The 55002-nt window shown below is 68.6% G+C and carries 52 protein-coding genes and 8 pseudogenes (2 of these 60 running past the window's edge); 32 read left to right on the plus strand and 28 right to left on the minus strand.

The features are described from left to right. Both AB0E78_RS36375 and AB0E78_RS36380 read left to right on the plus strand, forming a co-directional pair. Window positions 1–462, plus strand: the final stretch of a protein-coding gene (locus AB0E78_RS36375; RefSeq protein ID WP_361842408.1) for a molybdopterin-dependent oxidoreductase. The gene continues 1839 nt to the left of window position 1, outside the view; only the last 462 of its 2301 coding nucleotides appear in the window; its start codon lies beyond the left edge, outside the window; it ends in the stop codon at window positions 460–462. A gap of 135 nt (window positions 463–597) precedes the next feature. Then, window positions 598–1149 carry an EF-hand domain-containing protein gene (locus AB0E78_RS36380; RefSeq protein ID WP_361842220.1) on the plus strand — a complete coding sequence of 184 codons (552 nt, stop codon included), beginning with the start codon at window positions 598–600 and terminating at the stop codon, window positions 1147–1149. Here AB0E78_RS36380 and AB0E78_RS36385 read toward each other — a convergent pair. From AB0E78_RS36385 to AB0E78_RS36395, 3 genes are all read right to left on the minus strand, one after another. Beyond that, on the minus strand, window positions 1139–1366 hold the full coding sequence (locus AB0E78_RS36385; RefSeq protein WP_361842223.1) for a nitroreductase family protein: 228 nt from the start codon (window positions 1364–1366) through the stop codon (window positions 1139–1141). The genes AB0E78_RS36380 and AB0E78_RS36385 overlap by 11 nt on opposite strands. 75 nt (window positions 1367–1441) lie before the next feature. Further along, window positions 1442–2176, minus strand: coding sequence for an NAD(P)-binding domain-containing protein (locus AB0E78_RS36390; protein WP_361842226.1), 735 nt, complete (start codon window positions 2174–2176; stop codon window positions 1442–1444). Between the two features lie 104 nt (window positions 2177–2280). Further along, window positions 2281–2832, minus strand: a complete 552-nt coding sequence (locus tag AB0E78_RS36395) for a TetR/AcrR family transcriptional regulator (protein ID WP_361842229.1) — start codon at window positions 2830–2832, stop codon at window positions 2281–2283. Window positions 2833–3627: 795 nt separating this feature from the next. Here AB0E78_RS36395 and AB0E78_RS36400 point away from each other — a divergent pair. Beyond that, entirely contained in the window at window positions 3628–4245 is a 618-nt protein-coding gene (locus tag AB0E78_RS36400; protein ID WP_361842232.1) for a hypothetical protein, read from the plus strand. A gap of 14 nt (window positions 4246–4259) precedes the next feature. Here the strand turns inward: AB0E78_RS36400 and AB0E78_RS36405 are convergent, their stop codons facing one another. Beyond that, window positions 4260–5423: a hypothetical protein gene (locus AB0E78_RS36405; RefSeq protein ID WP_361842236.1), complete on the minus strand. Its 1164-nt coding sequence runs from the start codon at window positions 5421–5423 to the stop codon at window positions 4260–4262. 3 nt (window positions 5424–5426) lie between these two features. Then, a complete protein-coding gene (locus tag AB0E78_RS36410) occupies window positions 5427–6503 on the minus strand; it encodes an ImmA/IrrE family metallo-endopeptidase (protein ID WP_361842239.1) in 1077 nt (358 codons plus the stop codon). A gap of 579 nt (window positions 6504–7082) precedes the next feature. Here AB0E78_RS36410 and AB0E78_RS36415 point away from each other — a divergent pair. The 3 genes and pseudogenes from AB0E78_RS36415 to AB0E78_RS36425 form a co-directional block, all read left to right on the plus strand. Further along, window positions 7083–7214 (plus strand): hypothetical protein, encoded by a 132-nt coding sequence (locus AB0E78_RS36415; RefSeq protein WP_361842242.1) that lies wholly within the window; start codon window positions 7083–7085, stop codon window positions 7212–7214. After that, window positions 7199–7648 (plus strand): hypothetical protein, encoded by a 450-nt coding sequence (locus AB0E78_RS36420; RefSeq protein ID WP_361842245.1) that lies wholly within the window; start codon window positions 7199–7201, stop codon window positions 7646–7648. The genes AB0E78_RS36415 and AB0E78_RS36420 overlap by 16 nt, the downstream gene beginning before the upstream one ends. 192 nt (window positions 7649–7840) lie before the next feature. After that, window positions 7841–7996 (plus strand): annotated as a pseudogene (locus tag AB0E78_RS36425) (MFS transporter); the annotation flags it as partial. 390 nt (window positions 7997–8386) lie between these two features. Here the strand turns inward: AB0E78_RS36425 and AB0E78_RS36430 are convergent. Further along, complete coding sequence (locus AB0E78_RS36430; RefSeq protein ID WP_361842248.1) at window positions 8387–8932, minus strand: TetR family transcriptional regulator; 546 nt, start codon at window positions 8930–8932, stop codon at window positions 8387–8389. Window positions 8933–9032: 100 nt separating this feature from the next. Between AB0E78_RS36430 and AB0E78_RS36435 the strand changes: the two genes are divergently transcribed. From AB0E78_RS36435 to AB0E78_RS36445, 3 genes and pseudogenes are all read left to right on the plus strand, one after another. Beyond that, complete coding sequence (locus tag AB0E78_RS36435) at window positions 9033–10289, plus strand: MFS transporter (RefSeq protein ID WP_361842251.1); 1257 nt, start codon at window positions 9033–9035, stop codon at window positions 10287–10289. 82 nt (window positions 10290–10371) lie between these two features. Then, entirely contained in the window at window positions 10372–10761 is a 390-nt protein-coding gene (locus tag AB0E78_RS36440; protein ID WP_361842254.1) for a nuclear transport factor 2 family protein, read from the plus strand. A gap of 87 nt (window positions 10762–10848) precedes the next feature. Further along, a pseudogene (locus tag AB0E78_RS36445) lies at window positions 10849–10958 on the plus strand (replicative DNA helicase); the annotation flags it as partial. A 340-nt stretch (window positions 10959–11298) separates the two neighbouring features. On the opposite strand, the gene AB0E78_RS36450 reads toward AB0E78_RS36445, so the two are convergent. Next, window positions 11299–12150 (minus strand): oxidoreductase, encoded by an 852-nt coding sequence (locus tag AB0E78_RS36450; RefSeq protein WP_361842257.1) that lies wholly within the window; start codon window positions 12148–12150, stop codon window positions 11299–11301. Window positions 12151–12355: 205 nt separating this feature from the next. On the opposite strand from AB0E78_RS36450, the gene AB0E78_RS36455 reads away from it, so the two are divergent. After that, window positions 12356–13228: a helix-turn-helix transcriptional regulator gene (locus AB0E78_RS36455; protein ID WP_361842260.1), complete on the plus strand. Its 873-nt coding sequence runs from the start codon at window positions 12356–12358 to the stop codon at window positions 13226–13228. 217 nt (window positions 13229–13445) lie between these two features. Here AB0E78_RS36455 and AB0E78_RS36460 read toward each other — a convergent pair. The 4 genes and pseudogenes from AB0E78_RS36460 to AB0E78_RS36475 all read right to left on the minus strand — a co-directional run. Beyond that, window positions 13446–13722, minus strand: a pseudogene (locus AB0E78_RS36460) (transposase); the annotation flags it as partial. Between the two features lie 665 nt (window positions 13723–14387). Further along, on the minus strand, window positions 14388–15152 hold the full coding sequence (locus tag AB0E78_RS36465; RefSeq protein WP_361842263.1) for a hypothetical protein: 765 nt from the start codon (window positions 15150–15152) through the stop codon (window positions 14388–14390). Continuing rightward, window positions 15149–15424: a hypothetical protein gene (locus tag AB0E78_RS36470; RefSeq protein ID WP_361842266.1), complete on the minus strand. Its 276-nt coding sequence runs from the start codon at window positions 15422–15424 to the stop codon at window positions 15149–15151. Before AB0E78_RS36470 ends, AB0E78_RS36465 begins: the two co-directional genes overlap by 4 nt. Before the next feature lie 62 nt (window positions 15425–15486). After that, window positions 15487–15918: pseudogene (locus AB0E78_RS36475) on the minus strand (TraM recognition domain-containing protein); the annotation flags it as partial. Window positions 15919–15942: 24 nt separating this feature from the next. On the opposite strand from AB0E78_RS36475, the pseudogene AB0E78_RS36480 reads away from it, so the two are divergent. Then, window positions 15943–16044: pseudogene (locus AB0E78_RS36480) on the plus strand (3-oxoadipate enol-lactone hydrolase); the annotation flags it as partial. A 30-nt stretch (window positions 16045–16074) separates the two neighbouring features. On the opposite strand, the gene AB0E78_RS36485 reads toward AB0E78_RS36480, so the two are convergent. The 4 genes from AB0E78_RS36485 to AB0E78_RS36500 all read right to left on the minus strand — a co-directional run bounded on the left by AB0E78_RS36485 (window position 16075) and on the right by AB0E78_RS36500 (window position 19061). Continuing rightward, window positions 16075–16200: a hypothetical protein gene (locus AB0E78_RS36485; protein ID WP_361842268.1), complete on the minus strand. Its 126-nt coding sequence runs from the start codon at window positions 16198–16200 to the stop codon at window positions 16075–16077. A gap of 111 nt (window positions 16201–16311) precedes the next feature. Further along, on the minus strand, window positions 16312–16878 hold the full coding sequence (locus AB0E78_RS36490) for a PadR family transcriptional regulator (protein WP_361842271.1): 567 nt from the start codon (window positions 16876–16878) through the stop codon (window positions 16312–16314). 62 nt (window positions 16879–16940) lie between these two features. After that, window positions 16941–17966 (minus strand): SUMF1/EgtB/PvdO family nonheme iron enzyme, encoded by a 1026-nt coding sequence (locus AB0E78_RS36495; RefSeq protein ID WP_361842274.1) that lies wholly within the window; start codon window positions 17964–17966, stop codon window positions 16941–16943. Window positions 17967–18017: 51 nt separating this feature from the next. Then, on the minus strand, window positions 18018–19061 hold the full coding sequence (locus AB0E78_RS36500; RefSeq protein WP_361842277.1) for an Lrp/AsnC family transcriptional regulator: 1044 nt from the start codon (window positions 19059–19061) through the stop codon (window positions 18018–18020). A 122-nt stretch (window positions 19062–19183) separates the two neighbouring features. Between AB0E78_RS36500 and AB0E78_RS36505 the strand changes: the two genes are divergently transcribed. The 5 genes from AB0E78_RS36505 (at window position 19184) to AB0E78_RS36525 (ending at window position 25767) form a co-directional block, all read left to right on the plus strand. Next, window positions 19184–20434, plus strand: coding sequence for an MFS transporter (locus AB0E78_RS36505; RefSeq protein ID WP_361842280.1), 1251 nt, complete (start codon window positions 19184–19186; stop codon window positions 20432–20434). Continuing rightward, on the plus strand, window positions 20431–21738 hold the full coding sequence (locus tag AB0E78_RS36510; RefSeq protein WP_361842283.1) for an amidohydrolase: 1308 nt from the start codon (window positions 20431–20433) through the stop codon (window positions 21736–21738). The genes AB0E78_RS36505 and AB0E78_RS36510 overlap by 4 nt, the downstream gene beginning before the upstream one ends. Window position 21739: 1 nt before the next feature. Then, window positions 21740–22687, plus strand: a complete 948-nt coding sequence (locus AB0E78_RS36515) for an alpha/beta hydrolase (RefSeq protein ID WP_361842286.1) — start codon at window positions 21740–21742, stop codon at window positions 22685–22687. 73 nt (window positions 22688–22760) lie between these two features. Further along, complete coding sequence (locus AB0E78_RS36520) at window positions 22761–24239, plus strand: amidase (RefSeq protein ID WP_361842289.1); 1479 nt, start codon at window positions 22761–22763, stop codon at window positions 24237–24239. A gap of 838 nt (window positions 24240–25077) precedes the next feature. Continuing rightward, window positions 25078–25767: a hypothetical protein gene (locus AB0E78_RS36525; protein ID WP_361842292.1), complete on the plus strand. Its 690-nt coding sequence runs from the start codon at window positions 25078–25080 to the stop codon at window positions 25765–25767. A 337-nt stretch (window positions 25768–26104) separates the two neighbouring features. Here the strand turns inward: AB0E78_RS36525 and merB are convergent. Together merB and AB0E78_RS36535 are read right to left on the minus strand one after the other, a co-directional pair. Beyond that, window positions 26105–26239: pseudogene (gene merB, locus AB0E78_RS36530) on the minus strand (organomercurial lyase); the annotation flags it as partial. A 285-nt stretch (window positions 26240–26524) separates the two neighbouring features. Beyond that, window positions 26525–27010: an ester cyclase gene (locus AB0E78_RS36535; RefSeq protein WP_361842295.1), complete on the minus strand. Its 486-nt coding sequence runs from the start codon at window positions 27008–27010 to the stop codon at window positions 26525–26527. A gap of 33 nt (window positions 27011–27043) precedes the next feature. Between AB0E78_RS36535 and AB0E78_RS36540 the strand changes: the two genes are divergently transcribed. From AB0E78_RS36540 to AB0E78_RS36560, 5 genes and pseudogenes are all read left to right on the plus strand, one after another. After that, entirely contained in the window at window positions 27044–27622 is a 579-nt protein-coding gene (locus AB0E78_RS36540) for a PadR family transcriptional regulator (RefSeq protein ID WP_361842298.1), read from the plus strand. A 20-nt stretch (window positions 27623–27642) separates the two neighbouring features. Then, on the plus strand, window positions 27643–28617 hold the full coding sequence (locus AB0E78_RS36545; RefSeq protein ID WP_361842301.1) for an NADPH:quinone reductase: 975 nt from the start codon (window positions 27643–27645) through the stop codon (window positions 28615–28617). A 213-nt stretch (window positions 28618–28830) separates the two neighbouring features. Beyond that, a pseudogene (locus AB0E78_RS36550) lies at window positions 28831–28968 on the plus strand (IS630 family transposase); the annotation flags it as partial. Between the two features lie 271 nt (window positions 28969–29239). Beyond that, window positions 29240–30901 carry a glycoside hydrolase 43 family protein gene (locus AB0E78_RS36555; protein ID WP_361842304.1) on the plus strand — a complete coding sequence of 554 codons (1662 nt, stop codon included), beginning with the start codon at window positions 29240–29242 and terminating at the stop codon, window positions 30899–30901. Window positions 30902–30934: 33 nt separating this feature from the next. Then, the gene (locus AB0E78_RS36560) at window positions 30935–31138 is read left to right on the plus strand and encodes an RICIN domain-containing protein (protein ID WP_361842307.1); all 204 of its coding nucleotides are present in this window, start codon (window positions 30935–30937) and stop codon (window positions 31136–31138) included. 519 nt (window positions 31139–31657) lie between these two features. Here AB0E78_RS36560 and AB0E78_RS36565 read toward each other — a convergent pair. Further along, window positions 31658–33376, minus strand: coding sequence for a cellulose-binding protein (locus AB0E78_RS36565; RefSeq protein WP_361842310.1), 1719 nt, complete (start codon window positions 33374–33376; stop codon window positions 31658–31660). A 371-nt stretch (window positions 33377–33747) separates the two neighbouring features. On the opposite strand from AB0E78_RS36565, the gene AB0E78_RS36570 reads away from it, so the two are divergent. Then, a complete protein-coding gene (locus AB0E78_RS36570; RefSeq protein WP_361842313.1) occupies window positions 33748–34116 on the plus strand; it encodes a hypothetical protein in 369 nt (122 codons plus the stop codon). A gap of 434 nt (window positions 34117–34550) precedes the next feature. On the opposite strand, the gene AB0E78_RS36575 is transcribed toward AB0E78_RS36570, so the two are convergent. Further along, window positions 34551–35981 carry a non-reducing end alpha-L-arabinofuranosidase family hydrolase gene (locus tag AB0E78_RS36575; RefSeq protein ID WP_361842316.1) on the minus strand — a complete coding sequence of 477 codons (1431 nt, stop codon included), beginning with the start codon at window positions 35979–35981 and terminating at the stop codon, window positions 34551–34553. A 558-nt stretch (window positions 35982–36539) separates the two neighbouring features. On the opposite strand from AB0E78_RS36575, the gene AB0E78_RS36580 reads away from it, so the two are divergent. Further along, complete coding sequence (locus AB0E78_RS36580) at window positions 36540–36896, plus strand: TetR family transcriptional regulator C-terminal domain-containing protein (protein ID WP_361842410.1); 357 nt, start codon at window positions 36540–36542, stop codon at window positions 36894–36896. Between the two features lie 184 nt (window positions 36897–37080). On the opposite strand, the gene AB0E78_RS36585 is transcribed toward AB0E78_RS36580, so the two are convergent. Together AB0E78_RS36585 and AB0E78_RS36590 are read right to left on the minus strand one after the other, a co-directional pair. Then, the gene (locus tag AB0E78_RS36585) at window positions 37081–37269 is read right to left on the minus strand and encodes a group II intron maturase-specific domain-containing protein (protein ID WP_361842319.1); all 189 of its coding nucleotides are present in this window, start codon (window positions 37267–37269) and stop codon (window positions 37081–37083) included. Between the two features lie 446 nt (window positions 37270–37715). Beyond that, window positions 37716–38609, minus strand: a complete 894-nt coding sequence (locus AB0E78_RS36590) for an alpha/beta hydrolase (RefSeq protein WP_361842322.1) — start codon at window positions 38607–38609, stop codon at window positions 37716–37718. A gap of 154 nt (window positions 38610–38763) precedes the next feature. Between AB0E78_RS36590 and AB0E78_RS36595 the strand changes: the two genes are divergently transcribed. Continuing rightward, window positions 38764–39993: a glycosyltransferase gene (locus AB0E78_RS36595; protein WP_361842325.1), complete on the plus strand. Its 1230-nt coding sequence runs from the start codon at window positions 38764–38766 to the stop codon at window positions 39991–39993. A 250-nt stretch (window positions 39994–40243) separates the two neighbouring features. On the opposite strand, the gene AB0E78_RS36600 is transcribed toward AB0E78_RS36595, so the two are convergent. The 3 genes from AB0E78_RS36600 to AB0E78_RS36610 form a co-directional block, all read right to left on the minus strand. Beyond that, window positions 40244–40363, minus strand: a complete 120-nt coding sequence (locus AB0E78_RS36600; protein ID WP_361842327.1) for a helix-turn-helix domain-containing protein — start codon at window positions 40361–40363, stop codon at window positions 40244–40246. Then, window positions 40363–40533, minus strand: a complete 171-nt coding sequence (locus AB0E78_RS36605) for a hypothetical protein (protein WP_361842329.1) — start codon at window positions 40531–40533, stop codon at window positions 40363–40365. Before AB0E78_RS36605 ends, AB0E78_RS36600 begins: the two co-directional genes overlap by 1 nt. Before the next feature lie 316 nt (window positions 40534–40849). Continuing rightward, complete coding sequence (locus AB0E78_RS36610) at window positions 40850–41656, minus strand: alpha/beta fold hydrolase (RefSeq protein WP_361842332.1); 807 nt, start codon at window positions 41654–41656, stop codon at window positions 40850–40852. A gap of 100 nt (window positions 41657–41756) precedes the next feature. Here AB0E78_RS36610 and AB0E78_RS36615 point away from each other — a divergent pair, with 100 nt between their 5' ends. Further along, window positions 41757–42704, plus strand: a complete 948-nt coding sequence (locus tag AB0E78_RS36615; protein ID WP_361842335.1) for a LysR family transcriptional regulator — start codon at window positions 41757–41759, stop codon at window positions 42702–42704. 466 nt (window positions 42705–43170) lie between these two features. Here AB0E78_RS36615 and AB0E78_RS36620 read toward each other — a convergent pair whose 3' ends face one another. The 3 genes from AB0E78_RS36620 to yicI form a co-directional block, all read right to left on the minus strand. Further along, window positions 43171–43485, minus strand: a complete 315-nt coding sequence (locus AB0E78_RS36620; RefSeq protein WP_361842338.1) for a hypothetical protein — start codon at window positions 43483–43485, stop codon at window positions 43171–43173. A 42-nt stretch (window positions 43486–43527) separates the two neighbouring features. Then, window positions 43528–43698, minus strand: a complete 171-nt coding sequence (locus AB0E78_RS36625) for a hypothetical protein (protein ID WP_361842341.1) — start codon at window positions 43696–43698, stop codon at window positions 43528–43530. A gap of 605 nt (window positions 43699–44303) precedes the next feature. Continuing rightward, on the minus strand, window positions 44304–46541 hold the full coding sequence (gene yicI / locus AB0E78_RS36630; protein ID WP_361842344.1) for an alpha-xylosidase: 2238 nt from the start codon (window positions 46539–46541) through the stop codon (window positions 44304–44306). A 344-nt stretch (window positions 46542–46885) separates the two neighbouring features. Between yicI and xylA the strand changes: the two genes are divergently transcribed. The 5 genes from xylA (at window position 46886) to AB0E78_RS36655 (ending at window position 52684) form a co-directional block, all read left to right on the plus strand. Further along, window positions 46886–48055 (plus strand): xylose isomerase, encoded by a 1170-nt coding sequence (gene xylA / locus AB0E78_RS36635; protein ID WP_361842413.1) that lies wholly within the window; start codon window positions 46886–46888, stop codon window positions 48053–48055. A 139-nt stretch (window positions 48056–48194) separates the two neighbouring features. Next, on the plus strand, window positions 48195–49445 hold the full coding sequence (locus tag AB0E78_RS36640) for a sugar ABC transporter substrate-binding protein (protein ID WP_361842415.1): 1251 nt from the start codon (window positions 48195–48197) through the stop codon (window positions 49443–49445). 10 nt (window positions 49446–49455) lie between these two features. Further along, window positions 49456–50415, plus strand: a complete 960-nt coding sequence (locus tag AB0E78_RS36645) for a sugar ABC transporter permease (protein WP_361842346.1) — start codon at window positions 49456–49458, stop codon at window positions 50413–50415. A 5-nt stretch (window positions 50416–50420) separates the two neighbouring features. After that, window positions 50421–51278, plus strand: coding sequence for a carbohydrate ABC transporter permease (locus AB0E78_RS36650; RefSeq protein WP_361842349.1), 858 nt, complete (start codon window positions 50421–50423; stop codon window positions 51276–51278). A 26-nt stretch (window positions 51279–51304) separates the two neighbouring features. After that, window positions 51305–52684 (plus strand): GH1 family beta-glucosidase, encoded by a 1380-nt coding sequence (locus AB0E78_RS36655; RefSeq protein WP_361842352.1) that lies wholly within the window; start codon window positions 51305–51307, stop codon window positions 52682–52684. A 69-nt stretch (window positions 52685–52753) separates the two neighbouring features. Here AB0E78_RS36655 and AB0E78_RS36660 read toward each other — a convergent pair whose 3' ends face one another. Next, window positions 52754–53998: an ROK family transcriptional regulator gene (locus AB0E78_RS36660; protein ID WP_361842355.1), complete on the minus strand. Its 1245-nt coding sequence runs from the start codon at window positions 53996–53998 to the stop codon at window positions 52754–52756. A 284-nt stretch (window positions 53999–54282) separates the two neighbouring features. Between AB0E78_RS36660 and AB0E78_RS36665 the strand changes: the two are divergent. Both AB0E78_RS36665 and AB0E78_RS36670 read left to right on the plus strand, forming a co-directional pair. Then, window positions 54283–54602, plus strand: a pseudogene (locus AB0E78_RS36665) (DNA/RNA non-specific endonuclease); the annotation flags it as partial. A gap of 101 nt (window positions 54603–54703) precedes the next feature. Further along, window positions 54704–55002, plus strand: the 5' portion of a protein-coding gene (locus AB0E78_RS36670) for an SMI1/KNR4 family protein (protein WP_361842357.1). Its footprint extends 166 nt past the window's final position; only the first 299 of its 465 coding nucleotides appear in the window; it begins with the start codon at window positions 54704–54706; its stop codon lies off the right edge, out of view.

Here is a 55002-nt window from a genome sequence, read left to right on the forward strand (position 1 = left end):
GCCGACCTGGCGGACCGCTTCCCGCTGCACCTGATCTCCAATCAGCCTGCCTCACGCCTGCACAGCCAGTACGACAACGGCGGCCACAGCCTCAAGTCAAAGATCCACGGCCGCGAGCCCGTGACGATCAATACGCAAGATGCGGCATCACGCGGTATCGAGAACGGCATGATCGTGCGCGTCTTCAACGACCGAGGCAGCTGCCTGGCGGGCGCGATCCTGTCGGACGCCGTTATGCCCGGCGTCATCCAGCTGTCCACCGGAGCGTGGTGGGACCCGGCCCAGCCGGGCCGGAGCGGAACCTTGGACCGCCACGGCAACCCGAACACCCTCACCGGGGACCGCGGGTGCTCGCGTCTGTCCCAGGGACCCAGCGCGCACAGTGCTCTCGTCGACGTCGAGGTCTACGACGGGCCGGTCGAGGAGGTACTCGCCTTCGCACCACCACACCTCGAACACTGAAACGAAGCCAACTCAACGACGGGGGAGTATGCCGTGTTCACCGTCGTCGGGCGCCCGGTCGGCAGGTCCGACCGGGCGCCCAGCCTTCACTCGGACGCTTGCGTCTCCGTAACTGTGTGAATACGGTGCGCAGTCATGACTGCGCTTCAAGACCTCAAGTACGGCCAGTGGTTCAGGGGCGCGGATGTCGACGGCGACGGGTTCATTACCCAGCACGACGTCCGCAAGATGAGCGAGCGCTACATCAGCGCCCGCGAGACCACCCCTGATGCCGAGACCGTCCGCCGGCTCACCGAGGGGATGGACCAGTTCTGGTCGAACGTCATCGCTCCGATGGATAAGGACGGTGACGGGAAGGTCGATGTGCGGGAGATGATCGAAGGCTTCAAGAGTGTCCTGACCGACCGCGCGCTCTACCCGCATCAGATTGCGCCGGTCACCAACTCCTTCTTCGACCTCGTCGACCTCAACGGAGACGGCAAGATCGACCAGGCCGAGTTCCAGCAGATGTTCGACTCGGTCGCCGCCGTTCCCGGCGGCGACTGTGCCGCCGTTTTCGCCGCTCTGGACCTCGACGGTTCCGGCGGACTGGACCGTGACGAGTTCCACCAGGCACTCGAAGAGTTCTTCTACGGCAACGACCCCGACGCTCCCGCCAACCACATCTTCGGCAAGGTCACCGCCTGAAAAGTCCCCGGATACGCCTCCCGGGCCCGCGCTTGTGCCAGGGCCTGTCCTCTGGCTGGCGGGCGCGTGGCGGCTGGGTGTTGCTGTTGGAGGGAGCGGTCTGGGCGTCTTCCAGCACACCGCGGATGTCCGCAGGAGACAGCGGGGCGGGCAGGAACTGCCTGGGAGAGTGCCGGGTCCGTACGAGGTCGGTGAAGAGGGAGGCGGTGGTGGGCACGACAGGTTCCTTCGAGGGGTGTTGTCGTTGCCGCGGCGCGACCGCACCGGCCGTGCCGCGGGCAGGGGCCGTGTGTCAGCGGTGGAGAGAGCGGTTGAGCTCCACCGCCTCCTCCAGCGTGGGAGCGGAGGTGAGCGTGGCGAAGCGGCTCATCTGACGGTCCCGGTTGCGCGGTGCCTCGCTGCGGTCGGCGGCGGCCAGAGCCCGCTCCAGGTCGTACAGGCTCAGCTCGGTGCAGTAGGCGGGCGTCATCGGCTGCTGGCGCCAGGAGTCGGCCAGCACGCCGGCGTCATAGGGGTCGAAACCGCTCTCGTCCACCAGGCGCATGCCGACCCGGCGTGCCTCCTCGGAGTCGGCGGCGACCGGGAGAGCGATACGGCCCGGGGTTCCCGCCGGTACACCCCTGGTCTGCAGGGTGCCTGCCAAGGCCGCGTTCCACGCCTTCACCACGGGGCGCCCCAGCTGCTCGGCCACCCAGAGGCTCTCCACCTGACCGTCCTCCACCGCGTCGACGCGACCGCCCAGATGGGGGAAGTAGTTGGAGGTGTCGATGACCACGGTCTCGGTCGGCACGTGGGCGAAGAGTCCGGCCACGTCCGGGACGCGCGTGAAGGGGACGGACAGGATGATCACGTCCTTGCCCCGCACAGCCTCCTCCGCGGCCACCGCGCGCGCCCCGAACTCCAGCACGGTGGCATCCACGGTTTCCGGGCCTCGGGAGTTCGCCACCTGCACGTCGTGTTCCCCGGCGCTGAACGTGCGGACCAGCGAGGTGCCGATCAGACCGGTGCCGATGATGCCAAGTCTCATGATTTGTCCTTCCAAAAGTCGCGTCATTCCCCGGAGAGGGGCGGCGTAGTCGACGCCTACGTCCGACGGGGTCTCGTGCGCGTGCGGGGGTTTTCGGCCGGGGTCTATTCCGTGTCGCCGGGTCGGCGATATCCGCTCTCGATGAGGTCGCGCAGCCGGCCGAGCGCTTCCTCGTCGGCGCCGCCGGTGCCCATGAGCCATGCCACCGAGCAGGCGGCGAGGAACAGGTCGAACCCCGTCACCGAGGGCCGGGCGCGTCCCGTCCGCTGGGCGGCCTTGACGTACTCGTCCGTGGTGGCGATGAGGATGTCGCACGGCAGGGTCAGGGGATTGTCCGGCTCCTGCGCCTTGGCCGCGGCCATGAGCGGTTCCGGCAGCCCACTGAAAGCGCTGAAGTACGCCTCCATTGCCCGTAGCCACTGACGCAGCCGCTCGGCCGGGTCATTGATCGGGGCGATCTGCGCCCGGCGGGCCATCAGCTCGTCCGACCGCGTCTGCAGCACCGCGGCCAGCAGTGCCTCCCGGGTCGGGAAGTGCCGGTACAGCGTCGCGGGCCCGACCCCGGCCTCCTTGGCGACCGCTTCGAGCGAGGTGCTCACCCCATACCTCAGGAAGTGGCGCTGCGCGGCTTCCAGGAGAGCTGCACGGTTGCGCATGACGTCCGCACGTGGTTTGCGTCCACGCCGGTCCTCAGTGCCCATACGCACTCCCGTTTCCGCGGTTCCTGTAAAACGAAGGCTGCCTCCGTATTGAGATCAGCGTAAAACGGAGGCAGCATCCGGTCAATATGGCCCCATGGGCCAGCGACGGCCATGGGCCAGCGACGGCCATGGGCGGCGGACGCCGTCACATCCGCTGCCCCCCGCTCCGCGGCCTGCTGATCCGATCCCGAAAGCGGGATGATTGGAGGAGTCGGACCGCGAACAGGTAGTCGGAACCGTCTTCTGGCGTCCACATGGTCCAATTCGATGCTGTTCACGCGGGTTTGGCTTTCGTGGTCCAGGTGCGTCGACGCTGTTGGTGACACGGACGTGACAGATGTTGACCCCCGTCGGCCTGCGGGGCCGCTGGCGCGGCGCTGGTCGGCCGCGACTTGGGAGTAGATGCTTCCGGTAGGTCGGGGCGCCCAAGAATTCGAACAGCTGTAGGCATTGTGGCGCGGGATGGCTACGATCGCAGTCGCCCGTCCGTGACCTGTTGTGGGTGCGGATGGTGCAGCGATTGGGCGCCGGATGACCGATGCGGAGCTATCCGGGGTAGCGGTCGACGATCGCACGAGTGTCTGTACTAGCCTTGCCGTTCGTTTGGACGCGTTCCCGTGTCCAGGGCCGGTCGAGGTCTGTTGGCTTTGTTGTTGAGGCTGCTTCCGGTGGCGCGGGGCAAGCGGTAAGGATGAGCGCGTACAGCCCTGCTGGGGAGAGCGTCGGTGCAGTACGAGAGCGGGTTGGTCGATGGCAATCGCGGCACGAGAGCCCTTGGGCGTGGTTGCGGGAGCGCTGGCTCCCGGCGATCTCGTACCCCGCGGTGCGAACCTGGCGGTTGTTGAAGCCGAGGGAGCGAAGGTCGTTGCGGCCTACCGAGTCGAGGCGCGAGAGCGGGAGCGACGGGCGGCTGCGGGTATGCCACCGCTGACGCGACCGGATGCCCTGAACCTCTTGATGGCGCTGCCGCTTGGCGAGCCTGTTCCTGCCGGATCACTGAACGGCAGGGAACGCCGAGCGTTGAAGGGCCTGCCGAAGGGGGCGGTGGTCCGACGCGACGGATCGATTACCCGTCTGGCAACCCAGCCGGTCCACGTCGACATGGTGTTCGTGCCCGGACGCAGCTGGGAATCGGCGATGGAGCGGGCCGAGCGGTTCACGCCATTCACTGCTCGTTCCGTATTGATCGATGGCGCGTTGCGGCGCAAGAACGAGGCGGTGATGCGCGCTGACTTCTACGGCATTGGGTTGCTCCATGTCCAGGGTGATGCGGTCGAGGTTGTTGTGCCACCCAGTCCCTTCGTGCGCAAGCGCCATACGGTTGCCGGCTGGAAATTCCTGGAAGACGTCCACCGTCAGCTCCCCTGAGGGGGTGCATCCGGCTATTGAGTGACGGGCAACGTCGCCCATGCTTTGAGCGGCGCGGGTACCTGGAACCCGGACTTGGGACTCGCACCCATTCCGATGCGCTGGTTTTCCAGTGCGTAGTGGTCGACGGCTGCAGCGCATTTGTTGCGCCACCACGTCCTACGCTCGGGGCCGGCTCGGTAGCTGGCCATGTCGCTGACCCATGCGCCCCAGGTGTGGATGTTGTGGTTCTCGGCCTCACGCCGCGTTTCACCGTCGGAAAGGTAAAAGCTGTCGAGGCTGCGCCCGTCGCACTCCTCGCAGTCGCAGGTTGCCGGATCGGCATTGCCGTAGACCTTGGACAAGAACTCGGCGCCCTTGAAGCACATCAACTGCGGCATCAGGATGTGCGGGTACGTGGGCCCGCCACCGCGCTTGCCTATCTGGGCCTTCTCGTCGGGCGGTATCGCGTGGCGGAGCGAGCTCTGGACGCCGATTCCCGCGCAGAGGGCGCCGTGCGCCATCACGTCGAGAGCTGCGAGGTCTGTGCGCAGCAGTGACATGTGCTCGACCTCGGTGAACAGCCTGCGCAAGTTGGCCGGGATGTCCTTCGTCTGTCCCAGCGGGTCGAACTGGCGGAAGAGGATGACTGCCTTCGGGTGACGGATCTTGTCGCAGACCGCGATCAGTTGGCCGATGTTCTCCCGGCTCAGCCAGGTGACATCGATCGGAAGGGAGACAAGGGTATCTGCTCGCTCGATGCGGTTGGCTTCCCGCATAACCGCTTTCAGGGCACGGGAGTTCGCCGGCGGTATGTAGCCGGTGGGTGTCAGCGCTGCGGTTGCCCCTCGAGCCTTCTGGAAGTTCAGCGAGGTGTCCACGGCGGCGAACAGTTCGTCGGGAGGAGCCATGAACGGCTCCTCCGCCGTTGCCGTGTACGTGGTGTACACGGCGCTGTCGATCAGCAGAGTGCCCTGGTAGCCGACGTCGGCGCGGAGCTGGAAGGCGCGTGCGTCAGCGTTGGCACCCGTCATGACCACGCCGCTCAGGCCGTCATCGAGGGCCGGGCGAGGTCGGGGAGTGTACTGGGCATGTTCGTGCAGTAGTACCCGGCCCTGCAGGAGCGGCACCGCTGCCACGGTGTGGTCGAGCGTCTTCACGGCGGGCGGTCGCCGCCTGGGATCGGGAGCGTTGCTCATGAATCACCTCGCAGAAGGGTCCGGCACGTCCTTGTGTCCGGAGGGAGAAGAAGCGCACAAGTAGATCTCGTGGAACTCCTCACGACCCAGGCCCGCCAGATGAGCGGTCTCGGTCGCACTGAGGTGGTGCTGTGCCTCAAGCCGGGTGACGGCCTGGGCGATATGGTGCGGGGTCTCGCGCCGGATGACGACTGGTTCGTTGGTGCGGTAGCCGAGCGCGGACAACTCGACCATGAGTGTGCGGTACTGCCATTCGCTGATCACGCCCAGGTCCACGGCCCGCCGGATGAGAGCGGCCATGGAGACCCCCCAGCGGGCTTTGAGATCCATGAGGCGGGCGACGTCGACGCCGGGCTTCAGCTCGCCCAGGATGGCCTCGTGCGGCATGAGGAACTCAGCGGCGAACCGGTCGGCTTGGGCCTCCTGAGTACGCCCCTCGCCCGGCTCGTGGTGCATGATCAGATGGCCTAGCTCGTGAGCGAGGCTGAAGCGTGAACGATCCCCGGGGACAGAGGAGTTGAGGAGTACCAGCGGCGCCCTGCCGTGCGGCCACTGGCTGACGGCGTCGAGCTCGGTGGTACCCAGATCGCGGACGACGACCAGGGCGCCGGCGTCTTCGAGCAGCGCGACCAGGTCGTCGATGGGGCCGGCGGGAACGTTCCACTCTTCGCGTACCGTCTCCGCAGCGTCCGCGGGAGTGTCGAAGTCGTTGACTTCAATGGGCCTGAACCGGTGGGGACGACGGGGGTCTACCGCCTGCGTCACCGCTTCGACCTGGAGGCGGGTGAGCGCCAGCGTCGCATGAATCCGGCGCAGCGCAGGGGCTCCCAAAGAGACCCGCTTCCGGTGGTGTATCAGCCCGATGCCTACCCCGGCCGTATCAGTGGCCTGGCACAGCATTTCGGGGGTGAAGCGAAGCGCGGCGGCGAACAGGAGCACCCGCTCCGCCCGGACCGGGATGCGTCCGGCCTCAGCCCGGCTTACGTACCCCTGCGTGATGCGGTTGCCGTCCACCTGCGACATCTGCTCGGCAAGCTCGGACTGGGTCCACCCCCGAGAGTCGCGCGCCAGGGCGAGCATGGCGGGATCCGCCAGCAACTCCTTCTGATCACTCACGGCCCACCTCCAGCCCTGGCAAGTCTCAACTCCACTAAGGATACACGGTTTTATCCCTCAAAATATTCCTGACATGATCCGTAAGGTGTCATGCCTTCAGGGATACCACGCGCCACCGACAGTCCAAGTTCACGTCTCTTGAACGTCGTTGGGCGAGGGGAGGGCTTCACTTGCATGATCCGCCCGAGACGGTGGATCGCTGCGCAGATCAGGAGGTCGCTCCACGGAGGAACACAGGGTTGCCGCATCGCGTTCGTCACGGCTGTATCTCTCGCACGTTCGCCGCCATCAACGAACATCAGTTGCCGCATAGGTGCGGTCGGCGGTCGAGTTTGAGCACCTCGGGTTCGGATGTTGTGGGGGCACGAGGATGGGTGGGTGCTGTCCCGGATCTGGGGTCTGGCTCCTGACATCTCTGACCGACGTGTCCTGTTCTCACAGTGTCGGCCGTGGGTCGGGGATGGTGCGTTGTCGAAGTCCGATCAGCAGCGCAACCTCGAGTGTTGGGGCTCGGCCCTCCATAATGGGCGCCAGGTCGACTTCGTGGTCAAAGTGCGCTACGCCAAGAAGACCGACGACGGCCGCTACACCGCCCCCGGCGCGAAGGGGAAGATCGGTGTGATCACCGCCTACTGCAGAGGGGTGCAGAAGTGCCCGTCATGGGTCAACCGCTAGCGGCCGTCTCCCCAGACTCGCTGTTCCGTACGCAGTGCGCCGTCGCGGATGCGCTGTGGCACTACACCACCACCCCGGTCGCCAGGCCGTACTACGTGCGCGGGTGCATCCCCGACCTGGACGAGCCCCGGGTGACAGTTGCGCTGTGGACCGGTCCCGCTGCGCGCGAGAAGAAGAACCTCTTCCTGTCCATCCCGCTGGTGTCCGACGGTGTGCCCCTCTCGGCGACGCACGTCACCTTGGGGCTGCTGCGGCTGGGCCGGGGAACCCATATGTTCGGCTTCACCGGCCACCGGTTCGACGGCAAGCGCGTCCTAAACGGCAGCGCGCTGGTCAAGGGGGTCGCGGCAGGCCCACCCACTGGGGAGAGTGGTGAACGTCAGGGGCCCAGGGGCTTCTACTTCGAGCGGCCCGGACGGTTGACGAAATACTGAGTACTGAGCCGGCCCCGAGCCCGTGTCCGCCGTGCGGCGCTGCTCTGCGATGCTCGCCACGGGAAGGCCCACCGCGTTGGAGGCCGACGCCCGCTGACAACGGCGATGACCGGTGACACGGTCATCGCCGGCAGGCCCGGTGGGCGGGTGGCGGGAGCATCACGCCACCCATCGGACACGGCCCTAGCCGCGGCCGGCATGGCCCACGGCAACCTCACCCTCCTCCTCCAAGCCACCGCCGTCACCGACCGCTGGGGCGCCACCCACTACGGCACCCTCTCGGGTCTGTCGGCCCCGCCCGCCACCGTCGCGGCAGCGATCGCCCCGTGGGCCGGGGCCAGCCTGGCCCAGACGCGCACGGTGACGAGGCTCCGTCGGCGTCGCTGTGCGCGGCCCCCGCACCCTGTGCCGCCGCCGTTACTGATCAAACTTCGGTGACACGTGCTCAAGGTTCGATGACACAGGACAGTGGTGGAGAAAACGCGACTTCGCCGCGGGGCAGGGCTTGTCATGCCGGCCGAGAGTAGTTGAGCGAGATCAGGTGCCGGTACTTCGCATGGCGCGCCCTCGGCCGTAGTGGCAGATTCCGTGGTGCACGTCGGTGGCTCATCACCGGCGTCCGACTCATGCCGCCGTCGGTGGAGAAGGAGCAAGCTGCCAGATTTCCAGGCGCTACCGAGGCGCTGTTGGGCTGGTCGTTCTTCGGGCGTTGGCAGGTGGACCTTGCGGGGAGGCCGGTCAGGGCAGAGTGCGAACCGCGTCAGCGATGGCGGGTCGGAGCTGTTCGAGGGTGTGGTCGGGGCCGAGGATCATGCGGCGGAGCTGGGGCATGGCCAGGCTCCAGCCGACCAGGCCGAGGGTGAAGAACAGCCGGTCGCGGGCTTCGCCGTCCGAGGCGGTCTGGGTGGCGCGGACCTTGTCCTCGTAGTGCTGGGTGCGGGCCTCTTCGCCGGGGACGGGCTGGTCGCCGAGTTCGAGGGCCTCCCACATGAGCAGGCGCAGGGCTTCGGGGTGGGCGCGGTGGTAGTCGAAGAGCCGCTCGGCATAGGCGGGCAGGTCCTCGTCGCCGGGCGGGACGGCCTGAGCGAGGTCGGCCATGAGGTGCTCCAAGACGGCGGCGAAGAGCTTGTTCTTGTCGCCGAAGTACTCGTAGATGGCCCGCTTGTTGGCCTTGGCCTGGGCAGCGATGCGGTCCACGCGGGCGCCGGCCACGCCGTGCTGGGCGAACTCCGCAGCCGCCGCCGCCAGGATCCGCTCTTTGGTTGCCTTCGAGTCGTACGCCATGCACCGATGGTAACGAACCAGTTCGTTTGACCGATCGCGGTGCCGTCTGCAACTCTCTCCCCATCATCCGAACCATCTAGTTCGTTCGTTTGGAGTTGTGATGCCTTGCCCTGACCTGCCACCGCCCTCCGCACCGGCCCTGTCCCGTCGGCTGCCGTTGGTCATGGCGCTGGCCTGCGGGGTCAGCGTGGCGAACGTCTACTTCCCGCAGGCCCTGGCGCCGCTCATCGCCGACAGCTTCGGCATCACGGCGGATGCGGCCGCGGCCGTGGCGACTGTGACGCAGCTCGGGTATGCGGTCGGGATCTTCTTTCTGGTCCCACTCGGCGACCGGCTCCCGCGCCGCCCCCTGGTGACCGCGCTGCTCGCCGTGACCGCCCTTGCCCTCCTGGCCGCCGCTCTCGCCCCGGCCACCGGCGCCCTGCTCGCGGCCGGCGCGGTGGTCGGGGTGGCGACCGTGGTGCCACAGCTGTTGCTGCCCATGGCCGCGGGGCTGGTTTCGGCCGACCGGCGAGGCGCCGTCATCGGGACCCTGCAGGGCGGGCTGATCGGCGGGATCCTGCTGGCCCGCACCTTCGGCTCCACCCTCGGGGAGCAACTGGGCTGGCGCGCCCCGTACTTGGTCGCGGCCGCGCTCACCGTACTGCTGGCGATCGTGCTCCACACCGCCCTGCCGGATACCGCTCCGGCCGTCCGAGAGCGCTACAGCGCCCTGCTCGCGGCCGGCGTACGGATGCTGCGCACCGAGCCGGACCTGCGGCGCTCGGCGCTCTTCCAGGCCACCCTCTTCGGCGGTTTCAGTGCCGCCTGGACCGCGCTCGCTCTGCTGATCACCGGCCCTCGCTACGGCCTTAATACGCAGGTGGTGGGCGTGTTGGCATTGATCGGGGCGGCCAGCATGTTCTGCGCCCCGGCCGCCGGACGGTGGGTGGACCGCAACGGCGCGGACCGGGTGAACCTGTGGTGCATCCTTGCCACCCTCACCGCAGCAGCCGTCCTGGCCGCAGGCGCGGCCGGCTCCTGGATGGGACTGGCGGCCCTGGTGGCCGGGCTGTTGCTGCTCGACATCGCGGTGCAGTGCAGCCAAGTCGCCAACCAGGCCCGCATCTTCGCACTGCGCCCCGAGGCCCGCAGCCGACTGAACACCGCGTACATGACCTGCTCGTTCCTCGGCGGCAGCGCCGGATCCTGGCTCGGCATCCGCGCCTATGCCCAGCTGAGCTGGCTGGGCGTGTGCGCACTCATAGGAGTACTCGCTCTCCTCGCGTTCACCCTCTACCTCACCGGTGCCCGTCGGCAGCAGGCCCGCGCTGCGGAACAGCCCGCTGCGGCACAGACCGAACTGCGCGCCCGGTGAGCGGCGACCGGCCCCCGGCGCGGGCCCCTCCGGCCGCCTCGGATCACTCCGCCCCTCCGCCCTCCGATTCGAAGGATCCTTCATGACATACCCGGCCATGCCGCTGGCAGTGCTCCAGTTCTTCCGCGCCTCCCAGCAGGGCGATGCCGACGCCTGGGCCCAGGCATTCGCCGCAGACGGCGTCTTCCACGACCCGGTCGGCACACCGCCCCTCACCGGACGCACCGCCATCCGCGACTTCATCGCCTCCGTACTGCCCAACTTCCAGCCCTTCCTCGGCCTTACCCCCCTGGAGGCACACACGGTCGGCAACCGGGTCGCCGTCTCCTGGCGCGGCGCGGCCGTCGCCCTGAACGGCAGGCCGGTCAACTGGTCCGGCATCAACATCTACGAACTGGGCGAGGACGGCTTCATCCAGGACGCCAAGGCGTACTTCAACCACGCCGCCTTCCAAGCCCAGCTCGCCAGCTAACACCGGTTCATAGTCACCGGTGCGGGCTCGGAAGAACGGACAGGTCGAGCCCGTACCGGGTCCGCTCCCCTCCCGCCGTCGCACCCGGTGTTCCATGTCGAGCAGGCCCACCTCGGCGCTCTCCTACTCGATCCGCAGGGCCTTCGCGACGTGACCGGGATCGGCCCGACGAGTTCTCTACTGCCGCCCACGCCGCCAGGCATCGAAGTGGTCCCACAACCAGCCGCTTCCCAGCGCCACTTCACGACGCCTGACCTTCAGCCCATCGTCACGGAATAGGGCCGGTGGGAGCCGCCATGGCCGAGCCCAAACAAGTCGCCCTAGCCAGGTTGAGCGACGGACCAGATCAACTGAGACAACACCCCGCACCCCAGCTTCAGGGACCAGACCACTTGAGATCTTCGGCACCTTGGCGTCTCGACTGATCTGGTCGCCGCAGGTCACAGCCCTACCCACAGACCAGATCATTTGAGACGGGACATCGGTGATGACGGCCGCCGTCGAGGCCCCGCGCTGGGGGCCCGACAGCGGGTGACGTCAGGCGGGCCGGCTGACGTCGTCGAAGTCGGTGGAAGCCGACAGCTCGGCCCATGCCAGCATGTCGCGCTCGAAGGCGTCGCGTCCGCCCTGGACGAGCCGAAGCGCGTCGGTGCCGAGCAGCAGGCGCGTCGGCGGCTGGTCGGCCGCCACGATGCGCAGCACCGCGGCCGCGGCCTTGTCCGGGTCGCCCGGCTGGTGCCCGCTGCCGTGGGTGCGCCGGGCGCGCAGCGGCTCGAACAGCTCGTCGTAGTCGGCGATCACACGGGGTGCGCGGATCATCGAGCGGCCGGACCAGTCGGTTCGGAAACTGCCCGGCTCGACGGCGGTGACATGGATGCCGAAATCGGCGACCTCCTTGCCGAGCGTCTCGAGGATGCCCTCCACCGCGAACTTGCTGCCGTGGTAGAAGCTGAGGCCCGGCATGGTGATCAGCCCGCCCATCGAGGTGACGGCGATGATGTGGCCCGAACGGCGCTCCCGCATGTGCGGCAGCACGGCCTTGATCACCGCAACGGTTCCGTAGACGTTCACTTCGAACTGACGGCGAAGGTCATCCATCGACGATTCCTCGAAGAGGCCGTCGTGGCCGTACCCGGCGTTGGCGACGAGTACGTCGACCGGGCCCAGGTCGCGCTCGGTCTCGTCCACGACCGTGTCCACCGTGTCATGGTCGGTCACGTCCAGGATGCGGGCGTGCGCGTCGCCGGCGAGCGCCTCAAAGGCCCGTGCGTCGGCGGTGGTGCGCACCGTGCCCACCACCTGGTGACCAGCGGCCAACGCCGCGCGAGCGAGTGCGCGGCCCAGGCCGGTGCTGACGCCGGTGATCAGGAATGTCTTGGTGTCCGACACAGGAGTTCCCTTCGTTCGATGTGAACAGCGGCCGGCCGGGGCGGTGAGGCCCCGGCCGGTCTCGACACGTTCCACTTCAGCACCGGAATCGGCTGCTGATCGACTTCCGGGGAGTCCGCTTCGCCCCGGGGACAGCCGGACCGGGGGACTGCCAGTCCCCCTTTCGCGGGCCGTCGGGGCGATCTTGGGCCCTATCGTGAACGGCATGGACCGCAACACAGCTCTCGGTGAGTTCCTCCGCTCTCGGCGGGCACGGATCACCCCGCGTCAGGCGGGCCTGTCCGACGACGGCGGCTCTCGGCGAGTGCCAGGACTGCGCCGCGAAGAGATCGCGCAACTGGCGGGCGTGAGCGTCGACTACTACGTACGCCTGGAACGCGGACGCCGGCTGAACGTCTCCGAGACCGTGCTGGACGCCATCTCGCGCGCGCTACGCCTCGATCCCGTCGAACGCACCCATCTGTTCCAGCTCGCCAAGCCCGCCGCAGGCAGGCCCCGCCGCACGGCGACGCGTCCGCAGCCGGTCCGCCCGGGGCTGCGCGACCTGCTCCGGATCCTCGACCACACCCCCGCCCTTGTGCTGGGGCGGCGACTGGACGTACTTGCCTCCAACCAGATGGCACGTGCGCTGCTCACCGACTTCGAGGCCCTGCCGCACCGCGAGCGGAACCTGGTGCGGTTCATGTTCGGCGACGAGACCGCCCGCTCGCTGTATACCCACTGGGACACTCACGCCCAGGACATTGTCGCCTCGCTCCGGCGAGACGCCGGACGCCATCCCCACGATCCGCTGCTGGCCGAACTCGTCGGCGAACTCTCCATCACGGATGAGGACTTCCGCAGCTGGTGGGCCGACCAGAACGTGTATCGGCACACGCATGGCAGCAAACACTTCCACCACCCGATCGTCGGCCCGCTCACCCTCAATTACGAGTCCCTCACCCTGCCCGCCGACCCGGACCAGCGGCTGAGTGTCTACACCGCCGAGGCAGACTCCAGCTCCGAAGAGGCGCTTCGGCTACTGGCCGCGTGGATACGGCAGCGCGAGACCTCGCACGGGCAGCACGCAAATCATTAGACGCCCGCCGGTCTGCGAGAAGCGGTCGGCCATAGTGGCTGCGTCCCATGAGCCGGTATGGACGTTATAGAACACCGGCAGACCTTGCGCCCCACCGCCGGTGTCCCGGAAGAACCGGGATTGAGAGCAATGCGACCTGCTCATTCGTGCGTGCGGCGCAACAACTCTCAGCACCTGGTCAGAGGTTAAAACTCAAGCTAGGCGGTGTCTTCAAACGTCACGCCCACAGCAGGAGTGATGCGAGCGTGACGGCTGCTTGGTAGGACTCGGCGGTCTTGTCGTAGCAGGTGGCGATGCCGTGCCACTGCTTGAAGCGGTTGAAACAGCGTTCGACGACGTTGCGGTGCTTGTAGAGTTGCGGGTCGAAGGCCGGCGGGCAGCCGCTAAGGCGGCCGCCCGCCGGGGGTTGGCGATCTGGTCGGCACGTTCGGGGTGGTGTGGCCGATGTCGTGCCGCCGGAGCCAGTCCCGGATCGCTTCCGAGCTGTATCCCTTGAAGCGCGCGGGTTCGCGCAGTCCGGGTCTCGAACGGCGACGAACCCGCCCACCGTCTCATCATGAACGCGTTTTCGCGGGTGGGTTCGCCCACGTTGGTGTGCCGCGGTGGGTGGTGGAGACCGGGTGCGGAAAGGTGTGAGGGTGCTGACGTCTCCGATTGAGCCGATGCTGGCGCGCTCCAGCGAGTCCATGTCTCGTGCTGGGAGGAAGACCACAAGATGCCTCCCGGTCTGGGGGTCTCGGTCAGCACCAGATGCGCGGCCGGTCGAGACGGGCAGACGACCTCCGGGGTGGTCGACTTGGGCAGCATCCCCGCCACAGTCAGCGTGACCGAGAACCCTGCCGTCACGGACGCCCGCGACGTGCTCCTCAAAGCCATCGGCCAGGAAGCCCAACACGTCGCGGACGAGTCCGCCGGGCACGCAGCAGCAGCACTGGAACAGCTCGCCCGCGCTTACGTGTTGGTGACCACCGGCACGGCACCCACCTTGCCCAGTGCCGTTGTGCAGCTTGGTGGTCGCACTTCCAGCGTCGGCTTCGGGGAGGGCCGGCCCCCGATCGACAATGCGACGGAAGCTGGTAAGTCCCGTGCGAGCTGCCGCAGTTGCTGGCCTTGTTCGTGCAGGTCGAGTATGGGTGTGGGGATGGGGTGGCTCCTGTGGTCAGCGACTTCGGGCGGTGGCCTGCGCGGCGGTGGGAAGCGGGCGGGGTGTCGTTGCGGGCGCAGGGCTCGATCCGGCCGCGGGCAGACCGAGGACCGAGGCGAGGGCGGTGACGCCCGCAGGGGCGAGGCGTACGCGGTCCAGGGGCGGACCGCCGATGTAGGCGGCGGGCGCCGAGCCCATCGCTCTCTCGGCCAGCCCCTTCGTCTCCAGGCCGCGCAGGGTGCTCATCAGCACCTTGGGTTCGCGGGAGCGGGTGAACTCGCGCCCCAGCGAGCTGCTGGCCACGACGTGTCCGCAGGCGATCTCGGCCAGGGCAGTGCGGTGCACGGCGCCGAGTCGGTCGTCGGGGGTGGGTGCGGTGGCCCAGCGCCGCCGCCGGATCTCGCCGGCCAGCGTTACGGCGCTGGCGACGGTGGCCTCCGGGGCCAGTGCGGTCAGTTCGCGGGCGGATCCGGCGCTCAGCTCGACCGAGGCGTCGGCGAGGAAGGCGAGCTGTCTCAGTCGCATGATCACCTCGGTCAACTCGTCGCTCTCATAGAGCCGTTCGCCCTGGACTGCCTTGATGGCGGCCTGGGTGGCGGCGGCCAGGCGCTGCGCGGAGTCGGTGTGGGCCTCCGGCGCGGGCGGGTTCGTGGGCCGAAGGAGGAGGTCGAGCGAGTCGTTGTGCTGGGTGTACTGGCTGGCCAGGTGGAGCAGCCGCTCGACGGGCGTCGGCGGTGGCGGCATGTCGAACAGCAGGGCATCGACGGGTGGCTGGGTCATGCGCGCGAGCGGTGTCGAGGAGCGGGCGCCGAGGGTGATGCCGGCGTGGTGGCGGGCTTCGGCGCCTGCTCGGCCTCGGTGTGCGCGACGGTTGCGAGGGAGTCGAGGACCGCGGAGACGTCCGCGATGTGTCTGGTGCTGGCGAGGGCCTGCTGGGTTGTCACGGAGTGGGTGATGGCCCGCAGCGTGACCTCGGGGTCACTGTTGCCGCATTCCAGGCAGCATCGATGGTCGGGGTTCCAGTCGTCGGGGACGTCGTGGATCTGTGTCATGGGCGGGTTCCAGGTGGGCTGACGGAGGGTGCGCGGAGGGGGAGGGAGGGGGCAGGCGCGCTCTATGCGGCGGGGCCGAAGTCGGACTGCTTCGGCGCGGCCTTGGCGATAGCGCGGGCGGTGATGCCCTTGGAGGCGCGAGCAGAGGCGGCGGAGAGTTCGGCGGCGCCGGGCTCGAGATACCAGGGGCGCAGGTCGAGCATGGCCACGCGCAGCCCGGTAGCGAAGGCGAGCGCGGTCCCCTTGGGCAGGGCACGGATGACGTCGGCGGCCAGGATGCGTTCCTGTCGCATGGACACGGAGGTGGACTTGCCCGACTCCGAGGTGGAGGTGGAGGTGGTCTCGACGTCGTGGTCGCCGATCAGCCGGCTGAGCTTGTCGGTGAAGTCGGGGTCGTCGATGCCGGACCCGATGACCTTGATGGTGGAGGCGGACCACATGGCGTCCATGCCCGCGTCGCCCCACACTTTCTGGCCCTGCCGGTAGGACTGCAGGTGACAGATGAGAGGCTCAGGCGAGTGAGTGAGACACCGAAGAGCACCCTGCAATACCGCTTTGACGGGCCAGAAGACGCCCCCGTCCTGATCTTGGGTCCCTCACTGGGTACCGCATGGCACATGTCGGGCCCATATCTCCTTCCAACTCCGTCCCTACCCAGAGACCGGTGCCACTCGCTCCAGCCCGCGAAGTTCAGCGAGCGTGGTGGGCCGGTGATATCCGTACGGGGTGGTGTGGTCGGCGCGGAGGGTGTTCACGTCGACGTAGATGATGCGCATGTACGGCTCCCTGGAGGGGATCGGGCAAGGGGGGACCGCCACGTGGCGGTCCGGCTCGTCACGTGCTGCGGAAGCGGTAAGGGGTGTTGGGGTTTTGCAGGTGTGGCGGGGTCAGCGGCCGAGCCGCGCCTCCAGGCGGGCCTCGGTGAGCTGAAGCCAGGCGATGTAGGAGGCCGTGAACGCGTAACCGTGCTCGTGGGCCATGGTGTGCACCTCTCGGGCCCAGTCCGCGTCAAGACCATCGATCTGCGGCTCGTACTCGACGGGGGCGGGCACGGCGGCGCTGAGCGCGTCGTGCTTGAGCCGGTGGGCCAGCTCGGTGCGGACGACGTCGAGGGCGATCTCGGGGTCGAGCTGCCCGGCGAAGATCAAGCGCAGCTTGAACTCAGGGTCCATGGGGCGCAGCGACGGCTCGTACGGGGAGCGCGCCCACGTGAGCAGCGCCTGTTCGCCCTCCTCGGTGAGCCGGTAGACCTTGGCGTCCGGGCGGCCCTCGCGGGGGTCGACGTCGAAGTCCACCCAGCCGCGCTCCACCAGGGTGGCGAGCCGACGGTAGATCTGCGGCAGCTTGACGCCGTAGCCGACGTACCGGCCCGGACCCTCCATCCAGCGGCGCAGGTCGTAGCCGGACAGACGGCGAAGCGCCAGCGCACCGAGGACCACGTAGTCGAGCTGCATCCGAACCTCTTATGTTCTCAGGAACCTAGCCAGGCTCAGATTCACCCGCCGCCCGGACGGTGTCAAGAGTCTTCCCACGGGTGCAACGCAGCGGAAACCCGCGTGCCCGCTGGAACTGTCCGGGCTGTTGGCGGTCCGGGCCGCCGCGACGCGGTAGCGGTTGCAGTATGAGACGTGGCACAGGTGCGAGCCGCCGCGCATCGCCTTGTCTGAACGGCCGGGCGGGCCTTGGGGGTTGACGAGCGGCCGGGTGGATCCGTGGTCCACCAGTCGGCGCACCACTCCCAGACGTTGCCCGAAGTGTTGTACAGGCCGAAGCCGTTGGGCTCGAAAGCGTCGACGGGGGGCCGTGCCGCGGTATCCATCGGCGGCGGTGTTCTTCGTGGGGAAGGTGCTGCGCCAGATGTTGCAGCGGTATCGACCGTCGGGGTCGAGCTCGTCGCCCCAGGGGTAACGCCGCTGCTCGAGCCCTCCGCGGGCGGCGTACTCCCACTCGGCCTCGGTCGGCAGCCGCTTGCCCGCCCACGCGGCGTACGCGGCGGCGTCGTTCCAGGACACGTGCACGACCGGGTGGTCCCCGCGCCTCGCCCGCGTGCTGCCGGGCCCCTCCGGCCGGTCCCAGACCGCGCCCCGCACTCCGCACCACCAGGGTTGCGCTCCGGTCGGGGCGCACCGCGCCGCAGGGCCGCCGGCAGGAAGACGGCGAACACCTGCGACCAGCCGATGCGTTCGGCGTCGGTGTGGTATCCGGTGGCGGCGACGAAGGCCGCGTACCGCTCGTTGGTCACCGCGCACGTGTCGATGCGGAACGGGTCGAGCCGCACGGCCCGCACCGGCCCCTCGCCGTCCCCGGCGAAGCCCTCGGCGTCGTCCGTGCCCATCAGGAACTCACCGCCCGGCAGCGACACCATCCCTTGCTCGTCGCGCACCCGGCCAGGCGCCGCGGTCAGGGGTACGGCCACGGAAACGGCCGCCGGACCGCCGCCGGTCGGCATGCAGCAGCGCGCGGGGCCGCGGGAATCGCTCATCTCGGCTCTGGTCCTCCCGGTCGGCGGGGTCGTCTCCATCGACACCCCACCTATGTTCATCCGAACATATGTATCAGGCAAGGGAGAGTGCGAGGCGTGTCGGGTGCCGGGTCAGACCTTCGGCAGGGAGAAGGGGACGTGCCCGATGGCGCGGCCGGTGGTGTCGAGGAGCCGGCCCATGCGTTTGCGTGTGTGGAGGAAAACGGTGCGGTCGCTGACCTTCAGGTGCGGGAAGCGTTCCGTGAGGTGCGCCTCGAAGGGGTCGATGGCGTGCAGGCCGCGCAGCCAGACCATGACGAGGAGGTTGTCGGAGCCGCTGACGGACACGGCCAGGCGCACCTCTTCCCTTCGAGCCAGTGCGTTGCCCGTGGCCTCGAGGTGGGTGTGGGGGACAGCGGTGCGGTAGAGCACGACGGTCGACAGCCCGGCGAGGGGATGGGCCAGGTCGCAGCGGAACGTGATGTCCCGGTCCCGGATCATCCGCTGGAGCCGGCGCCGGGCGGTGTGTTCGCTCATGCCGGTCGTGGCGCCGAGGTCGGTGTAGCCGAGGCGCCCGTCGCGGCCGAGGGCGTCGAGGAGGGTCTGGTCCTCGGGCGGTGGCCGGTGGTGCATGTGGGCGCTGTACGGAGTCGGGTGTGAGGTGCGCGGGGCGGAGAGTTCCGCGTCGCCGGACGGTTCCATGGCCCGCATGCGCCAGTCGCCGCCTTCGCTGTACAGGGTGATGCCGAGGCGTGTGCGGGTGGACCGTACGCCTTTCAGGCCGCCGATCAAGCCGTGCACCGAGCGGCCGAGGGAGGGCAGGTCGGCCGCGACGACCGACGCCAGGAGATCGAAGTCGCCGGCTGTCTCGTCGACGCTGAAGACCCAGGGCATGTCGGCCAGGGCGGCGCCGACGGACTCCACGGCCCGGGGTCGGCACCGGACCTCGACGTAGGCGACGGTGGCGGCCTTCGCGGAGTCGTACGCGCTGACCCAGGCCAAGCCGCTCGCGCGCAGCCGTTCCCAGCGGCGGGCCGCCGTGGTCGCGTCCACGCCGAGCGCCCGGCCGATCCGGGACCACGGTGCCCGGGGAGCGGCCTGGAGCGCGTCGACAAGGGCCAGGTCCAGTTCGGAGAAGTGGGCACCCTCGTCCGTGCTGCAGGAATCGGGGGACATTGATTCTCCTGAGATGTTTTCCTGCAATTCTCCAGGGATTCCTGTCACAGACCGGATCGTAGGGGCACTTCCGGCCGATTCCCAGCCCCGGCTTCGGCCACCCGGAGTCGAAGGAGTGCCGTGTGTCTGCTCCGCCCCCGCAGCCCGTCCGCAGAACCGTCCGGATCACGATCGTGCTGCTGTTCACCGCCTGGCTGGTCGACTACGCCGACCGGCTCGTCATCAACCTGGCCCTGCCCTCCATCGGCGACGAGTTCGACGTGGGCCGCGGGGAACAGGGCCTGATCGTCTCGGCGTTCTTCCTCGCCTACGCCCTGTGCCAGATCCCCGGCGGCCTGCTCGCCGACCGGCACGGCGCCCAGCGGGTCATGCTCTGGGCCCTGTTGTCCTGGTCGGTGTTCACCGCGCTGACCGGCTTCGCCTGGTCGTTCGGCGTCCTGCTGCTGATGCGGTTCGCGTTCGGCGCGGCCGAGGGCGTCTTCCCGCCCGCCTCGATGAAGGTCCTCGTGGAGCGGACGACACCGGCCGAGCGGATGGGCGCCAACGGCGTGATCATGAGCTCGAACGCCCTCGCCGGGGTCCTCACCCCGCTCCTCGTGGCACCTCTGATCGCCGCTTTCGGCTGGCGCTCGGCGTTCTTCTCGACGGCGGCGCTCGGCGTCTTCGTCGTGGTGGCGATACGGGTGTGGCTCCCCGCGCCGCTGCCGGTGGCGGAGCTGGAGCCCCGCGTCGACCGGCGGCGCGCCGGGGGTGTCCTGCGCAAGGGCGTGATCTGGCGCTTCAGCACCATGATGTTCGGCTATAGCCTGATCGTGTGGGGTCTCAGCACGTGGATCCCGTCCTATGTGAGCGAGGAGTACGGCGTCTCGCTCGCCTCGACCGGGGCCCTCGTGGCGATTCCCGGCCTCGCCGCGACCGGCGCGATCGTCGTCGGCGGACGGCTCGCGGACCACCTGGGCGGCCACCACCGCAGGGTGATCGTGCCCAGCATGACGACGGCCGCGGTCACGTTGCTGTTCATGGTCTTCTCGCCGTCGCTCATCGGTTTCATCGTCTTCGGCACGCTCGCCACGACCGCCGTCTCCCTGTGCTACATGCCGATCCTCGCCGTGCCGCTGGGCGGCCTCGCGCCCGAGGACGTCGGGGTGGGCAGCGGAGCGATCATCTTCGGCGGCCAGGTGGCCGGCATGGTCGCCCCACCCGTCATCGGCGCGCTCGCCGACGCCTTCTCGTTCAAGGTGGCCTTCGCGTCCCTGGTGCTCGGCGCGGCCATCGCTCTTGTGATGGCGCTGCTCACCCCGCAGGACACCGCCTCCTTCCGGGCCGCCACCGGCGCACCCGAACTCCCCGCGCCCGCAAAGGAACACTCATGACCGCGACCTCCGCCGCGCGCCTGCTGTCCGGCTTCCCTGAGCGGCTGCCCGTCCTGCTCGCCCTGTACGAGGACCTGCACGCCCACCCGGAGCTGTCCTTCCAGGAGTTCCGCACAGCAGCGGTCGTCGCCGAACGGCTGCGCAAGCAGGGCTGGGAGGTCACCGAGGGCGTCGGGGGCACCGGCGTCGTCGGAGTCCTGGCCAACGGCGAAGGCCCGGTGGTCCTGCTCCGCGCCGACATGGACGGGCTGCCGGTCGAAGAGCGGACGGAACTGTCGTACGCCTCCCGGGAGACGGCCGTCGACGGCGAGGGCAACAAGGTTCCCGTCATGCACGCCTGCGGCCACGACATGCACGTCACCTGTCTGCTCGGCGCGACGGCCCAACTTGCCTCCGCCCGTGGGGCATGGCGCGGCACGGTCGTCGCCGTGTTCCAGCCGGCCGAGGAGGTCGGCGGGGCACCGGCCATGATCGAGGACGGCTTCCTGGACCGCTTCCCGCGCGCCGACGTCTGCCTCAGCCAGCATGTGTCCCCGGCCCCCGTCGGCCTCGTCGGCACCCGCCCGGGGACGGTGATGGCCGCTTCCGACAGTCTGCGTGTCCGCCTCTTCGGCCGGGGCGGACACGGGTCCACGCCCGAGACCACCGTCGATCCGATCGTCATGGCCGCCGCCGTCGTCATGCGGCTGCAGACGGTCGTCTCCCGGGAGGTGGGGGCGGCGCAGACCGCCGTGGTGACCGTGGGCTCGCTGCACGCGGGCACCAAGGAGAACATCATTCCCGACACCGCCGACCTGCGGATCAACATCCGATCCACGACTCCCGCCGTACGGGACCGGGTCCTGGCGGCTGTCGAACGGATCGTCCGCGCCGAAGCCGCCGCGTCCGGCGCCCCCAAGGAACCCGAGATCACCGGATTCAACCCTTTCCCGGTCACCGTCAACGACACCGGGGCCACCGGCACCGTACTGACCGCGATCGCCGAAGTCCTGGGCGGGGAGCGGGTGTTCACCCTGCCCGAACCCCTCACCGGTAGCGAGGACTTCGGCACTTTCGGCACCGCCCTTGGTGTCCCCTCGGTCTTCTGGCACTTCGGCGGCGGCGACCCGGCCCTCTTCGAGCACATCGACCCCGACACCTTGCTGACGGACGGCCTGCCCGACACGGTCCCGGCCAACCACTCCCCGTACTTCGCCCCCGTACCCGAACCCACGATCCACACCGGCGTGACGGCGCTGCTCGCGGCGGCCGCCCACTGGTTGTGCGCCGAGGATGAGCGTGCCCGCGACGGAAAGGAGAAGTGACGTGCCTCTCGACCCGCACATCGCGGGCTTCCTGCGAAGCGTCCAGCCGCTCGGCGCCCCGGGGCCAGGGGAGAACGCTGTTGCCCAGGTCAGAGCCCGGCTGCGGGCGCTGACCGTGGGTCAGCACTACCCGGCTACGAGGCCCGAGGTCGCGACGGTGACCCCCACCGTGCTGGCGGGATCCCTCCCGGCCCGCGTCTACCGGCCGCACACCGAGACGCCCCTGCCGACACTGGTGTACCTGCACGGCGGCGGCTGGGTGGCCGGTGACCTCGACACGCATGACATGCACGCCCGGACTCTGTGCCGTGAACTCGACGCCGTTGTGGTGAGCGTCGACTACCGGCTCGCGCCCGAGCATCGTTTCCCCGCCGCGGTCGACGACGCGTACACCGCCCTGACCTGGGTCGCACGGCACGTGGACACGTTCGGCGGCGACCTTGACCGGCTGGTCGTCGGCGGTGACAGTGCGGGGGCGACGCTGTCCGCCGTGTGCGCACAGCAGGCCCACGCCGACGGGCTGGAGCTGGCCGCCCAACTGCTGGTCTACCCGAGCACGGACATGGCTGGCGCGTACCCGTCGCGGGTCGAAAACGGCGAAGGCTACTTCCTCACCACCCCAGAACTGCACTGGTTCTTCGAGCAGTACCTCGGAGTCCGCCACTCCGATCCCGCCCCGGCCGCATTCGGCGACGACCCGCGGGTCGCGCCCCTGAGGGCGAAGGATCTGGCCGGGCTCGCCCCAGCCGTCGTGGCCACCGCGGAGTACGACCCGCTCCGTGACGAAGGAGACGCATACGCCGAAGCGCTACGGCGTTCCGGGGTCCGCGTCGAACACCGGCGGTTCGACGGCCTCGTCCACGGCTTCTACGGCATGGGCCACCTCAGCCCTGCCGCCGGCGCGGGGACGGCCTGGATCAACGCCGCACTCAAACGGCTGATCGGCTGACTTGGGCGACACCGCCCTACGGCCGACTGCCTCCGCCTCTGCCCTCATCAGTCCATTCCTAAAGGACGTCCGCATGAACCCGAACGACTCCGGTGCCGAGCTCGTCTACCTCAGCGCCACCGAGGCGCGACGGCTCTTCGAAGCCCGCGCACTCTCCCCGGTGGAGCTGATGCGCGCCGTCATCGACCGCGCGGAACAGACCGAACCGGTGATCAACGCCTTCACCGAGCAGCTCTTCGACGAGGCACTCGAACAGGCCCGGCACGCCGAGGTCCGCTTCCTCGGCAAGGACGGCCTGACGCCGCGCCCGCTGGAAGGCATCCCGGTCGCCACCAAGGAGAAGCACGCCATCGCCGGGCACTCCCTCACCGAGGGTTCCCTTGTCAACGTCGGCAACACCGCGACCGAGAACGCCCCGGTCATCGACCGGATCCTGGACGCGGGCGGCATCATCCACGCCCGCACCGCCACCCCCGAGTTCTCCATCGCCACCTTCACCCACAGCCGCCTGTGGGGCGTCACCCGCAATCCGTGGAACCCCGATTTCACCCCCGGCGGCTCGTCCGGCGGCGCCGGCGCCGCCCTCGCCGCCGGTACCGCGCTGCTCGCCTCCGCCTCCGACATCGGCGGCTCGACCCGTATCCCCGCCGCCTTCACCGGCACCGTCGGCTTCAAAGCCCCGTACGGCCGGATCCCCGGCGTGGCACCGCTGTCCGCCGACCACTACCGCGGCGACGGCCCCATGGCACGCACCGTCGACGACTGCGTCACCTTCGCCAACGTCCTGGCAGGACCCGACCCGCGCGACCACGTGTCGCTGCGCCCGAAACTCGTCCTGCCGGCCGAGTACGACGCGGTCGCGGGGATGCGCATCGCCCTGTGCCTGAGCCTGGGCGCCTACGACGTCCACCCGGAGATCGAGGCCAACACCCGCGCCGTCGCCCGCGCCCTCACCGACGCGGGCGCGATCGTCGAGGAGATCGAACTCCCGTGGACCAAGGACGACCTCCTCACCAGTGCCGCCGCACACTTCTCCACCATCTTCGGCGCCCTCGTCCGCGAGATCGAAGCCGAGCACCGCGACCAGATGTCGCAGTACGCGGCAGCCTTCGCCGACACCATGGCCGTCGCCCGTGAGCAGGTCAGCTACCTTGACGGCCTGCGCGTGGAGACCCGACTGCAGCGCGAACTGGGGGAGATGATGGCCCCCTTCGACGCCCTGATCTGCCCGACCACGGCCGTCCCCGGACTGCCCGCCGGAGACGACCTCCTGGGCCGCTTGGTGGTGAACGGTGAAGACCACGGCGAGCCGTTGTGGGCGGCGATGACCCTGCCCTTCAATATCAGCAACCGCTGTCCCGTCCTCAATGTGCCCAGCGGCCAGTCCAGTTGGGGAATCCCGACCGGCGTCCAGATCGTCGGCCACACCTACGACGACCCGACCGTCTTCCGCATAGGCAAGGCCCTGGAACAACTCCACCCTTGGGCCTATACCCCAAACCGCCGGCCGACCGTCCAGCCGACGCCTCTCGTGCAGAAAACCGCCCGTTGATTCCCGACCGGTCTCATCGATCGGGCGGTCACGGATCTGCCTGAACTGTGGCTTCCATGCAAAGAACGAATGACGGCAATGCTCCCTTACCGCAGCAGCCGTGCTGGGAGGATGGGCGGGTGCTGTCCCGGGTCCGGGGTCTGACTCACCAGTTGGTTGACCGAGGTGTCTTGGAATCACAGTGTCGACTGCTGGCTGTGCGCGGCCCTGTTCGTGGGCATCGCGGTGCTTCCCGCGCCGTTCCTGCCGGCCGCGACCACGGTGATCCCCGTCGCCCTGCTGATCCGGGCGACGATTCGTGGCCGCCGTACGATGTGCTCGTCACGGGGCAGAAAGGGCCACACAGTATTGCGGGGTCGGGCGCCCCGTACTTTCTGATCTCCACCAAGGGAGCCCGTCGCTTCGACGACCTGTTCGGCACGCCGCACGCCGACCGGGACGTTCTCGGTTGAGCCTGAGGCGTCGAACCCGTCGGCCTCAGTTCCCGGGGCGCCGACGCGTTCCCGTGGTATCGGTGCCCCGGGTTGAGGCTGGTCCGGCCGTGGAGGGGAACTCGTCGCGGCCGGTACTGCCCACTCCCGAGTCTGTCCTGGACACCCCTCGATCAGTTTCACCTCTGCGCGTTTCCGCTACGCCATGAGGCCACACCCGTGCCAGAGCTCGAGAGCCACTCTGGAGGGCGTCCTGACTCCGGCGGACTGCATAAAGTTCGCAAAGAAGCAGCTCAGCTGTGGAATCCGACGGTGGCCGAGTGGATCACGTCCAGTAGCGTCACCTCCGTATTCGACCAAGGATGCGGGCTTCGGGGGAGACAGGCATGGGTAATCTGCTGTTCAACGTGACCACGGCAGCGCTGATGGTGCTGATGTTCAAGGCGGGCCTGGCGCTGATCGGGCCGGACTCGATCCCGCAGCGGCGCATACCCTGGGCCGCCGCGGCCGTGCTCGCGGTGGCGCTCGCCGGCGTTGTGACGCAACTCAGTTGGGCGGGGGCCATGGACACCTTCGACGCGGATCCGAGTAAGCCCGGCTGGTGGCGTGTGGGCACCTCTGTCTTCATGCAGAACGGCGGCTTCCTGGGCGGGGCTTGGAACATTGCGACGGTCGCCGTGGTCGCGGCCCTCGCGGAGTGGTTCTGGGGCGGGCCCTTGATGATCGGCCTGTTCGTGGCCGGGATCCTTCTTCCACAACACATCGACTCGCTCTTCATGGAAGCGAGCCGCAGCACTGATCCCCGTAACTTCGCAGGCAGTTCGGGACCCACCTACTTCCTCGCTGCGACCTTGGCTGCCGGTCTGCTGCTGCGCGCCAAGAACCACAAGGACCGGCTGCTCGCCGTTGCGGCACCCGTGCTCGGGCTGGTGATGTGGTTCGCCCAGGAGAACGGGCACGGACTGGTCGTCGTGTACGGGTTCGGACTGGGCGCCCTGGTGGGGGGAGTTGGGCACCGGATGGTCCGACCCGACCTCGATCCGCGGAAAACGCCGCGCATCACGGTAGGTTCTCTGGCGGCGACGTTCCGACGCTAGTCAGACAGGACGGCGTCGGGTGTGGCCCGTGTCTCGCCGCCCTGAACTGGTTCGTGTTGCCCGATGAACGAAGGGCGAAAGCGAATCTGCCCTTTGCACGTCCACGAACAGCGTTGCCCGCGCCGTCACGGACGCCTTGCAGCCGCGCAACGTGCTCGTGGTCGGCATGCTCGGGATCGGAGCCCTCGCGGGTGGCCTCGCCAGGCTGGCATGGGGGCTCCTCGGTGCGCTCTGCGCGGGAGTGGTGCCCGCCGCCTATATCGAGTTCGAACGGGGCGCCGCAGGCGACGTCGCCGGCCGGGCCGGTGCAGGAGCGCTGGACGACGTAGACCACGGCGGTGGGCGGCTGCCCGGTCGTGTGCCCGCCGGTGGAGGTGACAGTGATGGTGTCGCCGGTGACGGGGTCGGTGCAGGTGATCACGGCGTCGGTGCCGAGCATGTCCGGGATGCCGAGGGCATCGATCGCGCACATCGCGAAGACCTCGATCCCGCTCGCGAGGCGGACGCGGTGGGCACGGTGGAGAGTGGGTACGCCGCCCGGATGCGGCCGCGGTCATCGAGGCTCCCGGCACAGCACCGAGGCCGTGATCGGCGCGGTCACCGGCACACGGGCCGCCCCGACCACGGCCCTGCGAGCACTTCCACACCCGGCCCGGTCACGTCAGCGATGACAAGACGTACAGCTCTCACCGCAACGGGCGCTGTCTGCGCGGAGACGCAGGATCAAGAAGACCGACCTCATGCGGTGCTACGAGGTTCACGGCGCCGGTAGGGCACCGATCTGCTGCATCACCCCGAGGAGGTCGGGCTGCCCCCGTTCGCCGACGATCCGGCCGTCGGCCAAGTAGTAGAAGTTCATGGCCTGCACCGAGATCTTGTTGCCGCTCGCCGGGATCCCGAAGAATTCACCGTCGTGGGTTCCCCGCATGGTGAACCGCGCGGCCACGGTGTCGCCTTCGGTGACCGACTCCTCCAGCGTCCACTGGACGTCGGGGAAGGCGCTGCGCATCAGCCCGATGACTTCCATGTACCCATCGGGCCCCCGCAGTGGTTCCGGGTGGCTTGGAGCGTGGAACACCGCGTCCGGAGAAATGACCTCGCGGGCGAGATCCTCGTTGCCCGTGTTGATGAACTCGACGAAACGGTTCATGACTGACTCGGGGGACTGCGATGGCATCTTGCTGTGCCTCTCCAGAGATGTTTGGGCGGGTGCCTGCGAGCGTAACATCGAATCGATGTTCACATCGATTCGATGTTGGCGTGCGAAGATGGACTCATGCTGGAACTCGCGATACTCGGCTTCCTCGCCGAGGGACCCCTGCCTGGACATGAGCTGCGCCGCCGCGTCTCACAGCTGACCGGCTATACGCGGCCGGTCAGTGACGGCAGCCTGTATCCGGCGATCAACCGTCTGACCAGGGCGGGCTTGATCGAGCGGCGCTCCGACCCGGCCGCGGGGGCGGCCCGGTACGTGCTCAGCCTGACCGCGGCCGGACGGGCCGAAATGCTTCAGCGCCTGCGCAAGCCCGCCGACCACGAGATCACCGACTTCACCCGGTTCTACGTCGTCCTGGCTTTCCTCTCTCACCTGCCCGACGTGGCCGAACAGCACGCGGTGCTGCGCAGACGGCTGGAGTTCCTCGAAGAACCGGCGAGCTTCTTCTACGACAACGAGCGGCCCGTGCGTGCCGAGGAGATCGCCGACCCCTACCGGCGGGGCATGCTGCTCACCGCCCGCGCCACCAGCCGCGCCGAACGGACCTGGCTGCGCGAGACCCTCGGGGAGCAGCCGCCCGCATTCGACACCGCATGCACCGACAGCGACCCACATGCGCCCGCCGCTCCCGCGAGCTGACTGCCCACGGAGGTACCCCCATGCTTGCTTCCTGGTACGACGACCAGGGCCCCGCCGCCGATGTCCTGCACGTCGGTGAACTACCTGATCCCGTCCCCGGCCCCGGCGAGGTCCGCGTCCGCGTCACCGTCTCGGGCGTCAGCCCCGGCGACACCAAGAAACGGCGCGGCTGGCTCGGCTCGTCCATGCCCTACCCACGGGTGATCCCGCACAGCGATGCCGCCGGAGTCATCGACGCCGTGGGCGCCCAAGTCGACGCCCGCCGCGTCGGACAACGGGTCTGGGTATACGGCGCCCAGTCCTACCGCCCCTTCGGCACCGCCGCCCAGTACACCGTCGTACCCGACCACCAAGCCGTACTTCTGCCAGACCATCTGACTGATGAGCTGGGCGCGAGCCTCGGCATCCCCGGCATCACCGCCCACCGCGCCGTCTTCGCCGACGGCCCGGTCGACGGCCAACTGGTTCTGGTCCACGGAGTTCTTGGCGGCGTCGGCTCCCTGGCCGCCCAGCTCGCCCACTGGGCCGGCGCCACCGTGATCGCCACCGTCCGCCGAACCGCGGACCTCGACCGTGTCGACCCGGCCGTCGCCCACGCCGTCGCCCTGGATACCGGCGAGCCCGCCGCGGCCATCCGCTCGTACGCGCCGCGGGGCGTCGGCCGCATCATCGAGGTCGCGCTGTCCGACAACGCCGATCTCGACAACGCCGTCGCCGCCAACAACGCTGTCATCGCCGCCTACGCCACCCGCACGGACCGCACCGAGATCCCCTTCTGGCCCCTGCTGTTCAACAACGTCACCCTGCGGCTGCTCGGCAGCGACGACTTCCCCGCCGAGGCCAAACGCCAAGCCGCCCGCGACCTCACCTCCGCAGCCGCCGTCGTCACCGTCGCCGTCGGCGACCGTCACCCGCTGGACGACATCGCCAAGGCCCACGACCACGTCGACGCCGGCGGTGGCCACGGCCGCGTCCTGCTCACCATCCCCCAATAGCGCAGACTCGGAACACTGCCCTGCTCAACTGCCTACGAACCCATCTTCAAACCGGTGAGAGGCCTGCCCGAGGTACGGGTACAAGGGGTCGAATCCAACCGAGCAACAGGAGGCCCCTGGTGCTGCAGTCTTCCGTGCCGGCATCGATGTCGTTCAACTCGGTGTCTCTCTCGTCTGATTGTCTCGCTCCCCGGTTCGGGAACGCTTGGGACCGCCGCGTTCGACGTCGCCACGGGCGAGGTAATCACGGCCCTGCACCGCCGGCACCGGGCCGCGGAGTTCGAGAAGTTCCTGATCCGGATCGACAAGGAGGTGCCCGCCCACCTGCACGTCCATCTGATCGTCGACGACTAGGGCACCCACAAGACCCTCTTGGCCGGGCTCCGACGGGGACAGCCTCCCGGAATGACCACGAGGAGTTGGCCCGGACGACTTCGAGAGCCCCGAAGCGCGCACGATCACCGAACGACGACTGCTGTGGGCGAGCCGCCAACTGCCCGCTGATCGCCCGGCGTTGACACCTCTCCTTCCCCCTCCTATATTCCCGTTCGGCAGACAGAACCATGTCCGAAATATCGAACTTCCACTCTCGGTCCCCCACACGTGAGGAAGCTGATCTCGCATGTCCTGGCTCCAGCACCCCCACAGCCGCCGGAGAGTCATGGCGGTCACCGTCGGCCTGGTCGCGGGCGCCACGCTGCCGACGATGCGCGCGGCGGCGGCCACGACGGCCCAGCAGGAGCGGTTCACCAACCCGGTGATCTGGCAGGACTTCGCCGACCTCGAGGTCATCCGCGTCGGCGACACGTACTACTACACCGGCTCGACCATGCACTACTCGCCGGGCGCGCCCGTCCTGCGCTCCTACGACCTGGTCAACTGGGAGTTCATCGGCCACTCGGTGCCCGTCCTTGACTTCGGCGACGCGTACGACCTCAACGGCGGACGGGCGTACGTCCAGGGCATCTGGGCATCCTCGATGCGCTACCGCCCCAGCGACGAGACCTTCTACTGGCTGGGCCAGATCGGCTTCCAGCGGTCGTACGTATACAGCGCCACCGACGCGGCGGGCCCCTGGACCCGGCACGCCGAGATCGGCAGCATTTACTACGACGCGGGGCTGGTCTTCGACGACGACGGCACCCCGTACGTGGCGTACGGCGCCAACGAGATCCGCGTCGCGCAGCTCGCCCCGGACCTGCGCTCCGAGGTCAGGTCCGAGCACGTGCTCACCAAGCCCGCCGAGTTCGGCCTGATGGAGGGCTCCCGCTTCTACAAGATCAACGGGAACTACTACATCTTCGTCACCCGCCCGGCCGACGGCACCGCCGGGCAGTACATCTGGAAGTCCACCTCAGGCCCCTTCGGCCCGTACGAGATGCGGGAGGTGCTGTGGGACCTGTCCCGCCCGATCCCCGGCGGCGGCGTGCCGCACCAGGGCGCGCTGGTCGACACCCCGAACGGCGACTGGTACTACATGGGCTTCATCGACGCCTATCCCGGCGGCCGCGTCCCCGCCCTGGCCCCGGTCACCTGGAACGCCGAGGGCTGGCCCGAGCTCCAGCTCGTCGACGGCGAGTGGGGCAAGACATACCCCTACCCGGTCACCCCGCGCCCGCTCCCGCCGCTGACCGGCGCCGACACCTTCGAGGGGACGGCCCTGGCGCCGTACTGGGAGTGGAACCACAACCCCGACACCGCCGCGTTCACCGTCAACGACGGGCTCACCCTCAGGACAGCCACCGTCACCGACGACCTCTACAACGCCCGTAACACCCTCACCCGCCGCATCCAGGGCCCCGCCTCCACCGCAACCGTCGTGCTCGACTGCTCCGGGATGGCGGACGGCGACCGGGCCGGGCTGGCGATGCTGCGGGACTCCTCCGCCTGGATCGGCGTCACGCGGCAGGACGGCGTCAGCAGGCTGGTGATGTTCGACGGCCTGACCATGGACGCCCGCTGGAACACCAGCAGCACCGGCACCGAACAGGCCCGCGCCGACCTCCCCGCGTCCGACAGCCGCGTCTGGCTGCGCGCCGCCGCCGACATCAGCCCGGGGCCGGGCCGCCAGGCGACGTTCTCCTACAGCACCGACGGCACCACCTTCACCCGGCTCGGCCCGGCCTTCACCATGAACAACGCGTGGGAGTTCTTCCTGGGCTACCGCTTCGCCGTCTTCAACCATGCCACCAGGGCCCTCGGCGGCAAAGTGCGGGTGGAACGCTTCGACTTGCGCGCGTGCGCGCCGACGGCGCAAGCGGCCACTGTGGACGCGAACGCCTAGTACGTCGCGGTCAACCGCAACAGCGGCAAGGCATTGGCCGGGGCGGTCGGAGCTCCGCGGACGGCCCCGCGGTCACGCAGTGGGCCCGGGACCATCCAGCAGTTCCGGTTCGTGGACTCCGGTGACGGCTACTACCGGTTGAAGGCGAGGTGCTCCGGCAAGCTGCTGGACGTCTCCAGCTGGTCGACGGCCGACAGCGAGGTCCGAAAGAAACTTGGACCGGGCACCAGTAACTAGGTGTGTGCCACGCGGGTCAGATCTCTCCGAACTTGAGTGCCTACGACGCTCACGCTCACTTTCTGCTCAGGTCACGGCTGAAAGAGGTCCGGCCCGTCGATAGGCGATGGCATCCCGCTTCGTGGTGCAGCCGATCGACCTGGGGGAGTGCCTCCCGGGGGCTGTGTCGTTGGGGATTCCGCTCCTTGCCTGGCAGCCGGGGCACCATGCAACTCTCCCTGGTGTACGGGCAGTTGAACCAGGCGGTGCATGATGGTCTGTCCCAGCGTGACTTACTTCGGCTGCTTGAGTCACTGCGTTCGGCGGACGGACTCGAACTCGTCCGGTCCGTGGCCGAGCGGATGTTCCAGGAGCTGATCGAGTCCTAGGTGACGTCGAGGATCGGCGCGGCCGGCGCCCGGAGCCGATCCGCCGCTTGCTTGTTTTCTGACCGCTGACGCCGGCGCGGAGGCCGACGGCCCGGCGCGTACGCCACGGATGGGTGGCGTTGCTGCCGGACCGTCAGTCACTCACGCGGTCTCACTTCCCGTGCAAACCCCTGCGGCGACGTCCGCGAAGCACCAGCACGCCGCCGGCAGCGATGACCAGCAGGCCACCGATGGCGCTGTACGTGGCGACAGCGTTGCTCGCCCCGGTGGAAGCCAGGTCGCCGGACGTGCTGTGCGGGGTCGGCCGGCCGACGCGTGCGCCGATCTCCCCCTGCGCACGGGTGCCGGTAGTGCCGGAGGCGGAGACAACCGGCGTGGGGGCGGTCGGGGTGGGGGCGGGCGTCGGCTTGTGAGCGCCTGCGGTCCCCGGCGCGGGCTTCAGCTGAAGAGTCGTGATCGAGTACGGCGGCAGCGTCTGTGCGGCCGCCGTGCCCCGCTTCGCCGTCGTCAGGGCGGTGTCTCCCTTGGCATACGAAACGGCCGTGACCGCCCCTGCGGCCGGGGTGTATCCGGCGTACGAGAGCGACACCTGCGCCGCGTTCTGCGGGTTCTTGTTGGTCAGCATGACGTTCAGACCGCCGGTGCTGTTCCGCACCGCGTGCACAGCAACCGACGAGTTGCGCGAGGACGACTTGACCATGGTGTCGCCGGGCTTCGCCAGTGCGGTCAGTGAGCGGATGCCCCAGTAGGTGGGGAAGGGCGTGTCGCGCGGCGGTTCGCACTTCCCCCCGACGCAGGTTCCGGCGGAGAGCACACCCCCGTCCTGGTAGTCGGTCTGGCCGTGGACGGTGGTGGGTGCTTGGTCCGTGCCGTTGTGCAGGTTCCACCAGTCCACATGGGTGGCACCCTGCTCGAACCAGGTCATGTAGGTGTCCGGCGCGAACAGGGCTGCGGCCTGGCTGGTCTGGGCGGGCGAGCCGACGGCGCCGTTCTCGGTGACCGCGATCTCCACCGAAGCGGCGCGCGAGCCCGCGTACTTGGCGATCAGTGAGCGCAGCGAGGACGTCACACCGGCGATCCGGGAGGGGGTGTTCAGCAGGTCGGCCGTGGTGGTGCCGCCCGGATACCAGTGGACGATGGTGAAGTCGATCGACTTTGCCGCGATGGAGAGCACCGTGTTGTTCCAGTCGGCGCTGTCACCGGGGGCCTTCTCCTTGTCCGGCCAGTAGCCGGGGGTGGTGAGCACCGCTCCGATCTTCACCTTCGGGTCCACGGCCTTCATCGCCTTCGCGTAGGCGACCAGGTTCTTCGCGTACTCCTTCGGGCTCTTGTCGGCGTGCGTGTCGTTTTCCCAGCCCTTGCCGTTGCCGTAGTGCCCGTTGCCGTACACCTCGTTGCCGATCTCCCAGTACTTCACGCCGTAACCCTTGTCGACGTTGGCGTACTTGACCCAGTCGGCGGCCTCCTGGGGGGTGCCGGAACCGTAGTTCGCGGTCACGATCGGCCGGGCGCCGACCCTCTTCGCGGTGGCCATGAATTGGTCGAAGTCGGTGTTGGAGGGGATCCAGCCGCTGCCGTCGCCGTAGGTGTGGGTCTTCCAGTGGTAGTCGTCCGCGCCGGAGCCGCCGGGAAAGCGCAGCTGCCGAACTCCCGCGGCCTTCATCAGCGATGTCACCTTGGCGTCCCCCATGTGCTCGTCGCCGTAGCCCGTGTTGAGGCCGACACCACTGCTGGGCACCGTGCCCAAGGAGGTACCGGCATCCACACGGATGTCGACGGTCGGCGCGGCGCCCGCGCTGGGCGCCATGGCGCCGACGCCGACCGAGGCGGCGAGCGCCGCCACCGCCCCCGCGACAAAGCGCCGGCGCATCCGGCTACGGCGGGGCGTGCGAACCCAAGGCATCGGCTGCTCGGCGGGTCTCGGGTCGTCTGATGACACGTAATGCTCCGATCAGGGTGTTAACTCAGAGGGCGTGACGCCGCTGACCACGGCTCGCCCTCGTCGGTACACCCCTAAGTGGCCACTCAGAGCGGAAAGGTTGCCGTCTCAATCGTTCTTTTCGCCGAGACGCGGTCGCACCGTCTCACCGGACCCGGTGATCCCGTGCCCCGATGCGCAGGTGACACGCCCGGGCTCCCTTCCCACCTCGACGGCCCGAACCACATGCTTCCGGCCGCACACCGCCCCGCGGTGGCCGAGCGGCCGAAGCCGGCGGGTCATGAGGTTGATCATCGCGAGAAGTGGCCGCGCGGCTCTTCGCCTACGGAGACCTTGAGCTGAATGTCTGCCGCAGCCGCGAGGTTTTCCTCATCTACGTCCAGACCTGGCGTGACGTCGTCGAACTCCCTCTGTCGGCTGTCAGGGGGGACGGGCACCTTCCCGGCAGGGCTCAAGCACGCGGACGTCGTTTCCGCCTCGGCCAGAGCGGGCTGTTCGTGGAAGCCGCATGCTGCGCTGACCTTCGGCAACCAGGGCTCATCACGGCGATCGCGTCAGGAGCGAACTTCACCTTCGAGATCCCCGAGGGCGAGGAACCCGTACTGAACGTCATGGGCCTGCCCGGCGACGGACACGACTGCTCCGCACGGACCGCAGGCCAAGATCACTGACGCGAAGCACCGTCAAAACTCGTGAAGACCTTCCCCCGGAGATCGCCAATCGCCGCTCAAACTGGTCGACAAACGCTGTCACTGAAGGTGAACGAAGCCAAGGTGGGCGTCGGCGCCGAGGCGATGATCTCGTAGGCGCAGCAGGAAGACGACGTGGGTCCAGGGGAATGACGGCGACACGGACCGATGCCCGGGATGGGCTTGTGGAATTCTCGGCACACCACGGTCGGCAGGCGGATTCCTGGTGGCGTCATAGGGCTTCGGCCCGTACCCACGATGAGAGGCCACGGAAGAAAGGACCCCCAGCCGGCGCGCGGCTGGGGGTCCTCAAGGCGGTGAGTATCGGTCAGCAGGTGGAGTTACCCATGCCGTAGAGGGCTCGTCCACGCGGCGGCGGACCGGCACCCCGTCGCGATCACCGTGGATCAGGCGGGTCAGCGCTGCAGGGTGAGCAGGCCCGGCCGGTACGGCAGTTTCAGGTAGTCGGGTTCCTGTGTGTTGTTTGGAAGGCCCTGGTAGAGGAACTGCAGGTTGCAGGGATCGATGGTCATGGTCTGGTCGGGGTTGTTGCGGACCAGGTCACCGTGGCTGACGCCCTGGGCCCAGGTGGAACCGCTGTTGGCCTGGCCCGCGAAGGGGTTGCTCTCGCTGCCGGCCTGGACGGTCCACGGGCCGTTCAGGCTGGAGGCGGTGAACGAGCGGAAGTAGCGCTTCGTCCCCTGTGCCTCAACGATCATGAGGTACTGGTTCTGCCCCTGGACCTTGTAGACCTCCGGCGCCTCGAACAGAAGGTCCCGTGCGTCGCTCATGACCGTCGTGTAGGAGGAGCCGAAGTTGCCCGGGAAGTTCCCGATCGGCATGCTTGCCCGGTAGATCTTGCCGTTGTCAGCGGCGAAGAACAGGTACATGTTCTGGTCGTCGGCGATCATGGTCGGGTCGATCGGGGCGTTCTTCTGGTTCGCGTCGGGGCCGTCGGGGAGGCTGCCGGTGAACAGCGGCTGCCGGGCGGACCAGCCGTTGGGGTTGGTGGGATCGCTGGACGTGCGGTAGTGGAGCGGCCACTGACCCCACTGGGACACCATCACCCAGATGTTCTTGGGCGCGAAGTAGAACAGTTCGGGCGCCACCGCGTCGTCGTTCATCTGGGTCTGGGTGGCCGCCCCCATGTCCGACCAGTTCGTGAAGGTACTGAACCCCGTCGAGCCCCACTTCGTTCCGTTGGAGGTGGTCGAGTAGACCAGGTGCTTGCCGTTGTACGTGGTGGTGGTGAAGTCCTTCAGCGCGAGCTGTCCGTTCGCCGGTTCCGCCAGCGGGCCGGTCGAGGTCCACCGGTAGGTCGACGGGAGAGCACATGCGTTGCTCGCTCCGGAGAGGCCGGTCCACTTCTGGTTCGCGCCGCCGTGGCACGACCAGAGCCGGGCCTCCGTGCCGTTGGCCTTGCCCCAGCTCGAGGCTTCCAGGCACAGCCCGGACCGCACGCCCACGATCGTGCCGTCGGGGTTCACCCGCCACTGCTGGTTGTCACTGCCGTTGCACGTCCAGATCTGCACCGGGGTCCCGGCCTTGGTGGCGCCGCCCCGGGCATCCAGGCACTTGTTGCCGTAGACGGTCAGCTGGTCGCTGTCCGTCAACGTCCACTGCTGGTTGGTTCCGCCGTGGCAGTCCCAGATATGCACGTTCGCGCCGTCGGTCTGGCTGAAGCCCGCCACATCGAGACAGCGGCCGGAGTCAACACCGCGCACGTCGCTGGTGGTGGCCGCCTGAGCCGGACCGGCGACGAGCAGCGCCGCCAACGCGGCCAGGGCCGCGACCACAGCGGCGAGCACCGTGGACGGCCGCCTGAGGCTGAAACTACGTCTGCGCATAAGGACCTCGTCATCCTTGAGCAAGCGACTCCGGTGTGGCCCTTCAAGGGCTGCCCGGATGCGGGTGTGGCGGGACTCCGATTGTTCGACATATCGAACAGTGATCGAAGTACCGATCGAGAGAATGCTAGGCATCCCATGAATGGCGTCAATACTTCTCGCAAGATCCGCGGGTAGAAACGTTCGCAGGCTGAAACCAGGCGGCTTCAAGTCCCATGGCTGTAAGGGCCTTTGGTGTGAGGACCAGGTAGCGGTGCGGGCGTACCAGCAGCCGTCGACAGGGGTGGTGGCCGTGCTGCACCGCATGTCGCCGCTCTGCCTTGAGCCGTCGCTCGCCAGGGCCTCTTGGGGCATCCATACAGCGCTCCCGTAACCGCCACCACCATGGGCACCAGGACCGTGCACGCTGTCTAGTGGGTGTCTGAGAAGCCCCGTTCAGGGCAGGTGAGTTGGTAGTCCCTGCGCTGATGGAGGCCGAGACGGCCGCGGGCCGCGCTGGAGCGCGCCAATGCCGCCACCGAGCAGCGGGCCGCCCGCACCATCGCCGGCGCCAACGGCCTGAACGCGTTCCGCAAGTTCTGCGTCGAGATCATGCCCCTGGACGACGAGCGTCTCAATGAGGCCCGCGTGGTCATCGGCTTCTGGAATTACGCGGTAGCCGATCAGGAACTGATCGGCGTCTACGACCAGGCGATATCGCGCTGGCGCGATCAGATGCTCTCGTATCTGCACACTGCGGCTGAAGCGGGAGAGATCAACCCATCCTGCGATCTCGATGCGTTCTTGGACCTTGCGATGGCCACGCTGATGGGACTCCAGATCAACGCGATCTTCGCGGCTCGCCTGACCACACCCTCCCGCCAGTTGCGGATACTCGACGGACTCATCGCGGGGTTGCAGACCGGCACCTCATGATTTGAGCACGCAGGCGCCGACGTACTCACCTGTGGATCAGTTGCATCTGATCCGCCCCTTGTGTCACAACGGGTTCTCAATCGGTCGCAGCGGCGCCCGTCAGGTGGAGTCATTTCGCACCTACGGAATCGGGTCCCCCAGGCACCGGGTGGAGTCAGAACTGACCTACGAGTGGCGTCGACCGTCACCTACGAAGCCGACTTGTTGGGGTGCATGCGTCTGGCCCACCGGTAGGTGAGCCACCACACGTAGTGATCCAGCACCGTGCAGATGCTGCTGGCCACCACCCCCGGTAGCAGGCTGCCCAGCCCCGAATGATCGGGTTGAGCTTGGCGATGACCGCCGTCGCGTTCAGGCCGCGCAGAGCGCGCACCTCGTCCGTGAGCCTCTTGCGGATGCGCCTGACCGCGTCCGCGCTCGGCTTGATCAGCCGCTTGCGATGTCGGTGGCGGCGGACGTTGAACCCAAGGAAATCGAGGCCTTCTTCGAGGTGGACGACGCGCGTCTTGGCCTCGCTGAAGACCAGCCCTCGGGGCTCGGTGACGCGGGGCAGGTGCGGGGCAGGGCGGTCGTCATGGCTGGCTCACGTTGTCGGTCGGGACCAGGAATTCCTCTGCTCCGGTCGGTGGGCTCGCATGTGGGCGGGGCCGGCAGGAGCGCCGCCACTGTCGTCGGCTGCTGCTTCATAGCGGCAGCGAACGTCGACACCGTGGCCGGTGGGGCGGTCGCAGGGACCTTTCCGGGCAGGCCGGGCAGGCCGGGCAGGCCGGGCAGGCCGGGCAGGCCGGGCTGGGCTGGGGGTTGGCAGGTCGGCCGACGTCAGGCGCTGACGAAGTGTTCGACGGGGTTGAGGTAGGGGAGGTCGTCGAGGGACTGGTCGGTGAAGAAGCGGGCCATCAGGTCGGCGAGGTCGCTGTCCCGTTCGATCTGGACCAGGTGGTCGGACTCCTTGATGGTGGTGAAGCGGGCCGCGAGGCATTGGGCGACACCTCGTCCCACGACGGGTGGGGTGATGGTGTCGTGTTCGCCGGTGAATACCAGGGCAGGGGCGGTGATGGCCGGGTGGGGGAGGCTCCACGGGTGTGTCAGGAGACGTTCGTGGTGGGTGATGTCCATGGCCAGCTCGCGCTCGGTGAGGCTGGCGAACCTCTGCCCCATGAGGCGGGCCACCGCGGCCCGCCGTCGCACGACTCCGTTGCCGGGCGGGGCCATGAACTGCTTGACCATGTCTTGGGCCATGGCGTCGAACAGCCCGTCGTCGACCATGCGGCGCCATCGTCTGGCCGACGCGACGTACTCGGGGGAGACCTCCGCCGCGGTGCCGCCCAGCATCAGCCGGGCGATCTTGTCCGGGTGTCGTTGGGCGTAGCGCAGGGCGATGGAGGCGCCGAAGCAGGCGCCGAAGACGTTGACGCGCCCCAGGGCCAGCGTGTCGGTGGCGTGGCAGACGGTGTCGGCGAGGAAGTCCATGCCGTACTCGACCGGCAGCGGGTCCGCGCAGCCGTAACCGGGCAGCTCCAGGGTCAGCACGGTGGCGTGCGGCAGCAACCACCTCTCGTAGCGCAGCCAGGAGAACCGGTCTTGCGAGGAACCGCCGAGGACCACGACGGGCTCGGTGGCCGAGCTGCCCGCCGAGGCGGTGCGGGCCACGAACCGGAAACCCTCAAAGGCCAGTTCGTGCTCTGTTGTCTGAATGTCGATGCTGTGAGACATCCCGCCTGTATACCGTCGGCGGCCGCTCATCGAGGGCATTCTCCGGGCCGGTTCATCCGTGCGGGCGTCAACCCGGCCTCGCCTGTCCGCTCTTCTAGGCGAGGCCGGGGTGCCGCGCCGCTGCCGCCGTGCCGGTGCCTGCATACTCGGCCGCATGCGGACACTGCTGGTCACATGGGGCACCACGGGGGACGTGGTCCCCTACGTCGGCCTGGGCGTGCGGCTGAAGGCCGCGGGGCAGGAGGTCGTAGCCGCCACCTCCGAGCGCCACGCAGCCGCCTTCCGCCGCCACGGCATGCCGGTGCACGTGCTTGCGCTGGCCCGGCAGGAGCAGTCCGCGCTGGCCGCCGACCGGTGTGACCGGTGGCAGAGCCCGGCCCGGCTCCGGCGCCGGATGCACAACGCCCAGGACATCGCCCACGTGATCGCCCGTGGAGTCCTCGACGCTGCCGGGCAGGGCGTGGATGCGATCCTCGCCCACCCGCTGGCCCACCCCTTGTGTGCCGTGATCGCCGAGGGAACCGGCCTGCCCTGTACCGGAATCTACACGGCGGCCCCCGGGATGCTCCTGCCCCGGCTCAGCGCCGGCAGCACGATGCCCGCCCACAGCTACCGGCTCGCCGAGCGCCTGGCCCAAACAGCCATGAGCCCGCTGTACGCTCCCGCCCTTTCCTGGATCAGACGCGAGCTCGGGATGCGGCAGCACAAGAGCGGCACCCTCGCCTCCGTCCTACGCGCCCAGCGCGTGCTGCACGGATACAGCAGCGCATTGCTGCCCCAGAACACCGCTCTGCCCGAGGGCCACACATGCGTGGGGTACTGGTGGCCGGCCCCAGAGCCTGGCTGGCGTCCCGAGCAACCCCTGGCTGACTTCCTTGCCGCAGGACCCGCCCCTGTGTACTTCGGGTTCGGCAGCGTCTCACCGGGCTCCGCACAGCAGCTGAGCGCCACGATCAAACAGACTGTCCGCAGGCTCGGGATCCGCGCGGTGGTGCAAACCGGCTGGCAGGGCCTGGACGTCTCCGGCACTGACATCCTGACCATCGGCGAATGCCCCCACCACTGGCTCTTTCCCCGCATGTCCGCCCTGGTCCACCACGCCGGGCCCGGAACCGTGGGGGCCGGCCTACGCGCCGGAGTCCCGGCCCTACCGGTGCCCCTCGCACTCGACCAGCCCTTCTGGGCTCGCCGTCTGACTGCATTGGGCCTGGCCCCCACCTCCCTCAACGCACGCCGTCTGACCGCACGGAAACTGGCCGAGGCTCTGCACACCACCCTGCACGACGAGCGGTATCGCAACCGGTGCTTGGAACTCTCAAGGATCATCGGCACCGAAGACGGAGCGGCAGCCACAGCCACATCGCTCTCCACCCGTCGGCGGTAGCCGAGGGCTCCGCTGACGGGATTCACAACTGAAGGACGCCTCGCGGTGCGCACGACTATGTATGTCCGTAGAGAAGGTCGGAGAAGGTCACAGCGGCATACAGGTCACCGAGGCTGCGTGCGGGACGGCTTCGGCAAGAGCGCCACGGACCTCGTTCCTCGACAGGACAGCAATGGACCGCTCGGCGTGCCACCGGCCGGCCTCATACAAGGCGCCGTGCCCACCGACCCGCTTGAGGTACTTCTCTGGCTCAACACGCAGCCTCGGCCTGCTTCCAGCAGCGGACGGTCTTTTGACTGCAGCCCAGCTCCACGGCGATCGCCGGAACCCGTAGCCCCGACCAGCTCAACTCAACCATCCGGGCCCGCATCACCACATCACGCGGCGCCTGCTGAAGGCCGGAAGCGCCTCGTCGTACGTGGCGAGCGCCTCGGCGTGGCGGCCTTGAGCGCCGGTCGCGATCGCGGCGATGTTCAGCGCCGCGGCTGCGTACTCGTCGTCGCGTGGCCGCGACCGGGCCACGGCGCGGGCCTCGACCACTGCTCGGCAGGCCCCGATGATCTGCCGCGTTCCCGAACGTGGGCCAGACAGTCGCACGCCGGGGTGGACGAACTGGACTCCGCGGGCGTGGTGCGCACAAGGACGCCACAGGGCCTCCTGCTGGCTCTGACTTCGCCAACTGCGAGCCAACTGCGAGCCAACAGGAGGCCCTCTGCTGATCGGATACGGGTGCCAACTCGCCCGATCCAAAAACCTGTTCGATCAAGAGCGAGCGCCTGATCGGGAACACGAGGGCGGGCCAGTGCTTGTTGGTCGGGACAGAGGGAAGGGGTTGTGCGGACGCGCGGCCGTAGCGTCACGACTGTTCTGTCAGGAAGGCCAACACCGCACCCAGGAACTGCTCCTGCCCTTCGACGTTCGCCATGTGTACCGTGGGCAGGAGGATGAGCCGCGCGCCGGGGACGGCCGCGGCGAGTTCCTTCCCGTGGTCGGCGGACGTGACGGTGTCGTGCTCGCCCGCGATGACCAGTGTCGGGTTGTGGATGAGTGTGGCGGTGCGGCGCAGGTCGTAGTCGCGCACCGCGGCCCAGCTCCCGGCCACGCCTTCGCGCCGCGTGGCGAGCAGAGTACGGCGAAAGCCCTCGACGACCTTGTCGTCGCCTTGCAGCATGCGGGCCGGGAACCAGTTGTGCAGGAACATCTCCGCGGTGCCCTGCATGTCGGGGGCTTCCAGCAGTTCGGCGATCGGTCGATCCCACTGATTCGCCGGGCCGAGGTACGCGGCGGTGTTGGAGAGCACCAGGCGGTCGACGCGCTCCGGAACGTGGATCCCCAGCCACTGCGCGACGATTCCGCCCAGAGACAGGCCCAGCACGTGCACCCGCTGCAGGCCCAGGGCATCCAGCAGTTCCACCACGTCGCGCCCCAGCCGGTCCAGGGAGTAGGGGCCGCTTGGGACATCGGAGGCGCCGTGGCCGCGCGCGTCGTAGCGCAGCAGCCGGAAGTGCTTGGTCAGAGCCGACACCTGGCCATCCCACATGTGCAGATCGGTACCGATGGAGTTCGAGAGCAGCAGCACCGGCTTGTCCTCGTCACCGTCGAAGCGGTAGGCGATGCGGACGCCATCGCCGGTGGTGATGTCAGTACGGGCCTGGGAAGTCATGTCAGCTCCAGTGATCTAGCGGCTATGCACTCAGCCTATGAACACCACCTGGCTGATTGCTATTACAAAGATCGGACGGTCCCTGTAGGTTTCCTGGACGATGTCGAACTTCACACTCCACGAGTTGCAGTGCTTCAACGCCGTTGTGCTCGACGGCGGTTTCCAGGCCGCGGCCGAGCGGCTGCACCGCTCGCACCCCTCGGTGTTCGCGGCAGTCGCCAAGCTGGAGCGCCAGCTGGGCCTGGACCTGCTGGACCGCTCCGGCTATCGGGTTCAGCTCACCGAGGCGGGTCACGCCTTCCACCGCAAGGTGCGCTTCCTGCTGCACGAGGCCCAGGAGTTGCAGACGTACGCCGAGCAGTTGGCGATGGGCGAAGAGGCCGAACTGCGTGTGGTGCTCGGGGACCTGTGCCCGCTTCCGCCGGTGTTGGAGATGTTCAGCGGTTTCTTCGCGCAGTGCCCGCAGACACGACTGCACCTGCAGTTCGAGACGGTCACCGGCCCCTGGGAGCGGCTGCTGGAGGACGAAGCCGACCTCATCGTGCACCGCGTCCCCAAAAGCGACGTGCGGATGGAGTGGATCGATCTCGGCCGCGTCGCGCTGGTGCCCGTGGTAGCGCCCGGTTTCCTGCCGTTCCCTCCGGACACTGACATCACACCGCAGCGGATGCAGGCCTTCACTCAGTGCGTGGTCCGGGATTCGGCGCGGCATCCGGCCGAGCAAGGCCATTTCCTGGTCGAAGGCGCGCCTCAAAGCTCCGTTCCTGACCACCTCATGAAGAAGGAGCTGATCTTGCACGGCATGGCGTGGGGACACGTGCCCCGATTCATGATCGAGACCGAGCTGCGTGACGGACGGCTGCTTTCCATCGCCGGACGGCACTTTCCCGGTGTGGTCGAGGAACTCTCGGCAGCTCGTCGGCGCGACCGCCCGCACGGGCCGGTCGCCGACCAGCTGTGGGACTTCTTGGCCCGCCATGCACCGGTCCTCCGGCCGACGCTGGGCCGTGTGCCCAGGGCGAAGAAAGGACCGGAACACCACAGGTGACCTAGCGCACCATGATCGTTGTCGTATCGGAGGGGGTAGTTACTGGTCCTGATCGCATTGCGAGATACGGGTCTTCACCCCAGGGGTCCCATCACGGGTGTATCTGAGGAGCAAGCATTTCTGCGCGCCGTAGCGGGAGAGGGCTGTATCGTTCCGCCCTTCCGTCCCAAGCCGCCCCGGCTCACGGCCGTTTGCCCGCTGGGCCGAGCGGCCCCCTCGCGGCACTCAGAATCATGACACCTCGCCGCGACTGCCCCAGCGGCCTGCCCAACGACCGCTGGGCGCTGATCGGATCGTCACCCACAGCAGCCATCCAGTGGTGGTGAACCGGCCCCGGCTGTCGCATGGTTGTGGCCGCCTGTGTTTCGCCATGCCCCGTCCCCCTGCCCGGCCCCCGGGCGTCACGTTCAGCGTCGGGGTGTGCGGGGTGGGGGCGGCAAGGACGCGAACCAGCCGCCGGGGTGGGCTACAGCAGCTTGGACCGCCCGGTCCCGGGCGACGCGCTGGCGCGGCGTCCGCGGGCGATACGGCCGGGCCTGCCGCGCCGTACGGGGCCTTCCACGCCGGCCGCGCGCCGCGCCCACTTCGCGACCGTCTCCTCCGGCACCGAGATGAACTTCAGCGATGCGGTGACCTCGGACTTGCAGGCGGGCATGCCGCAGTGCACGGGGGAGGCGTCCACTCCGAGGCTGGGGTAAGTCATGGAGGCGGGTGGCAGGTACTTGCCTGCGCACCCGAGGCACACGTAGACCTGGCGGCGGGGTTTGTCGGTGTCGCGCATCGCTCTCCCTGGGGTGGTGCGGGTGCCGCCGGTTGTGCCGTGTCAGCTGATACCGCTGCCGTTGCAGGTGCCGCACGGTCCCATCCACCGGTGTTCCACGGGTATCTGATTGCCGTCCTTGTCGATCTCGACCGTGTGTTCCAAGTGGTCGGTGACGCCGTCGCCGCCGCAGGCCTGACAGGTCCGTGGTTGCGGCTGTTCGTCACCGGACACGCCTTCCAGCATGGCTGCTCGAGGGCGCCCGCGTCAGCAGAGCAGCCCAAATCGCTAGGGCGCGCCATGCCCCCCCACCGCTCGGCCCCTCCGCCCGCGACGGATTGAAGTCGGCGTGTTGCTCTTGACCCACGACGAGTAGGTGGGGGTGAAGTGCAGGCGGAAGCGGGCCCCATTTTCCCCGTCCTGGTCGCCATTCGCCGGGCCCATCTGAAGGAGTTCGGGACCGCCAAGGAGAGCCGTGTGTTCGGCAGCCACGGCTAACCGGTCGAGGGGAAATGCAGGTGGAGTCGGCGGTGGACCAGCAACCACGTGCGGACCGGCTCGGCCTTGTGGGTGTCGTAGTTGTTCACGATCAGGTGCACATCGGGTGCGCGAGCGGAGCCAGTCGTGGCTGCGGAGTTCGTGTACCCGCAGCCGCGGCGCCGAGATCGCCACCCGCCACGAAGCGCCACGCTGAGGGATGTGGCCTGCTGCGGGCTGCCGCCGAACGGGCGCGGAGTCAGGTCGTCTTTGCACGTAGCCGCACTCCACGAGCGCCACCGGTACCGGCTCAACCGGCAGATGTCCCCGTCAGTGGCGGGGCATCTGCCGGGGCCCGGACTTCACAGGTCGGCCGACATTGCCGTGCGTGGAGTGCTGTGTCCTTCCGGCGGGGTTACGGTCACCGTCGTGTCGGTCGCCTCGCGCGTTACCTGGTACGCGGCGGCAGGGCGGCCGGCGTGGTCGGGGACGGTGACCGTGACCTGGTGTGCGTCGGGGGTGACGAGCAGGGTGAGGCCGTCGAGCCAGTCCCCGTCGGGTCGCTGTGTGTCGGAGCCGAGTGGGAGGACCGCTCCTGGGCGGACGTACAGGGGCAGGCTGTCGAAGCCGTGCCTCTCTCGGCGCCAGGCCGGGCCCTGGACGTGTTCGCCGGTCAACAGGTGGGTCCAGGTGCCCTGGGGCAGGTAGTACTCGACGAAGCCGTCGGCCGAGAAGACGGGGGCGACGAGCAGGTCGGGGCCGAGCATGTACTGCCGGTCCAGGGCGCGGGCGGTGGGGTCGTCGGGGAACTCGAGGAGCATGGGCCGCATCAGCGGCACGCCGGTGTGGTGTGCTTCGGCCGCGGCGCCGTACAGGTAGGGCATGAGCCGGTGCTTGAGCCGGGTGAACTGCCGTGTCACGTCGACGGCTTCGTCGCCGAACTCCCACGGCACCCGGTAGGAGCTGGAGCCGTGCAGGCGGCTGTGGGAGGAGAGCAGGCCGAAGGCGAGCCAGCGCTTGAAGACGGCCGGGTCCGGGGTGCCCTCGAAGCCGCCGATGTCGTGTGACCAGAAGCCGAAGCCCGACAGCGACAGTGACAGGCCACCGCGCAGCGACTCTGCCATGGCGCCGAACGACGACCAGCAGTCGCCACCCCAGTGCACCGGGTACTGCTGGCCGCCCGCCGTGGCCGAGCGGGCGAAGAGGATCGCCTCGCCTGTGCCGCGTTCCTTCTCCAGGAGCTCGAAGACGGTGCGGTTGTACAGGTGCGTGTAGTAGTTGTGCATGCGCTCTGGGTCGGAGCCGTCGTGCCAGACCACGTCGGTGGGGATGCGCTCGCCGAAGTCGGTCTTGAAGCAGTCGACGCCCTGGTCGAGCAGCACCTTCAGCTTCGCCTGGAACCAGGCGCAGGCCTCGGGGTTGGTGAAGTCGACGAGCGCCATGCCCGCCTGCCACAGGTCCCACTGCCAGATGTCGCCGTTCGTCCGCTTCACCAGATACCCCGCGGTGGCGGCCTCGTCGAACAGGGCGGACTTTTGGGCGATGTACGGGTTGATCCACACGGAGATCTTCAGGCCCCGTCCCTTGAGCCGGGCCAGCATGCCCTGGGGGTCGGGGAAGACGTCCGGATCCCACTGGAAGTCGGACCACTGGTACTCGCGCATCCAGAAGCAGTCGAAGTGGAACACGCTCAGCGGGATGTCCCGCTCGGCCATGCCGTCGACGAACGACGTCACCGTCTCCTCGTCGTACTGCGTGGTGAAAGAGGTGGTGAGCCACAGTCCGAACGACCACGCCGGCGGCAGCGCCGGGCGGCCGGTGAGCGCGGTGTAGCGGCGCAGGACGTCTTTGGGCGTCGGGCCCGCGACGACGTAGTACTCCAGCGTCTGGTCCTCGACGCTGAACTGCATCTGGCCCACCGACTCCGAGCCGATCTCGTAGCTCACCTTGCCGGGGTGGTTGACGAACACGCCGTAGGCGCCGGCGGGGGAGACGTGCAGGCTGAACGGGACGTTCTTGTAGGCCTGTTCGCTGCTCGTGCCGCCGTCGGCCTGCCACATGTCCACGACCTGGCCGTTCTTGACGAACGGCGTGAAGCGTTCGCCCAGACCGTAGACCTGTTCGCCGACGCCGAGCGCCAACCGCCCGGCCATGTGGTGCGCGCCGTCGTCGGTGGTGAAGAAGGCTGTGCCCTTGCGGTCCGCCGATGTCATCTCCCGGCCGTCCGCGTCATGGAACGACAGCGCCCAGGGCGCGGCTTGGTCCAGGCGTGCGGTGAGGGGGCCGCTGGTCAGCTCGATCATGTCGCCGTCGCGGCGCACTTGGCCGACCCCGGTGTCGGCGCCCGGCAGGCCGAAGTCCGGTCCGGGGTGGCGCTTGCCCGCCAGGTGTGTGGTGCGGACGCCGATGACGCCCTCGGCGGGGGAGAAGCAGTCGACGGTCAGCAGGGGGGAGTTGAGGGTGTCACCGCGGCGCTCGACGCGCTTGATCGCGGCGTGGGCGGTGAAGCGGTCGGCGTCGGCTCGGACACTGCGGACCTCGGTCGCGTACGAGGCCTCGATCCCGTCGCGCATGAGCCAGAAGCCGTCGGTGAACTTCATGATCTTCCTCGGGGTGGTGCGGGGTGGCAGTTCGGGTCGCGGGAGCCGTCGGACGTGCCCTGCTGAGGACGACGCTGGTCGGTGGCATGACGCCGCCGGTGCGTGGAGGCTCTCAACTGGCTTGCGATCTTGAAGGAGAAGTAGCTGCGTGGGCCATTTGATCGTACAGAAAACAAAACGGCAAGGGCTCTTCTTCGGCGCGATCGCGGAAGCGCTTCGATTCCTGATAGCGCCAGGTAGCGACGCTTCTGCGGGGCGTGAAGTTGGTGAAAGGGTCTAGCGTCGAAGCGCTTCGTGGCGTATTAGTCATGTCAGAAAACAAACTCGCAGCAAAGGGCCGCACCATGTCCGACCGCTTCACCCCCACCCCCGAAGACACGTTCACGTTCGGTCTGTGGACCGTCGGTTGGCGGGGCAACGACCCCTTCGGCGATGCCACCCGCCCCGCCCTTGACCCCGTCGAATCCGTACACCGGCTCGCCGAACTCGGTGCGTACGGCGTGACGTTCCACGACGATGACCTCATCCCCTTCGGATCCTCCGACGCCGAGCGCGGGGCCATCGTCAAGCGGTTCCGCGCCGCCCTCGACGAGACCGGACTCGCGGTGCCGATGGCCACCACGAACCTGTTCACCCACCCCGTCTTCAAGGATGGCGGCTTCACCGCCAACGACCGCGACGTACGCCGCTTCGCGCTGCGCAAGACCATCCGCAACATCGACCTCGCGGTGGAACTGGGCGCCACGACGTACGTTGCCTGGGGTGGTCGTGAGGGCGCGGAGTCCGGGGGTGCCAAGGATGTGCGCGTCGCGCTCGACCGGATGAAGGAGGCCTTCGACCTGCTCGGCGAGTACGTCGTCGAGCAGGGCTACGACCTCAGGTTCGCGATCGAGCCCAAGCCGAACGAACCGCGCGGCGACATCCTCCTGCCGACCATCGGCCACGCGCTGGCGTTCATCGAGCGCCTGGAGCGCCCCGAACGCGTGGGCGTCAACCCGGAGGTCGGCCACGAGCAGATGGCGGGCCTGAACGTCCCGCACGGCATCGCCCAGGCTCTGTGGGCGGGCAAGCTCTTCCACATCGATCTCAACGGCCAGACCGGCATCAAGTACGACCAGGACCTGCGCTTCGGCGCCGGTGACGTGCGCCAGGCGTTCTGGCTCGTCGACCTTCTTGAGAGCGCCGGCTACCAGGGGCCGCGCCACTTCGACTTCAAGCCGGCGCGCACCGACGGTGTCGACGGCGTGTGGGAGTCCGCGAAGAACTGCATGCGCAACTACCTCATCCTCAAGGAGCGTTCGGCCGCGTTCCGGGCCGACCCCCAGGTGGACCAGGCGCTGCGCGACTCCCGCCTCGACCAGCTCGCGCAGCCCACCGCCGCCGACGGCCTGGCCGAGCTCCTGGCCGACAAGGGCGCGTACGAGGACTACGACGCGAACGCCGCCGCCCAGCGCTCCATGGCCTTCGAACGCCTCGACCAGCTCGCCATGGAGCACCTGCTCGGCGCGCGCTGACCCCCGCACCCCGCGATCGAGCCCGTACGGACCAGGCCGGAGCCGTACCGGGATCTGCGAACACCCCCGGCGGGACACGGGCGTCCCGACGGTCGGCCACACCTCCCAGGCAAGGGCAACCACCGTGACAGCAGCACACATACCGCAGCGCGCGCGTGTCAGGCGCCGCCGTGCCGGTCGGCGGACGACGGTCCCGCTCACCGTTGTCTCCGCGCTCGTGGCCACCACGGCACTCGCCGGCTGCGGCCAGCAACGCGACGACGACGTCTACACCGTCCTCAACTCGTCGACCGACGACTCGTATCACGGCTGGGACGCCGCCACCCTGTCCCGCTGCAGCAAACGGCTCGGCGTCACCATCGAGCAGCAGAGCGTGCCGGCCGCACAGGTGATGACGAAGTCCCTGCGCATGGCGTCGTCGAAGTCACTGCCGGACGTCATCCAGTTCGACGCCTCCGAGATGCCGACGTTCGCCGACGCCGGCGGACTGATCGACCTGCGCACGCTGGGCCTGTCCACCCAGGACATACCTAGGGGCATCGTCGACTTCGGCTCCTACAAGGGCACGTACTACGGGGCCGCGCGCACGGTGAACACCCTCGCCCTGTTCTACAACAAGGACACCTTGAAGAAGGCGGGTCTCGAAGTCCCCACCACCTGGGACGAGATGCGGCGAGCCGCCAAGAAGCTCACCAAGGGCAAGCAGTACGGCATCGCCCTGAGCGCGGGCGGCGCGGAGGACGGCGTCTTCCAGTTCACGCCGTTCATGTGGTCCAACGGCGGCGACGAGTCGCACCTCGCGAGCAAGCCGGTCGCCCAGGCGCTCGACTACTGGAAGAGCCTCCTCAAGGACGGCTCACTGTCCAAGTCGACCGTCAACTGGACCCAGGCCGACGTCAACGACCAGTTCATGGCGGGCAACGCCGCAATGATGATCAACGGTCCGTGGCAGGTCGAGACCCTCAACACCAAGAAGAACCTGGACTGGGGCATCGCCCGGATCCCCGTGCCGAAAGCGGGCGATGACTCCGTCGGCCCGCTCGGCGGCGCCGTGCTGACCGTGCCCAAGACCGGTGACACCGCACGCCAGAAGACCGCCGCCAAGATCATCGACTGCATGGCCGGCGAGAAGGAGCAGATCACCTACGCGCGCAACAGCTGGATGGTCCCCGCCAACGAGAAGGCCGCCGCCGTCTGGCGCAAGGAAGTGCCCGAACTCGACGCCCTGGCCGACCAGGTGGCCACCGCGCGCTCGCGCACGGCCAAGGTCGGCGCGCGCTGGTCGTCGGTGTCGCTCGCCCTGCAGAGCGCCTTCCAGTCCGCCCTCACCGGACAGTCCAGCGAGGCCGCGCTCCAGCGCGCCCAGCAGCGCGCCACGAGCGGGAAGTGACGTGACGAACATGTCGACCACCACAGCCTCCGCGACCGAACCCGCCGCCGATCACCTGGCGACCACCGCCAAGAAGCCCGACCCGGCACGCGCCCGGCGCCGCCGCAGGCTCTCCCAGTGGGGCTTCATCGCGCCCGCGGTCATCTTCATGGTGCTCTTCTTCGGCTACCCGCTCGTACGCAACGTCCTGATGAGCTTCCAGGACTACTCGCCCTCCACCTTCTTCGACGGCAAGGCCCCGTTCAACGGCACCGACAACTGGAGCAAGGTCTTCCAGGACGACCTGTTCGGCAAGGCGCTGTGGCACACCGTCGTCTTCACCATCGGGTCCCTGATCGGCCAGTTCGGCATCGGCCTCGCGCTCGCCGTCTTCTTCACCAAGAGATTCCCGCTCAACGGCGTGCTGCGCTCGCTGATCCTGCTGCCCTGGCTCGTCCCGATGGTCGTCTCCGGCATCGTGTGGCGCCGCATCCTGGACCAGGACACCGGTGTCCTCAACTCCTTCCTCGACACCTTCGGCCTGGGCGGCGCCACACCCTGGCTGACCAGCCCCGGCATGGCCCTGTTCTCCGTCATCCTGGTGAACATCTGGATCGGCATCCCCTTCAACATGGTGATCCTGTACGGAGGTCTTCAGGAGGTCCCCAAGGAGCTGTACGAGGCCGCTTCCCTGGACGGCGCGTCCGCCTGGCGCACGTTCCGCTCGATCACGCTGCCGCTGCTCAAGCCGGTCATCACCGTCGTGCTGGTCCTCGGCTTCATGTCGACGGTCAAGATCCTCGACCTGATCCTCGCCCTGACCGACGGCGGCCCCGCCGACTCCACCCAGACCCTGGGCACCCTCACCTACCAGAACTCCTTCGTGCAGCTGGACTTCGGCGCGGGCGCCGTCGTCGGCAACGTCCTCATCCTGATCTCAGCCGTCTTCGCGGTGTTCTACCTGCGGGCCAACCGCTCCGAGGGGAAGTGACCCGCATGGCGACCACCACCATCACCAAGACACCTGCCGCCCAGCGACCTGCGACCAGGGCCAAGCGCCGCTGGGGCGCCACTGTCGTCGGCGTACTCATCCTGTGCGTGATGCTCTTCCCGCTCTACTGGATGCTCAACACGGCCCTGCAGCCCACATCCGGCCTCCTGGAGGTCGCGCCCATCCCGCACGGGATGGACCTGTCCGGGTTCACCTCCGCGATCCGCGAGCAGGGCGGCCACCTGCTGACCTCGCTCGCCGTCGCCTTCGGCGCCGTCACCATCTGCCTCGCGATCGCCGCCCCCGCCGCCTACGGGCTCGCCCAGTTCCGCCTCCGCGGCACCCGCACCATCGTCTTCGGCACGCTCATCACCCAGATGGTGCCGGGCATCGTCATCGCCAACGCGCTCTACAGTGCCTACGTCGATCTCGGCCTGGTCAACTCCTACTTCGGCCTCATGCTCGCCGACGCCTCGCTCGGCATCCCCTTCGCCATCGTCCTGATGCGCTCCTTCATGGTGGCCATCCCCAGGGAGGTCATCGAGGCCGCCGAAGTCGACGGCGCGGGCCGGCTGCGCACCTTCGTGCAGGTGGTGCTCCCGATGAGCCGCAACTCCCTGATCACCGCGGGCCTGTTCTCCTTCCTGTACGCGTGGAGCGACTTCATGTTCGCGCTCACGCTCAACACCACCGACGACGTCAAGCCGGTCACCCTCGGCATCTACCAGTACATCGGCGCGCACGTCGGCGACTGGGGCTCCGTCATGGCCGCATCCGTCCTGTCCGCGATCCCGGCAGCGGTGCTGCTCGTCCTCGCCCAGAAGTACATCGCCGCCGGCATCACCGGCGGATCCGTCAAGTAAGCCACGTACGCCAAGTAAGGCCATCCATGAGTGACTTGCCCGTCTTCCCCTCCGGCTTCGTCTTCGGCGCGGCCACCGCCTCCTACCAGATCGAGGGCGCCGCGCACGAGGACGGCCGCGGCCCCTCCATCTGGGACACCTACTGCCACACCCCCGGCCGCGTCGACGGAGGCGACACCGGCGACGTGGCCTGCGACCACTACCACCGCTACCCCGAGGACGTGGCCCTGCTCCGCGGCCTGGGGGTCGACTCCTACCGCTTCTCCATCGCCTGGCCCCGCATCCAGCCCACCGGATCCGGTCCCGCCAACGCCAAGGGCCTGGACTTCTACTCGCGGCTGGTCGACGAACTCCTCGAAGCCGGCATCGAACCGGCGGCCACCCTCTACCACTGGGACCTGCCGCAAGGCCTGGAAGACCAAGGCGGCTGGCGTGTGCGCGAGACCGCCGAACGCTTCGGCGAGTACACGCAGATCGTCGCCGAGCACCTCGCCGACCGCGTACCCCGCTGGATCACCCTCAACGAGCCATGGTGCAGCGCGTTCCTCGGCTACTCCGTCGGCCGCCACGCCCCCGGCGCCCAGGAGGGCACCGGCGCCCTGGCCGCCGCACACCACCTGCTCGTCGGCCACGGCCTGGCGATGAAGGCGCTGCGCGCGGCCGGCGTCCGGGAGGCCGGCATCACCCTCAACCTCGACCGCAACATGCCCGCGAACGACACGCCCGCCGACCGCGCGGCCGCCGTACGCGCCGACACCCAGCACAACCTGGTGTGGACGGAGCCCATCCTCGCGGGCCGCTACCCGGCGACCGAGCAGGACACCTGGGGCGAGCTGATCACCCGCCAGGACTTCCGCCGCGACGGAGACCTCGATCTGATCGCCCAGCCGCTGGACTTCCTCGGCATCAACTACTACCGGCCGATCGTGGTCGCCGACGCCCCCTACCGCGAGCCCGACCCCGCCCACCGCGTCGCCACGGACAACCGCTACCAGGAGACGGCCTACCCGGACGTGCGGCGCACAGCCATGAACTGGCCCGTGGTGCCCGAGTCCTTCACCGACCTGCTGACCGCGCTCAAGGACACCTACGGCGAGTCGCTGCCGCCGATCCACATCACCGAGAACGGCTCGGCCGAGCACGACGTGGTGGGCCAGGACGGCGGCGTCCACGACCCGGACCGCGTCGCCTATCTGCACAGCCACCTGACGGCTCTGCGCGCCGCCATGGACGCGGGCGTCGACGTACGCGGCTACTACGTCTGGTCGCTGCTCGACAACTTCGAGTGGGCCCTTGGCTATGCCAAGCGGTTCGGGATCATACGCGTCGACTACGACACCCAGCAGCGCATCCCGAAGGACAGCTACCACTGGTACCGGCAGCTGATCACGGCACACCGGGGCTGACACCGTCCCGCAGCGCTCGGCGGACCGACACCGCCAGGCCCCCGCCCTGCCCCCGGCCGGGGCGAGATGTCAGTCCGCCGCGCGCTCCACGTACGCCGCCGGGTCCGCCAGGACCTCACGCACCACGCGCCCGGCCGCGCCCCGCGCCGCGTCACCGGACGAGGACGAGGCCCGCAGCCGCTTGCTGCCCGGCGTCCACAGGCCCGACACCACACGGGCGGTCAGCTCCTCGTCTGCGGCGGGGGCGAGCCATGGCATGAGGTCGCGGAAGACACCGCCCAGAATCACCGCGTCCGGGTCGATCAGATTCACCGCGCCCGAGAGAACCCGGCCCAGCCGACGCCCGGCCTCCTCGATCGCGTACCGGGCCTGCGGCTCGCCCTCGCGCGCCCGGCGCTCCAGCTCCGCGAGCCCGGTCAGGCCCGCGCTCTCGTCGAGATCCGCCGCTCGCAACAGCGCCGCCTGTCCCGCGTACTGCTCCAGACAGCCCCGCGCACCGCAGCGGCACTCGGGTCCGTCAGGCTCCACCATCACATGCCCGATCTCACCGGCGAACCCGTGGGCGCCCCGCAGAAGTTGACCGTTCAGCACCAAGGCGCCGCCGATACCGATCTCGCCGGTCAGGTAGATGAAGCTGGTCACGCGGTCGGCACTGTCGCCGAACCACAGCTCGGCCATGGCCGCCAGGTTCGCCTCGTTGTCGGCACTGACCGGCAGTGCGCGGTGCGTGGGATGCAGCGCCGTCAACGCCTGCGCGAAGAGCCCCTCCACAGCCACGCGGTTCCAGCCCAGGTTCGGCGCCTGGCGCACCGTTCCGCCGGAGACCAGGGCGGGCAGGGCCAGTTCGGCACCGACGGGGCGAAGCTTCTGCTCCGCGGCGGACTCGATGGCCCGGGACGCTAGCCGTGCCGCCTGGGCCAGGACCGTGGCGGGCGGGGCGCCCCGGTTGTCGGTGCGCTCCACCAGGCGTACGCGGTCGGTGCCGGCGAGGTCGATGACGCACACCGTCACATAATCAATGTTGATCTCGACCCCGAGCCCGGCGGGCCCGGTCCGCGCCACCTGCAGCGCCGTGCCCGGCCGACCCGCCTGTCCGCTGAACGTCTTGCCCCACTCGGTGAGGAATCCCTCGGTGAGGAGCTGATCCACGAGCGAGGACACCGCGGCCCGGGTCAGTCCCACCCGCGCGGCAACCCCGGCGCGCGTCGTCTCACCCGCGTCATGGACCGTGCGCAGCACCAGGCTCAGGTTGTGCCGCCGCACGGTGGCTTTGTCGGCCTTGGACGGCGCGGCGGACGGATCGTTGCTGTTCATCGTGGGTCCGACCCTATGCGAAGGGCCGCGACGACCTGCACAGCTGCGGCTGCGCCTTGGGTGCCTCGGGTGCCTGGGGCTGCAGCGCCGCCCCACGGCAGCCACGATGTAAGGATTGTCAGTGGGCGCGCTGCCTTCGCGCCCGGACCACCAGAAGATCACCCGACCCAGAACCCCGTTCGAGCCACCAGGCTCCACGATCGGTACAGCAACGGGCACTTACTGAGCGTTTGGTCCATGGAGGTGTGTTTGGTCCCGGGGGCAGGCGAAGGGCGACCGATCTGAAGCTCAACCGGACACACCTGCCGGGCGTCCAGATCGGCGGCTCCAACAAGGACCTACGCAACTTCGTCACCATGCACCGAAACGCCAACAATCCGGTCATGAAGAAGGTCGAGGACCAGATCCGCGCTGCAGTCGACAAACCCAACGCGAGGTCATCGACTACACAGTCATGCCCATCTACCGGACCAACGACCCAAGCGATGTCGTCCCCGTTGCGAGCACGCTGGCGGCGAGAGGAAACAAGGGCTTCACCTTCACCCCCTACGAAGGCGGCAGCAACACCAACACCGTCACTATTCTGAACGTCGCCAAGCCCTGACCCACCAGGAAGAATGCTGATCCCCCATGCACTCCGCCGTTGAACGCCTTACCGTGCTCATTGCCCCTCCTGGCCCTCGCCGCTCACGAGACTGGGCCGCCGTGGAGCAGCAGCTCGGTACTGCCCTGCCGCAGGACTACAAGGAACTCGTCGAGGTCTACGGGGGCGGGCTCTTCGACGAGGAGATCTGGCTCCTGGACCCCGAGTGCTCCGACAAGGACTACAACCTTCTTGCCGAGGCCAAGTCACGTGCGGAGATCCTGGCGAACTTGTGGGAGACCGAGCCCAAGCCACCGCAACTGCAGGAAAACGACGGAGCCCAGGTGCTGCCCTGGGCCTACATCGAGGGCACCGGCGCCATGCTGTACTGGCTGCGCCGGCCGGGACAGAAGCCAGAGGA

The organism is Streptomyces sp. NPDC032198 (assembly GCF_040636975.1).
Lineage (GTDB): Bacteria > Actinomycetota > Actinomycetes > Streptomycetales > Streptomycetaceae > Streptomyces.

Excerpts from the sequence above, each read along its gene's own strand:
- AB0E78_RS36380 (WP_361842220.1), top strand. The coding sequence starts at position 598 with ATGACTGCGCTTCAAGACCTCAAGTACGGCCAGTGGTTCAGGGGCGCG.
- AB0E78_RS36390 (WP_361842226.1), bottom strand. The coding sequence starts at position 2,176 with ATGAGACTTGGCATCATCGGCACCGGTCTGATCGGCACCTCGCTGGTC.
- AB0E78_RS36395 (WP_361842229.1), bottom strand. The coding sequence starts at position 2,832 with ATGCGCAACCGTGCAGCTCTCCTGGAAGCCGCGCAGCGCCACTTCCTG.
- AB0E78_RS36400 (WP_361842232.1), top strand. The coding sequence starts at position 3,628 with ATGGCAATCGCGGCACGAGAGCCCTTGGGCGTGGTTGCGGGAGCGCTG.
- AB0E78_RS36405 (WP_361842236.1), bottom strand. The coding sequence starts at position 5,423 with ATGAGCAACGCTCCCGATCCCAGGCGGCGACCGCCCGCCGTGAAGACG.
- AB0E78_RS36410 (WP_361842239.1), bottom strand. The coding sequence starts at position 6,503 with ATGCTCGCCCTGGCGCGCGACTCTCGGGGGTGGACCCAGTCCGAGCTT.
- AB0E78_RS36420 (WP_361842245.1), top strand. The coding sequence starts at position 7,199 with ATGGGTCAACCGCTAGCGGCCGTCTCCCCAGACTCGCTGTTCCGTACG.
- AB0E78_RS36430 (WP_361842248.1), bottom strand. The coding sequence starts at position 8,932 with ATGGCGTACGACTCGAAGGCAACCAAAGAGCGGATCCTGGCGGCGGCG.
- AB0E78_RS36435 (WP_361842251.1), top strand. The coding sequence starts at position 9,033 with ATGCCTTGCCCTGACCTGCCACCGCCCTCCGCACCGGCCCTGTCCCGT.
- AB0E78_RS36440 (WP_361842254.1), top strand. The coding sequence starts at position 10,372 with ATGACATACCCGGCCATGCCGCTGGCAGTGCTCCAGTTCTTCCGCGCC.
- AB0E78_RS36455 (WP_361842260.1), top strand. The coding sequence starts at position 12,356 with ATGGACCGCAACACAGCTCTCGGTGAGTTCCTCCGCTCTCGGCGGGCA.
- AB0E78_RS36465 (WP_361842263.1), bottom strand. The coding sequence starts at position 15,152 with ATGACCCAGCCACCCGTCGATGCCCTGCTGTTCGACATGCCGCCACCG.
- AB0E78_RS36470 (WP_361842266.1), bottom strand. The coding sequence starts at position 15,424 with ATGACACAGATCCACGACGTCCCCGACGACTGGAACCCCGACCATCGA.
- AB0E78_RS36485 (WP_361842268.1), bottom strand. The coding sequence starts at position 16,200 with ATGCGCATCATCTACGTCGACGTGAACACCCTCCGCGCCGACCACACC.
- AB0E78_RS36490 (WP_361842271.1), bottom strand. The coding sequence starts at position 16,878 with ATGCAGCTCGACTACGTGGTCCTCGGTGCGCTGGCGCTTCGCCGTCTG.
- AB0E78_RS36495 (WP_361842274.1), bottom strand. The coding sequence starts at position 17,966 with ATGAACATAGGTGGGGTGTCGATGGAGACGACCCCGCCGACCGGGAGG.
- AB0E78_RS36500 (WP_361842277.1), bottom strand. The coding sequence starts at position 19,061 with ATGTCCCCCGATTCCTGCAGCACGGACGAGGGTGCCCACTTCTCCGAA.
- AB0E78_RS36510 (WP_361842283.1), top strand. The coding sequence starts at position 20,431 with ATGACCGCGACCTCCGCCGCGCGCCTGCTGTCCGGCTTCCCTGAGCGG.
- AB0E78_RS36520 (WP_361842289.1), top strand. The coding sequence starts at position 22,761 with ATGAACCCGAACGACTCCGGTGCCGAGCTCGTCTACCTCAGCGCCACC.
- AB0E78_RS36540 (WP_361842298.1), top strand. The coding sequence starts at position 27,044 with ATGCTGGAACTCGCGATACTCGGCTTCCTCGCCGAGGGACCCCTGCCT.
- AB0E78_RS36545 (WP_361842301.1), top strand. The coding sequence starts at position 27,643 with ATGCTTGCTTCCTGGTACGACGACCAGGGCCCCGCCGCCGATGTCCTG.
- AB0E78_RS36555 (WP_361842304.1), top strand. The coding sequence starts at position 29,240 with ATGTCCTGGCTCCAGCACCCCCACAGCCGCCGGAGAGTCATGGCGGTC.
- AB0E78_RS36565 (WP_361842310.1), bottom strand. The coding sequence starts at position 33,376 with ATGCGCCGGCGCTTTGTCGCGGGGGCGGTGGCGGCGCTCGCCGCCTCG.
- AB0E78_RS36575 (WP_361842316.1), bottom strand. The coding sequence starts at position 35,981 with ATGCGCAGACGTAGTTTCAGCCTCAGGCGGCCGTCCACGGTGCTCGCC.
- AB0E78_RS36590 (WP_361842322.1), bottom strand. The coding sequence starts at position 38,609 with ATGTCTCACAGCATCGACATTCAGACAACAGAGCACGAACTGGCCTTT.
- AB0E78_RS36595 (WP_361842325.1), top strand. The coding sequence starts at position 38,764 with ATGCGGACACTGCTGGTCACATGGGGCACCACGGGGGACGTGGTCCCC.
- AB0E78_RS36600 (WP_361842327.1), bottom strand. The coding sequence starts at position 40,363 with ATGCGGGCCCGGATGGTTGAGTTGAGCTGGTCGGGGCTACGGGTTCCG.
- AB0E78_RS36610 (WP_361842332.1), bottom strand. The coding sequence starts at position 41,656 with ATGACTTCCCAGGCCCGTACTGACATCACCACCGGCGATGGCGTCCGC.
- AB0E78_RS36615 (WP_361842335.1), top strand. The coding sequence starts at position 41,757 with ATGTCGAACTTCACACTCCACGAGTTGCAGTGCTTCAACGCCGTTGTG.
- AB0E78_RS36620 (WP_361842338.1), bottom strand. The coding sequence starts at position 43,485 with ATGCGCGACACCGACAAACCCCGCCGCCAGGTCTACGTGTGCCTCGGG.
- yicI (WP_361842344.1), bottom strand. The coding sequence starts at position 46,541 with ATGAAGTTCACCGACGGCTTCTGGCTCATGCGCGACGGGATCGAGGCC.
- xylA (WP_361842413.1), top strand. The coding sequence starts at position 46,886 with ATGTCCGACCGCTTCACCCCCACCCCCGAAGACACGTTCACGTTCGGT.
- AB0E78_RS36645 (WP_361842346.1), top strand. The coding sequence starts at position 49,456 with ATGTCGACCACCACAGCCTCCGCGACCGAACCCGCCGCCGATCACCTG.
- AB0E78_RS36650 (WP_361842349.1), top strand. The coding sequence starts at position 50,421 with ATGGCGACCACCACCATCACCAAGACACCTGCCGCCCAGCGACCTGCG.
- AB0E78_RS36655 (WP_361842352.1), top strand. The coding sequence starts at position 51,305 with ATGAGTGACTTGCCCGTCTTCCCCTCCGGCTTCGTCTTCGGCGCGGCC.
- AB0E78_RS36660 (WP_361842355.1), bottom strand. The coding sequence starts at position 53,998 with ATGAACAGCAACGATCCGTCCGCCGCGCCGTCCAAGGCCGACAAAGCC.